Annotated in this window: 46 protein-coding genes (2 of these 46 only partly in view); 26 read left to right on the forward strand and 20 right to left on the reverse strand. The window is 70.8% G+C overall.

All coding sequences use genetic code 11. From position 1 onward, the window contains the following. Both CLV67_RS23295 and CLV67_RS23300 read left to right on the forward strand, forming a co-directional pair. Nucleotides 1–1,064, forward strand: the 3' portion of a protein-coding gene (locus tag CLV67_RS23295; protein ID WP_106321782.1) for an MFS transporter. The gene continues 160 nt to the left of window position 1, outside the view; 1,064 of the gene's 1,224 nt are visible here — the last part of the coding sequence; the start codon falls outside the window, past its left edge; its stop codon occupies nt 1,062–1,064. Nucleotides 1,065–1,457: 393 nt separating this feature from the next. Next, nucleotides 1,458–2,078 carry a PepSY domain-containing protein gene (locus CLV67_RS23300; protein WP_106321784.1) on the forward strand — a complete coding sequence of 207 codons (621 nt, stop codon included), beginning with the start codon at nt 1,458–1,460 and terminating at the stop codon, nt 2,076–2,078. Between the two features lie 497 nt (nt 2,079–2,575). Here CLV67_RS23300 and CLV67_RS23305 read toward each other — a convergent pair whose 3' ends face one another. Both CLV67_RS23305 and CLV67_RS23310 read right to left on the reverse strand, forming a co-directional pair. Then, a complete protein-coding gene (locus tag CLV67_RS23305; protein ID WP_106321786.1) occupies nt 2,576–2,938 on the reverse strand; it encodes an immunity 53 family protein in 363 nt (120 codons plus the stop codon). A gap of 132 nt (nt 2,939–3,070) precedes the next feature. After that, entirely contained in the window at nt 3,071–3,748 is a 678-nt protein-coding gene (locus tag CLV67_RS23310) for a TetR family transcriptional regulator (protein WP_106321788.1), read from the reverse strand. 62 nt (nt 3,749–3,810) lie between these two features. On the opposite strand from CLV67_RS23310, the gene CLV67_RS23315 reads away from it, so the two are divergent. Further along, on the forward strand, nt 3,811–4,767 hold the full coding sequence (locus CLV67_RS23315) for a hypothetical protein (RefSeq protein ID WP_106321790.1): 957 nt from the start codon (nt 3,811–3,813) through the stop codon (nt 4,765–4,767). Between the two features lie 168 nt (nt 4,768–4,935). On the opposite strand, the gene CLV67_RS23320 is transcribed toward CLV67_RS23315, so the two are convergent. Together CLV67_RS23320 and CLV67_RS23325 are read right to left on the reverse strand one after the other, a co-directional pair. Then, nucleotides 4,936–6,330 carry a HAMP domain-containing sensor histidine kinase gene (locus CLV67_RS23320; RefSeq protein WP_106321792.1) on the reverse strand — a complete coding sequence of 465 codons (1,395 nt, stop codon included), beginning with the start codon at nt 6,328–6,330 and terminating at the stop codon, nt 4,936–4,938. Beyond that, nucleotides 6,327–7,013 (reverse strand): response regulator transcription factor, encoded by a 687-nt coding sequence (locus CLV67_RS23325; protein ID WP_106321794.1) that lies wholly within the window; start codon nt 7,011–7,013, stop codon nt 6,327–6,329. Before CLV67_RS23325 ends, CLV67_RS23320 begins: the two co-directional genes overlap by 4 nt. A gap of 101 nt (nt 7,014–7,114) precedes the next feature. On the opposite strand from CLV67_RS23325, the gene CLV67_RS23330 reads away from it, so the two are divergent. Next, nucleotides 7,115–7,567 carry a hypothetical protein gene (locus tag CLV67_RS23330; RefSeq protein WP_106321796.1) on the forward strand — a complete coding sequence of 151 codons (453 nt, stop codon included), beginning with the start codon at nt 7,115–7,117 and terminating at the stop codon, nt 7,565–7,567. Here the strand turns inward: CLV67_RS23330 and CLV67_RS23335 are convergent, their stop codons facing one another. Further along, a complete protein-coding gene (locus CLV67_RS23335) occupies nt 7,568–8,575 on the reverse strand; it encodes a hypothetical protein (RefSeq protein ID WP_106321798.1) in 1,008 nt (335 codons plus the stop codon). It abuts the gene before it with no gap. Continuing rightward, on the reverse strand, nt 8,572–9,141 hold the full coding sequence (locus CLV67_RS23340) for a SigE family RNA polymerase sigma factor (RefSeq protein WP_106321800.1): 570 nt from the start codon (nt 9,139–9,141) through the stop codon (nt 8,572–8,574). Before CLV67_RS23340 ends, CLV67_RS23335 begins: the two co-directional genes overlap by 4 nt. A gap of 49 nt (nt 9,142–9,190) precedes the next feature. Here CLV67_RS23340 and CLV67_RS23345 point away from each other — a divergent pair, with 49 nt between their 5' ends. The 6 genes from CLV67_RS23345 to CLV67_RS23370 all read left to right on the forward strand — a co-directional run bounded on the left by CLV67_RS23345 (nt 9,191) and on the right by CLV67_RS23370 (nt 15,733). Next, on the forward strand, nt 9,191–9,799 hold the full coding sequence (locus tag CLV67_RS23345; RefSeq protein ID WP_106321802.1) for an MBL fold metallo-hydrolase: 609 nt from the start codon (nt 9,191–9,193) through the stop codon (nt 9,797–9,799). Nucleotides 9,800–9,846: 47 nt separating this feature from the next. Continuing rightward, nucleotides 9,847–11,994 (forward strand): hypothetical protein, encoded by a 2,148-nt coding sequence (locus tag CLV67_RS23350; RefSeq protein WP_106321803.1) that lies wholly within the window; start codon nt 9,847–9,849, stop codon nt 11,992–11,994. Between the two features lie 157 nt (nt 11,995–12,151). Next, the gene (locus CLV67_RS23355) at nt 12,152–12,619 is read left to right on the forward strand and encodes a hypothetical protein (RefSeq protein ID WP_106321804.1); all 468 of its coding nucleotides are present in this window, start codon (nt 12,152–12,154) and stop codon (nt 12,617–12,619) included. A 13-nt stretch (nt 12,620–12,632) separates the two neighbouring features. After that, nucleotides 12,633–12,911 (forward strand): hypothetical protein, encoded by a 279-nt coding sequence (locus tag CLV67_RS23360; RefSeq protein WP_106321805.1) that lies wholly within the window; start codon nt 12,633–12,635, stop codon nt 12,909–12,911. A 69-nt stretch (nt 12,912–12,980) separates the two neighbouring features. Next, nucleotides 12,981–14,822 carry a S8 family serine peptidase gene (locus CLV67_RS23365; RefSeq protein WP_106321807.1) on the forward strand — a complete coding sequence of 614 codons (1,842 nt, stop codon included), beginning with the start codon at nt 12,981–12,983 and terminating at the stop codon, nt 14,820–14,822. 257 nt (nt 14,823–15,079) lie between these two features. After that, nucleotides 15,080–15,733 carry a DUF3159 domain-containing protein gene (locus CLV67_RS23370; RefSeq protein WP_106321809.1) on the forward strand — a complete coding sequence of 218 codons (654 nt, stop codon included), beginning with the start codon at nt 15,080–15,082 and terminating at the stop codon, nt 15,731–15,733. Here CLV67_RS23370 and CLV67_RS23375 read toward each other — a convergent pair. After that, nucleotides 15,715–16,311: a hypothetical protein gene (locus tag CLV67_RS23375; protein ID WP_106321811.1), complete on the reverse strand. Its 597-nt coding sequence runs from the start codon at nt 16,309–16,311 to the stop codon at nt 15,715–15,717. The genes CLV67_RS23370 and CLV67_RS23375 overlap by 19 nt on opposite strands. Beyond that, nucleotides 16,308–16,829 (reverse strand): RNA polymerase sigma factor, encoded by a 522-nt coding sequence (locus CLV67_RS23380; RefSeq protein ID WP_106322040.1) that lies wholly within the window; start codon nt 16,827–16,829, stop codon nt 16,308–16,310. The genes CLV67_RS23375 and CLV67_RS23380 overlap by 4 nt, the downstream gene beginning before the upstream one ends. A gap of 92 nt (nt 16,830–16,921) precedes the next feature. On the opposite strand from CLV67_RS23380, the gene CLV67_RS23385 reads away from it, so the two are divergent. Together CLV67_RS23385 and CLV67_RS23390 are read left to right on the forward strand one after the other, a co-directional pair. Next, nucleotides 16,922–19,174: a molybdopterin oxidoreductase family protein gene (locus tag CLV67_RS23385; RefSeq protein ID WP_106321813.1), complete on the forward strand. Its 2,253-nt coding sequence runs from the start codon at nt 16,922–16,924 to the stop codon at nt 19,172–19,174. A 701-nt stretch (nt 19,175–19,875) separates the two neighbouring features. Continuing rightward, on the forward strand, nt 19,876–20,529 hold the full coding sequence (locus tag CLV67_RS23390) for an HAD family hydrolase (protein WP_106321815.1): 654 nt from the start codon (nt 19,876–19,878) through the stop codon (nt 20,527–20,529). 414 nt (nt 20,530–20,943) lie between these two features. On the opposite strand, the gene CLV67_RS23395 is transcribed toward CLV67_RS23390, so the two are convergent. From CLV67_RS23395 to CLV67_RS23415, 5 genes are read right to left on the reverse strand one after another with little or no spacing between them, the layout of a single operon-like run. After that, nucleotides 20,944–21,537: a response regulator transcription factor gene (locus tag CLV67_RS23395; protein ID WP_106321817.1), complete on the reverse strand. Its 594-nt coding sequence runs from the start codon at nt 21,535–21,537 to the stop codon at nt 20,944–20,946. Then, nucleotides 21,534–22,775, reverse strand: a complete 1,242-nt coding sequence (locus CLV67_RS23400) for a sensor histidine kinase (RefSeq protein ID WP_106321819.1) — start codon at nt 22,773–22,775, stop codon at nt 21,534–21,536. The genes CLV67_RS23395 and CLV67_RS23400 overlap by 4 nt, the downstream gene beginning before the upstream one ends. 16 nt (nt 22,776–22,791) lie before the next feature. Then, complete coding sequence (locus tag CLV67_RS23405; RefSeq protein ID WP_170153965.1) at nt 22,792–23,532, reverse strand: ABC transporter permease; 741 nt, start codon at nt 23,530–23,532, stop codon at nt 22,792–22,794. Further along, entirely contained in the window at nt 23,529–24,461 is a 933-nt protein-coding gene (locus CLV67_RS23410; RefSeq protein ID WP_106321823.1) for an ABC transporter ATP-binding protein, read from the reverse strand. The genes CLV67_RS23405 and CLV67_RS23410 overlap by 4 nt, the downstream gene beginning before the upstream one ends. A 52-nt stretch (nt 24,462–24,513) precedes the next feature. Then, nucleotides 24,514–26,430, reverse strand: a complete 1,917-nt coding sequence (locus CLV67_RS23415) for a hybrid sensor histidine kinase/response regulator (protein ID WP_239166465.1) — start codon at nt 26,428–26,430, stop codon at nt 24,514–24,516. A gap of 102 nt (nt 26,431–26,532) precedes the next feature. On the opposite strand from CLV67_RS23415, the gene CLV67_RS23420 reads away from it, so the two are divergent. After that, complete coding sequence (locus CLV67_RS23420; protein WP_203737211.1) at nt 26,533–37,962, forward strand: non-ribosomal peptide synthetase/type I polyketide synthase; 11,430 nt, start codon at nt 26,533–26,535, stop codon at nt 37,960–37,962. Here CLV67_RS23420 and CLV67_RS23425 read toward each other — a convergent pair. After that, entirely contained in the window at nt 37,924–38,646 is a 723-nt protein-coding gene (locus CLV67_RS23425) for a GntR family transcriptional regulator (RefSeq protein ID WP_106322042.1), read from the reverse strand. The genes CLV67_RS23420 and CLV67_RS23425 overlap by 39 nt on opposite strands. A 68-nt stretch (nt 38,647–38,714) precedes the next feature. On the opposite strand from CLV67_RS23425, the gene deoC reads away from it, so the two are divergent. From deoC to CLV67_RS23440, 3 genes are all read left to right on the forward strand, one after another. After that, nucleotides 38,715–39,410: a deoxyribose-phosphate aldolase gene (deoC, locus tag CLV67_RS23430; RefSeq protein WP_106321829.1), complete on the forward strand. Its 696-nt coding sequence runs from the start codon at nt 38,715–38,717 to the stop codon at nt 39,408–39,410. 268 nt (nt 39,411–39,678) lie between these two features. Next, on the forward strand, nt 39,679–40,584 hold the full coding sequence (locus CLV67_RS23435; protein WP_106321831.1) for an aminotransferase class IV: 906 nt from the start codon (nt 39,679–39,681) through the stop codon (nt 40,582–40,584). Nucleotides 40,585–40,688: 104 nt separating this feature from the next. Continuing rightward, the gene (locus tag CLV67_RS23440; RefSeq protein ID WP_106321833.1) at nt 40,689–41,660 is read left to right on the forward strand and encodes a hypothetical protein; all 972 of its coding nucleotides are present in this window, start codon (nt 40,689–40,691) and stop codon (nt 41,658–41,660) included. A gap of 786 nt (nt 41,661–42,446) precedes the next feature. On the opposite strand, the gene CLV67_RS23445 is transcribed toward CLV67_RS23440, so the two are convergent. Then, the gene (locus CLV67_RS23445) at nt 42,447–43,151 is read right to left on the reverse strand and encodes a sulfotransferase-like domain-containing protein (protein ID WP_203737213.1); all 705 of its coding nucleotides are present in this window, start codon (nt 43,149–43,151) and stop codon (nt 42,447–42,449) included. Between the two features lie 28 nt (nt 43,152–43,179). Then, nucleotides 43,180–43,632 carry a cupin domain-containing protein gene (locus CLV67_RS23450; RefSeq protein WP_106321835.1) on the reverse strand — a complete coding sequence of 151 codons (453 nt, stop codon included), beginning with the start codon at nt 43,630–43,632 and terminating at the stop codon, nt 43,180–43,182. A gap of 200 nt (nt 43,633–43,832) precedes the next feature. Between CLV67_RS23450 and CLV67_RS23455 the strand changes: the two genes are divergently transcribed. Beyond that, a complete protein-coding gene (locus CLV67_RS23455) occupies nt 43,833–44,342 on the forward strand; it encodes a flavin reductase family protein (RefSeq protein ID WP_106321837.1) in 510 nt (169 codons plus the stop codon). On the opposite strand, the gene CLV67_RS23460 is transcribed toward CLV67_RS23455, so the two are convergent. Next, nucleotides 44,329–45,198, reverse strand: coding sequence for a LysR substrate-binding domain-containing protein (locus CLV67_RS23460; protein WP_106321839.1), 870 nt, complete (start codon nt 45,196–45,198; stop codon nt 44,329–44,331). The two genes, CLV67_RS23455 and CLV67_RS23460, sit on opposite strands and share 14 nt — an antisense overlap. A gap of 157 nt (nt 45,199–45,355) precedes the next feature. On the opposite strand from CLV67_RS23460, the gene CLV67_RS23465 reads away from it, so the two are divergent. The 9 genes from CLV67_RS23465 to CLV67_RS23505 are packed head-to-tail and all read left to right on the forward strand — an operon-like array spanning nt 45,356 to nt 54,757. Beyond that, nucleotides 45,356–46,687 (forward strand): LLM class flavin-dependent oxidoreductase, encoded by a 1,332-nt coding sequence (locus CLV67_RS23465; protein WP_106321841.1) that lies wholly within the window; start codon nt 45,356–45,358, stop codon nt 46,685–46,687. Continuing rightward, a complete protein-coding gene (locus tag CLV67_RS23470) occupies nt 46,687–48,183 on the forward strand; it encodes an ABC transporter substrate-binding protein (protein ID WP_106321843.1) in 1,497 nt (498 codons plus the stop codon). Before CLV67_RS23465 ends, CLV67_RS23470 begins: the two co-directional genes overlap by 1 nt. Then, nucleotides 48,180–49,139: an ABC transporter permease gene (locus CLV67_RS23475; RefSeq protein WP_106321845.1), complete on the forward strand. Its 960-nt coding sequence runs from the start codon at nt 48,180–48,182 to the stop codon at nt 49,137–49,139. The genes CLV67_RS23470 and CLV67_RS23475 overlap by 4 nt, the downstream gene beginning before the upstream one ends. 1 nt (nt 49,140) lies before the next feature. Further along, nucleotides 49,141–50,004: an ABC transporter permease gene (locus CLV67_RS23480; RefSeq protein ID WP_106321847.1), complete on the forward strand. Its 864-nt coding sequence runs from the start codon at nt 49,141–49,143 to the stop codon at nt 50,002–50,004. Next, complete coding sequence (locus CLV67_RS23485) at nt 49,982–50,770, forward strand: ABC transporter ATP-binding protein (RefSeq protein ID WP_106321849.1); 789 nt, start codon at nt 49,982–49,984, stop codon at nt 50,768–50,770. Before CLV67_RS23480 ends, CLV67_RS23485 begins: the two co-directional genes overlap by 23 nt. Next, complete coding sequence (locus tag CLV67_RS23490) at nt 50,757–51,551, forward strand: ABC transporter ATP-binding protein (RefSeq protein WP_106321851.1); 795 nt, start codon at nt 50,757–50,759, stop codon at nt 51,549–51,551. The genes CLV67_RS23485 and CLV67_RS23490 overlap by 14 nt, the downstream gene beginning before the upstream one ends. After that, nucleotides 51,548–52,870 (forward strand): NtaA/DmoA family FMN-dependent monooxygenase, encoded by a 1,323-nt coding sequence (locus CLV67_RS23495; protein WP_106321853.1) that lies wholly within the window; start codon nt 51,548–51,550, stop codon nt 52,868–52,870. Before CLV67_RS23490 ends, CLV67_RS23495 begins: the two co-directional genes overlap by 4 nt. Beyond that, the gene (locus tag CLV67_RS23500) at nt 52,867–53,988 is read left to right on the forward strand and encodes an LLM class flavin-dependent oxidoreductase (protein WP_203737214.1); all 1,122 of its coding nucleotides are present in this window, start codon (nt 52,867–52,869) and stop codon (nt 53,986–53,988) included. Before CLV67_RS23495 ends, CLV67_RS23500 begins: the two co-directional genes overlap by 4 nt. Nucleotide 53,989: 1 nt before the next feature. After that, nucleotides 53,990–54,757 carry an alpha/beta fold hydrolase gene (locus CLV67_RS23505; RefSeq protein ID WP_106321857.1) on the forward strand — a complete coding sequence of 256 codons (768 nt, stop codon included), beginning with the start codon at nt 53,990–53,992 and terminating at the stop codon, nt 54,755–54,757. Between the two features lie 86 nt (nt 54,758–54,843). Here the strand turns inward: CLV67_RS23505 and CLV67_RS23510 are convergent, their stop codons facing one another. The 3 genes in view from CLV67_RS23510 to CLV67_RS23520 are tightly spaced (at most 55 nt apart) and all read right to left on the reverse strand, a layout consistent with a single transcriptional unit that may run on beyond the window. Next, a complete protein-coding gene (locus CLV67_RS23510) occupies nt 54,844–55,602 on the reverse strand; it encodes a sulfite exporter TauE/SafE family protein (protein ID WP_106321859.1) in 759 nt (252 codons plus the stop codon). An 11-nt stretch (nt 55,603–55,613) separates the two neighbouring features. Beyond that, complete coding sequence (locus CLV67_RS23515; protein ID WP_106321861.1) at nt 55,614–57,119, reverse strand: aldehyde dehydrogenase (NADP(+)); 1,506 nt, start codon at nt 57,117–57,119, stop codon at nt 55,614–55,616. Between the two features lie 55 nt (nt 57,120–57,174). Further along, nucleotides 57,175–57,671, reverse strand: the end of a protein-coding gene (locus CLV67_RS23520; protein WP_106321863.1) for an L-talarate/galactarate dehydratase. It continues 631 nt past the right edge of the window; only the last 497 of its 1,128 coding nucleotides appear in the window; its start codon lies off the right edge, out of view; it ends in the stop codon at nt 57,175–57,177.

A 57,671-nucleotide genomic window follows, 5' to 3' on the forward strand; every position in this document is an offset into this window, starting at 1 on the left:
GTGAGGTGCCGACCGGGGTGCTGGCGGACGTGCGGTCGCGGACTTTGTCCGTACAGCTGGGGCTGATTTTGATCGGTCTTTCACTGCTGCTCCAGGGCTCGCTACCGGTGTTCGGCTGGATCCTCGCGGCGCAGGTCGTGTGGGGGATCGGGTACACGTTCACGTCCGGGGCGATCGAGGCGTGGATCGCCGACGAGGTCGGCGAGGAGAGGCTCACGCACGTGTTCCTGCGCGGGCAGCGGTTCGAGCTCGCCGCCATGATCCTCGGCTCGGTGGCGGCCGGCGCGGTCGGTGTGCTGGATCTGCGGCTGCCCATGCTGCTGGCCGGTACCGGGTACGTCGTGTTCGCATTGGTCCTGGTAGCGGTGATGCGGGAGCCCGGGTTCACGCCTGTGGCCGCCGGCGGGCGCCTCACCTTCGGCCAGATGCGCGACACTCTCGACGCCGGGCTGCGGCAGGCTCGGCGGCGGCCGCTGGTGCGTTCCTTTCTCTTGATCAGTCTGCTGGCCGGGTTGTCCGGGGAGGCCTTCGACCGGCTGTGGACCGCGCATGTGCTGGACAGTTTCACGCTGCCGTCACTGTTCGGGATCTCGTCGGTGGCGGCCTGGTTCGCGGCGTTCGCCATCGTGGGGCAGTTGATCGGGCTGGGTGCCAACTACGCCGTCGAGCGAGCTGGTCTGACCGTAAATGCATATCCGGCTGCGCTTCTTGGCGTGCTCACGCTGATCCAGGTGGCCGGGATGGCGGGACTCGCCCTGGCCGGGTCGTTGTGGCCGGCGATCGGTGCGCTCTGGGCCCGTGACGCTGCTCGGGCGCTCAGCGGGCCGCTCGAGTCGGCCTGGCTGAACCGGGGGATCGACTCGCCGTCCCGGGCGACCGTGCTGTCGGTGAACAGCCAGTTCGACGCTTTCGGGCAGGTGGCGGGTGGGCCGCCGCTGGGTGCGCTGGCCGGGCGTACGTCCATTCCGGTGGCGTTGCTGTGCTCGGCGGGGCTGCTTGTGCCGGTTGCGGTGATCTTCGCCCGGCCGGGCCGCCGGGCCGCCCCGCCTGGCGTCCTTGCGTGATGTGGCTGCTTTGCGGCTTCGCGTGACGGGCCGCCTTGACGATCTTGCGGGAGAGGGCTGCTTTGCGGATTCGCGTGACGTGGCCGTCATGCGTAGTCGCCTCACGTCCTCGCGTGACGTGGTAGTCAGCGCCCTTGTCTGGTGTGGCCGTCCGACCATCCTCGGAGGGTGCCCTCGTCGCTTGATTTGCCGCTTTTGCAGCTTTCGTGGGGTTGATCTTGTGAGTTTGCGCCCTCCTGGCAACCCGAAACTCACTACTTCGTGCTGCGGCGGAGGCGCTGAGCGTCGTTAGCGTGGCCTTAACGTTCACGCAGCGCGCCCATAGCGGTCCTCTCGCGAAAGTGATCTTCAGTCCGGTAGGCCGGATCGAAGATCGACCCGAGGGGGAGAACGATGAAGGTGAAGAAGAACGTCGCCGCGGTGATGCTCGCGACCGGTCTGCTTGCGGCGCTGGGGTTCGGGGGAGCGGCGCTCGCGGACGGTGGCTCTGACGACGGCCGGTCCCGGACGGTGGCCTCGGCCAGCCCTTCGCCGGAGGCGAGCCTCGACGACTCGCTGGGCTCCGACGATTCGGTGAACCCCGATGACTCGATGAGCCCGGACGACTCGCCCAGCCCTTCCGACTCGCCCAGCCCTTCCGCGTCGTCCAGCCTCTCCGACTCGCCCAGCCCCTCCGCGTCGTCGGGCGGGGCTTCGTCGAGCAGCGCTACGGCGGTCACCGCCGAGCAGGCGAAGGCGATCGCGCTGCGGGCGGCCGGCGGCGGCCGGGTCGAGTCGATCGAACGGGAGACCGAGCACGGCCGCCTGGTGTGGGACGTGGACGTCATCGTCAAGGGCGTCGAGCACGACATCGACGTCGACGCCGCAACCGGCAAGGTGACCCGCCACCGCGCGGACGGACGCGGCAAGGATGACCGTGGGCGTGGTGGCGACGACCGGGGCAGTGATGACCGCGGCAAGGACGACCGTGGGCGTGGCGGCGACGACCGTGGCCGTGGTGGCGACGACGACTGAGGTGACTGCCTGGTCCCGGCCCCGCACATGCGGAGCCGGGATATCGGCGTGTCCGGGAGTCAATACGAGGGCGGGTACGCCGGGTGGGAGGCTCAGACGCGGTTCCAGTGTGCTGGGAGGTTCGGGTCGGGCTCCGTACCGGTGGCAGTGCCCGGCCCCGGTGTGGGTGACGGAGCTGGGGCAGTGCTGATGCTGAGATGCGGCAGTATCCCGAGGTGAGTTGGATCCGGAACCAGGTAGCCGAGATCGATCAGAACTTCGGGCAGTCCTGCAGGAGACGTCGGTGCCTCGGCGGGCTGGCCGTCCATGGTTCGAGAGCCATCCGCCCCGGTACGCCGGACCGGACCTGGCGGCCGACTATCTCGAAACCTTCGGCATCCATGTCGCGGTGGTGAAGGATCGACCGGAGCCCCGGCAAGGCAACAAGCCAACAACGGCCGTCGTGACAGTCGATCACGCGCATCGCGGCTGACTAGTTGAGTACGGCTGCCGGCCGACTATTGAGCTCCGTCCGCCGCTCGCAGTTCACCTCGATTCGGCTCAGCGACCCAGAGCCGGAACTGGTGAATGGCTTCCCCGAGATTGAGGGGTCCGCAGGCCACCTCGAACCGATCGTCAACCAGGCCAGCGACGAACCAGTCGTGCTTGCCCCGGTGCACCTCACTCCTGGGGAAGGTCAGGCCACCCATCGCGGTTCCCCGCAGGTCGATCTTGAGGAACCAGCCGGGGTTGTCGAGTGTCTCGATCGACACGCCGTACTCGTGTTCCCAGTCCCCATCGCATTGTGTGGCGTACCAGCCTTGGAGCCAGGTCAACGCGTCAGGTTCGGAGTAGTGATAATCGGCTTCAGGCCCGGCCATCCGCTCATGATGTCTCGGAGAACGCTGATCGAGAAGTCACTCATCGAGCCGAGCGTGCACCGACGCCTGGGGCGAGGGTTCCGTCGAGGCCCAGGGTGCGCGTTCTCCGCGCCAGGTGAGGATGTCAGGAAGCTACCCGTCGGCTGTCTTCGGGTGTGGTTCCGGACCGCTTTCGCTGCCCGCAACAGCTTCGAAATACGTGTCTATTCCGCCGCGCACCGCCGCGAAAGCGCGTTCAGCGGCGCTGATGATCGCGGTGCGTACGGTATCGCGGTGTTCGCCGAGTGATATGCGGCGCCGGATCTCCGCATGCAGCGCCCGGTCCACCCCGGCGATGACCGCGGCAGTGGCATGCGGAACCAAGGGATCCGTGGTCGTCCCACTCATCTCAGCAAGCTTTTCCGCCAGTGCGGCCTCGGTCAGCTCGGCGAGAAGGCGTGCCCTTGCCTGGAGCGCCGGGCTTCCGTCGACAACCCGCCAGAAAGCGACTATGTCGCTGTCGATCCCCAAGGTGGGGTCATTCCGGCGCACCGCGTCCAGGAAGGCGCGATGTACCGCTTCCACAACCGATTCGCCGGGAGCGCGGCCGGCGGCTGCCCGTGCGAGTCGTTGCACCACGTCGGCCTGGCGGTCGAAGAAGAGGTCCTCCTTCGTGGGGAAGTAGTTGAAGACAGTGTTGACCGAGACCCGTGCGGCTCCCGCAACGTCGGACACCGTGACCCGATCGAAGCCGTTGCTGAGGAAAAGTGACAAGGCGGTGTCTGCGATCGCGGTTCGTGTCGCCTGCTTCTTCTCGTCTCGTAGCCCCACACCAAGATTCTAACGTCACCCCAAACTTGGTGTCACACCAAGTTTCACGTACGGTGTCGGTCATGGCGCTTCTCTTCGGCATCTACCCCGGCGGTCTCAGCGGTGCGGCAGACGGCTCAGTCACCGATGGCCCCGCCGAACATCCCCAGCGCATCAACGCCGCTCTCGACGCTCTGCATGGTGGGCATCCGTTTCTCGTCCGCGGCTACCTGCACTACAGCGATGCGGCGCCGGGCGTTGTGCAGGCCCCGCAGAACCCCGCCCAGTACGCAACCGGCAGTCGGCGCCTCGACCTGGTGCTGTGCTTCCGAGAACCCGGGCACGACCTCAGCGGTTGGTTGGAATTCATCCGCGCACAGGTGCGCCGACACGCGGCATGCCTCGCCACACTGCAGATCACCGAGGAAGCGAACCACTCCGGCCCCGGCGGGGACGGCGGCTTCCCGGCCGCGCGACAGGCGCTGGTCGAAGGCGTCATCACCGCGAAGCGCGAAGTGATCCGGCTCGGACTCGACGCTCGGATCGGCTGCAACTCCACGGCCGTCTTCGACCCGGCCCAAGAGTTCTGGACCGACCTCGGCCGTCGAGGCGGTGACGAATTCCGGTCCGCCCTCGACTACGCCGGCCTCGACTTCTTTCCCGATGTCTTCCAGCCGATCCCGGCCGAACGTCTTACCGAGATGGTCGAAGGGGTCATCGAACTCTTCCGCCACCAGAGCCTCGCCGCGGCGGGAATCGAAAGATCCGTACCGATCCACATCACCGAGCACGGCTGGGGAACCGGCGCCCAGCGGCCGTATTCCCGTCAGGCCGAAGTGCTCGAAACCGTCGTGCGCACCATTGCCGGACACAGCGAAGAGCTCAACATCACCACGTACGAACACTTCGCACTACGAGACGCGAACACCAGCCACGACAATGCCCTTTTCCAACTCGGCATCCTCGACTCCGACTACCAGCCGAAACCGGCAGCCAGCACCTACCGAGATCTCATCAGCGAACTGAGCGTCAGGATGTGAGAGACACTCAGCCCGGCAGACCCGGACGCCGCCCGGTCGATCATGACGGGCTGTAGTCGACCGTTGGTTATCCGGCTCGGCCGCGAGCCCGCGGCCGACGCAGGGTCTGCGGCCGCGAGCGCAGCCGTCGTGTCCGATCGCGGATGACCTACCAGCCATACCCCGGCATCAAGAACGCCCGTCCGAGCCGGGCACAGGCGGCAAGCGCGTGCCGGAATTGGGTGGCGAGCCCGTGCCGGGAGTCGGCGCGGCCGGGCCGGCGGAAGACGACAAAGCTGTGCCGGGCGAGGGCGACGAAGCCGTACCGGAAAGGGTTGGAAGCTCCAGGCGGACGACCGCACCGCCGGACCCCGGGGGGTCGATCTCGAAGGTGGTGGCCACCTGCCGGGCGATGTCCAGGCCCAAGCCGGTGGAGTCGCCGCCGGAGGTGCCCCGGTGGGCCGCCTCCGCCGGGAACCCGGGACCGTCGTCGGCGACCGTCAGCATCGCGCCGTCGCCCGGGCGCCCGGCCGTGGTCAGGGTGACGGAGAAGGCCGTGCCGTCGGGGGTGTGCGCGAAGACGTTGCCGAGCAGAGCGTCCAGCGCCGCCGCCAGATCGTCGGCGGCCACGGCGACCGGCGTCGGCCCGGAGGGCAGCTCCTGATGCAGGGGCCGGCCGGTGTCCTCGGCGAGCACCGCCCAGAACGCGACCCGCCCCGCGACCACCGCGGTGGCGTCGCAGCCCACCGAAGCGGCCGGGGTTTCGGCACGGCGGGCCTGCTGGATGACCGCGGTCACCGCCCTGGCCACCTGATCAGCCGCGGAGGCGACGCGGGCCGCCTCGTCGGGGTCCCGCAGCGATTCCGCTTCCAGCCGCAGTGCGGTGAGCGGGGTGCGCAGGCGGTGGGAGAGGTCGGCGATCCGTTCCCGTTCGGTGGCGAGCAGGTCCTGGATGCGGCCGGCCAGGTGGTTCAGCGCGCCGGCCACCTCGCGCAGCTCGGGTGGGCCGGACGGGTCGGCGCGGGCGGTCAGTTCGGCGCGGGCCAGGCGGTGTGAGACGGCGGAGAGTTCGGTGATCGGGCGGGTGATGGCACGGGCCAGGCGGTCGGCCACGAAGAGCCCGAGCAGCACCAGCGTGCCGCCGAGAGCGGCCAGGGTGGCCCAGGCGCGGGTCACGCCACGGGTCAGTTCGGCGTCGGTGACCAGTGTGCGGATGACGACGGTGGTGCCGTCGGAGCCGACGACCGGGACCACCAGTTCCCGGCCCTGGCCGGTGGTGACGGTCAGGGAGCCGTGCCGGGCGGCGGCCAGGCGGACCGCGGGAGTGGGGCCGGCCGGTGTGCCGAGGACCGTGCCGTCCGGGAGGAAGACGCTGACCGGCACGGTCTGAGCCTCGACGGTGAGCCGCAGCGCCGTGGTGTCGCCGGTCGCGGCCAGCGGCACGATCGACTGCACCACGTCGTCGGCCCGGCTCAGCGCCCGGTCCTGAGCGACCTGCCGGATCAGCGCGCCGAGCGGTACGAGGAACGCGAGCAGCATCAGCACGGTGGTCGCGGCGACCAGCAGGGTCAGCCGTGCCCTCATGCCGGCTCGCTCAGCTTCACGCCGACACCGCGGACCGTGTGCAGGTATCGCGGCTCCTGCGCGGTCTCGCCGAGTTTGCGGCGCAGCCAGGACAGGTGCACGTCGACGGTCTTGTCGGCGCCGCCGTACGGCACCTGCCACACCTCGCTGAGCAGTTCCCGTTTCGTGACGACCTGCCCGGCACGTAGCGCCAGATGGTGCAGCAGGTCGAATTCGCGCGGGGTCAGCTCGACGGTCGTGCCGTCCAGGGTCACGGTGCGGGCGGCCTGATCGATGCGCAGACCGCCCACCTCGATGGCCGGCGCCGTCTCCGAAAGACCGGTGCCGTCGCGCCGCAGCACTGCCCGGATCCGGGCGTCGAGCTGGGCGGCGGTGAACGGTTTGACGACGTAGTCGTCGGCGCCGGCGTCGAGCAGCCGGACCATCTCGGACTCCTCGTCGCGGGCGGTCGCCACGATCACCGGGATGCGGCTGACCGCCCGGAGCATGCGCAGCAGCTCGCGCCCGTCGAGGTCGGGCAGGCCCAGGTCGAGGACGATGAGGTCGGGCCGTTCGGCGAGGGCCGTCTGCAGCCCCTCCATGGCGGCCGCTGCCGCCGCCACCGCGTGCCCGCGTTCGCGCAGGGCACGCAGCAGGGTGGTCCGGATCGCCGGATCGTCCTCGATGAGCAGGAGTCTCGCCACGGCTGCACGGTAGCCCCCGGGACCGACGAAAATGCCGTTCTTTACCTTCCCTTAGCGGTGAGCGGTGCCCGGCTTAGCGTCCGGCGGCGGATAGTTGCCGGGTGCGCCTCATCGACCGGCTCGGCCGGCTACCCCTGGTCATCGCGATCGGATGGATCGTCGCCGCGTTCCTCGCGGTGACAGTCGGCGTGGTCGGGATCGGCCTGGTCGGGTCGGGGCTGCTGACGTCGCGGACCGGTGAGCCGGTCAGTGAGAACGAGGTGCGGCGGGCGCTGGAGGAGATCGGGGAGCCGTCCGGGTCGCCGTCCGCGGAGGTGACACCGAGCCCGGCGACGACCGCGGAGACGGCGAGGTCGGTTCCCACCGAGGGCGGGATCGTGGTCGCCGACTGCCGGCGCATCCTGTCCCTGTCCCCGGCGCAGGGTTTCGAGGTGCACGACCAGAAGGCCGACGAGGGCGAGTTCCGGGCGGTCGGCGGGCATCGCAAGGTGGAGGTCGAGCTGACCGGGTGTGACCGGGGAATGCCGCGGATCGCGGTGACCGTCGACGACTGATCACCGCGCGGGCAGCCAGGTGGTGTCGGGTTCCGGGCCGACGATGAGGTCCTCGGTGATCCGGATGAGGTCGGTGCGGCTCACCGCGTACCCCGCGCCGATCATGACCCGCAGCAGACGGCCGTCGCCGAGGTCGACCCGGGCGGACGCCGACGCCCCGCGGCACGCCGAGAGACGCGCGGGCAGGTCCGGGCAGCCGAGATGCGTGTCGCCCAGGTGGATCGCCCCGGGCCGGCCGCGCAACGTGACCGGCTCGCCCTTGGCCGTGGAGACCTCCCACACCAGCTCGGCCTCGATCGCCCGGTCTCGCCGGAGGACCTCGTGCCACCGGACGGCGGTGCCACTCAGCCCGGCGCTGACCGGTCCGGTGAACGTCTCCGGCAGCCAGCCGAAGGCCAGTGAGACCTCCGCGACGGCGCTCGGATCCGGCTCGATCGACGCGGCCACCTGCCGGGCCACCTGTCCGGTCCGGTCTGACCGGCCCACCGACACGCTCAGGAACGACCGGTCGTCGACTTCGACCCAGACCTTTCCCGGACCCGGGTACGCCCACGCGCGCCGCCCGCCGAGGGTGAGTGGGTCGAACCCGGACGGGTCGAACTGCGAGCGCGGGACCAGGAACAGGTGGACCATGTCGTCGCCGTCGGCTCCGCGTTGCCAGGTGCGCGTCTGCGACACCGGCCCGGTTCCGGGGACCGTTCCCATCCGCCCGACCTCGGTGAGCCCGGCCGGCAGCCATCCGGGGCGATACCCGACCGGGGCGCGGGTTGCGGTCGGCCGGGGGCTCACGGCCGGTTTCCTGTCGGGCAAGATCTTGGTGGGCGTACGAGGCCAGACCGCGACCGCCACTCCCGTCCCGGTGACCGCGGCCGCCGACGCCACCAGCAGTCCCCGCCGCTGCCGGTGTGCCCGGGCACGGGCCGCGATCCCGGCCGCGACCGGACCAGGGTCGTGCGCCCGGTCGGCGACCGTCGCCAGCGCGTCCCGCAGCATCTCGTCGTCGTTCATCGGACCTCTGCCTCCAAACGGAGCTTGGCCAGGGCCGTCGACGCCTGCGCGCGCACGGTCGACGCCCGGCTCCCCATCAGCTCGGCGATCTCGTCGTAGGTGTGGCCCTCGAAGTACCGCAGCACGATCACCGCCCGCTGCCGTGGCGGCAGAGCGGCCACCCGGCGGATCAGCTCGTCGCGTTCCTGCCGTGCGGCGAGCGGGTCGACGGCCTCGGCGCGGGTGTCCAGCTGCTCGTGCGACATCGGGACGACCCGTCCCCACCTGCGTCGCAGGGACAAGAACTCGTTCAGGACCATGCGTTTCACGTACGCCTCGGGTTGTTCCATCCCCGAGATCCGCCGCCACCGTCCGGAGACCCGGACCATCACCTCGCCGACGATGTCGTCGGCCTGGTGCGGATCGCAGGTGAGGACGGTCGCGTAGCGCAGCAGCGCCCCGAGCCGCGCCCCGGCGAACTCCTCGAACGAACTATTTTCAATGTGGCGAGGCCGGGCCTCCCGGCCGTCCGCCGACAACCTCGCGCCGCCGGGCTCGACGCCAGATTGAAAATGGTTCGCTGTCATGCCCCTCCAACGCTCCCGATCCGGCAAGTGCTTAGCGGACAATCCAGGAATGCTGCGTGTGGATCACGGTGTCGTCTCCGGCACCTTCAGCCTGGACGGTCAGACCTTCGACGTCGACAACAACATCTGGGTCGTCGGCGACGACGAGGAGTGTGTGGTGATCGACGCCCCGCACGACGTGGACGCGATCCTCAAGGTGGTGGGGGACCGGCGCCTGGTCGCGATCGTCTGCACTCACGCCCACGACGATCATGTGCGGATGGCGCCCGAGCTCCGCGAGCGGACCGGCGCGCCGATCCTGCTGCATCCGGCGGAGTGGCCGCTGTGGGAGCTGACCCACGGCTCGGACGTGTGGTGGAACATCGACCTGGCCGACGGCGCCCGCATCGAGGTGGCCGGCTCGGCACTGACGGTGCTGCACACGCCGGGTCACGCGCCGGGCGCGGTCTGCCTGCACGTCCCCGAACTGGACTGCGTGTTCACCGGCGACACCCTGTTCAACGGCGGGCCGGGCGCGACCGGCCGCTCCTATTCCGACGCGGATCTGATCGTCGAGTCGATCCGGGCGAAGCTGTTCGCCCTGCCGCCGTCGACCGTGGTGCACACCGGCCACGGCGACGACACGACGATCGGGGCGGAGGCCGACCGTCTGACATAGACGGTCACCCCTACGATCGGTGCCATCACCGGTAGTGAGGGGTATTGATGTCGGATCGCGGTCGCCTCCTACGTTCCCTGCTGACCGCCGACGTGCTCCTCCGCGTGGCCGCGGTCGTCCTGGCCGGACTGATCGTGGTCCGCTCGCTGTTGGCCGGCGCTGCCGGTGTCTGGTCGATGGTGCTGGTCCTGGCCTCGACGGCCGCCCTCTGGGCGGCCGTCCGGCTGGCCGCCCGCGTGCGTGTGGTGCTGACCGAGGCGACCGCCGACGCGCCGAGCCTGCCGTCGTTCATCGCCGACCGCCCGCGCTCCCGGCTCGCCGCGATCCTGGCGCTGCTGGTGCTGGTCGTGCACGCCGCGATCACCGGTTACGTCGGTGTCTGGACGATCATGATCGCCGTCCTGCTGGCCGCGATCGCGGCCCTGCTCAGCCCGAACCTGCGGCTCGTGCTGGTGCTCGGCACCACGGCCGTGGTGTTCGCCGCGGCGACCGTCTTCGTGGCCACGTTCTTCCAGGGCAGCACCGAGGCCCGCGCGCTGGTCGTCTCGCTGGCGGCGGTGGTCCTGCCGGTGCTCGTCTCGGACAAGCTGGTGGGCCTGTTCAAGCAGCCGGCGCTGACCACCACGCATCACGCGGTGCTGGCCGTGCTGACGCTGCTGCTCGGGTTCCTCGGGTGGACGCGCGCGGACTGGCTGCCCGGTGTCATGCACAACTGCTACACGCTGCCGACCTCGACCGGCATCACGATGCTGCGGGCCACCGCCGACGGCAGCCGCTGCTACGGCCTGCTCGACACGGCCGACGCCGGGGTCTTCGCGGCGGCCGCGTTCGGCCGCGATCCGGTGACGACCGCCCTGGAGCGCCGGATCCTGGCCGCCAACCGGCCCCTCGAGGAGGGTGACCTGACCGTGGTCTGGCTGGGTGCGCTCTCCTGCGATCCACTGCCGGGCGACGCGACCCGTTGCGCCGACGGCCGCGACTACCCGTCGGAACGCGACCAGCTGCGTGCCATGCTCTTCGCCCAGCGGCACATCGAGGAGACCACCGACCACCGGCTGCACGTCGTCATCGCCGACGCCACGCAGGACGTCCGGCACGCCGACGACATCGCCAAGATGATCATCGAGCGGCGTGCCGCCCTCGGCTCGCGGGTGGCGGTGATCGGTGGCGGCGACAGCCGGGACACCACGCAGAGCGCCATCAACCGGCTGCTCGACGCCGGTATCCCGTTCATCGCGCCGAACCTGCTGGCCGACCTGGGTGCGCCCGGCCGCCCGTTCGTCGATCGGCCCGGTTACCTCCAGCTGGCCCCGCCGAACCTGGCCTACGCCGAGCACACCGCCGGCCTGCTGTCCGCCGAGTTCCCGAAGGGCTTCCGGCTCGATATCTACCAGCACCCCAGCCCCACCGACCTCTACACGACGTCGCTGGTCAACGACCTGCTGGCCGCGGTACGCCCGATCGCGGGCGCCAGTGCGCGGCATGTCGCGGCCCTGGACCGGATCGACGAAACGATCTGCGCGGACGCCGAGGGCCCGCCCACCGTCACGTATTTCGCCGACCGGTGGACCCGGTTCGCCGAGTTCGTCCAGCGGCTCAAGGAGGTGTGCGGTCATTCCCGGCCGCGCCTGGTGATCGCCGACGGTTCGGTGAGCCGGTTCATGGCCAACTACCAGCTGCGGGCGGTCAGCACCGCGGACTGGCCGGTCGACTACTACGTCGGCGGCCCCGGCTGCTCGGCTCTGACCGATCCGTCCCTGGATGTACTGACCAAGCAGATCCAGCACTTCCACGGCCTGTTCGGCATGGCCGAGAACGCCACCTTCACCTGTGCCGACCGTGCCCCGGGAGCCAACGGCGAGCTCCGTGACGCCTGCACGCTCGACGCCGCCGCCAAGCGGGCCAGCCAGCCCTGCCAGCCCAACGATCTGGGCGGCTTCCTGCTGCCGGCCTGGGACGCGGTTCTGCTCGCCGACGCCGTGCTGCCGCCGGTCGACCCCGACGGGCAGCAGGCGCCCGCCGACTACCTGGCCGGGCTCAAGGTCACCGGACTGCAGCTGTCCACGCGTGAATCCGTCGCCTACGTGTACCGCGGGCGTCTGCAGGACCCCACGGTTCCCGTGCTGCTCTGGCACGTGGACCCGCTCAACGACCCCAGCCGTGTCTGGGAGCTGCCGAGCCCCGCACTTCGCTGACTTTCCGCTGGGCTCGGCCGGGGCCAGTCTCCTCCTCGTCGGGTGCGGGCGCTGGGTTTCGCGTACTCCCATGACGCTCCGAATTGTTTCGATTACGTTGCGTTATCGGCACGCGGGTCGGTCATCGGGGATCGCCCGCAAACCGAGGGGAGAAACCATGAGCACGGCTACGTACGCGCCGACCGGTCCGGCAACGACGTTCGGCTCGGCGTATGGCCCGCAGTTCGGGCTCGACTCGCAGCTCGCCCAGATGGGCCAGTTCGCGCAGCAGTCCCCGTTCCAGCAGCAGTTCCCGTTCCAGCAGCAGTCGCCGTTCCAGCAGTCGCCGTTCCAGCAGCAGTCGCCGTACCTGCAGCAGCAGCTCCCGTTCCAGCAGCAGCACCAGCTGCAGCACGCGATCGCACAGCACGTGCAGCAGTCGATCGCCAACCAGGTGCAGCAGGCCCAGATCCAGCAGGCCATCGCGCAGCAGGTACAGCAGGCCCAGATCCAGCAGGCGGTCGCCCAGCAGATGCAGCAGGCGCAGCTTCAGCAGGCCATCGCCCGGCACTGGCAGCAGGGCCACCCCGGCGCGCTGTACGGCGGCCTGCCGGGAAGCCCGTACGGCCAGACCATGTGGAACTGATCCGGAGCCGGCCGTGACCTATCTCAGCACGATGCCGTTCGGATCCTTCGTGGCGGAACCTCCCGTCGAGGCGATGCGGCAGCCGGCGGCCGCGAGCATCCAGCGCTGCTACCGCTGGCTGGAAGCGGCGTCACCGGTGCTGCCGCAGGTCGCGGCCCTGGCGCCGGGCCTGGTCACGGCCGTCCAGCAGTACGCGGCACAGCAGTACGCGGCCAGCCTGCACCAGTCGGGGGCGGTGCTGCAGACCGTGCAGCACCTGCGTGCGACCGTGCCCGGCCTGCCCGCGCTGTGAGCGACGATTTTGAGCGGCCGGGCCCCTGAGCGGGCCCGGCCGCACCTCGAACTGATCCGGAGACTGACGATGACCGACCCAAACTCCGCCGTACCGGTCGGCTCGCGGCGGGAGCGTTACCTGGTGGCGCCGCTAGGCGCCCCGCCCGAGGCCGACCGCCTGTTCGCCCGGCTGGCGGAGGACTCCGCCACCACCGTGCATCGAGTCGTCACCACCGCACCGGCCTTCGCGGTGGTGGAGATGGACGCCGACCGGGCCGCCATGCTGACCATGTCCGGAGCCGTGCATGTCGAGCCGGATCTGCCGCTGCGCTACGCGTCGCCGGTGCAGGACCCGGCGGTGATCCCGCCCGGCGAGGTCGCGAAGGTGCCTTTCCTGGTCACCGGCAGCGACGGCCGTCCCCTGGAGGGCGCCGAGGTCTACCTGATGCACGAGACGTTCCCGTTGCGCGGGGTGACCGGCGCCGACGGCCGTGTCGTGATCGACACCCCTGCCGGTGTGCTGCCGGCCGTCGACGGGGTGCACGTCAAACCCCGCTACGACTACTGGGCCGTGTGGCTGGGCCGTCCCGACCTGAGCACGGGCGCGCCGAACCTCGTGACGTGCCCGTCGTTCGCCGAGACGTTCCCCGGCTTCCCGCAGCGGCCGCTGGACGGCTGGGCGCGCCGGGCCATGCGGTTCGACGCGCTGCCGCCGACGTTCCGCGGTGACGGCGTACGGATCGCGATCGTCGACTCGGGCGCCTCGGTGGAACATCCCGACCTGCAGGGACGGGTCGTCGGCGACCGGGACCGCTGGTTCGACCCGGTCGGGCACGGAACCCACGTGGCCGGGATCATCGGCGGGGCCGACGACGGACACGGCGTCGTCGGGGTCGTGCCGGAGGCGGTGCTGCACTCCTGCCGGATCTTCCCGGACGGCCGGTTCAGCGACCTGATCGAGGCGATCGACCACTGCATCGCCGAGAAGATCGACGTGATCAATCTCAGCCTCGGCAACGCCCAGCCGTCGGCGCTGGTGGCCGCCCGCATCGAGCAGGCCCGCCAGGCCGGGATCGCCTGTGTGGCGGCGGCCGGTAGTTCCGGTGGCCCGGTCATGTTCCCGGCCTCGATGCCGACGGTGCTGGCGGTCGCGGCGATCGGCAAGCTCGGCGGCTATCCGCCGGAGAGCTTCCATGCCACCCGTGTGTACGGGGTACCGACCGTCGACGGATACTTCTCCGCCTCGTTCACCTGCCACGGGCCTGAGATCGACGTGTGTGCGCCGGGTGTGGCGATCGTGTCGTCGGTGCCGCCGTCGCACTACGCGGCGTGGGACGGCACCTCGTTCGCCGCGCCGTACGTGACCGGCCTCGCGGCCCTGCTGCTGGCCCATCACCCGGACTTCCGCAGCCGCTGGGCGAACCGGGACAGCGCCCGTGTGGACCGGCTGTTCGAGCTGATCAAGGGCAGTTGCCGGCCGCTGGCGCTGGGCGGGATGAGCCGTAGTGGCGCCGGGTTGCCGGACGCGGTCGCGGCGCTCGGACTGGTTCCGCCGGTGACGACGAGCCCGCCCGCGCATCCGATCCTGGCCGAACTGTGGACCATGATGGCCCAGTCCGGGCTGATCCCGGTGAGCGTGCCGACCGTGGGATCACCGGTGCATCTGCAGCCGGCCCACTTCGGGGCGCCCGCCTACTTCCCGGGTCACGGCTCTCCGGGCCAGGGCTCTCCGGGCCAGGGCTCTCCGGGCCAGGGCTCTCCGGGCCAGGGCTCTCCGGGGCACGGCTCTCCGGGCCACGGGGACGGCGCCGGGCAGCGCGACGGTCACGACCAGCCGAGCCGGATCACCCTGACCGCCCCGGCCGGCGAACCGCTGGACCCGCTGCGGGCCGCGATGCGCTCGGCCGGCCTGCTGCCCCAGAACAACTGAAGATCAAAACCCGGCTGTGTTGTACGGCTGTCTCAGCCTTGCTGAGACAGCGGTGCGGCACAGCCGGTTGACCACCGCATAAGCCCGGCGGTCGCGCTGTCGGCCGGGACCCCACGCCTGCGTCGCGGTGTAGGCCCGTTACTCCTCGTAGGCCGTACAAAAGAAAGCGAAGTAAGGGCGAGAGAAACGCCCACCTGGCGTCGACTGGGGTGAGACGGAGGGTTAGGCTGCCCTAACCTCACAAGGGGCGGGTGGAGATGGCGCAGCCGGAATCGCTGGCGGAGTTGCTGAACGGGCGGCGGGCCGCAGTCGACGCCTCACTGCCCGCGGTCGGGTTCGTGGCCGGCTGGCTGGCCTTCGGCGAGTCGATCTGGGCCGGCGCGATCGCCGCCGTGATCTGCGCGATCGGGCTGTCGGCGTGGCGGCTGCGCAAGGGCGACAAACCCCGCGCCGTACTGATCGGGCTGTTCGTGGTCTGCATCGCCGCCCTGATCGCGCTCTACACCGGCAAGGCGGAGAACTTCTTCCTGCTCCAGCTGCTCAGCAACGGCGCCAGCGTGCTCGCCTGGGTGATCAGCATCGTCATCCGCTGGCCGCTGCTCGGCATCGTGGTGGGCACCGTGCTCGGACAGAAGACCCGCTGGCGGCGTGACCCGGCACTGCTCAGGGCCTACTCGCGGGGCAGCTGGGTGTGGGTCGCCCAGTACGTGATCCGCGTCGCCGTGTTCCTCCCGCTCTACCAGGCCGGTTACATGGCCGCACTGGGCACCGCGCGGGTCCTGCTGTCCGGGCCGCTGGTCGCCGCGTGCCTGGCGGTGAGCTGGTGGGTGATCCGCCGCAGCCTTCCGGCGGACCACCCGGGCCTGCGTCATCCGGTCGTCGACGAGCCCGCTCAGAAGGCCGCTTCGTAGAGGTCGCGCAACCCGATCGAGTCAGCCTCACCGCTGTAGCCGCAGATCATCACGGTGTCGTCGGCAGCCGCCACCAGATAGTCCCGGCCCATCTCGAACTTTCCGCTGCCCAGCATCTGCTCGGAGCTCTCACCCTCCTGGGCCACCTCGACGGTGCCCACCGCCCCACCCCGGAACGTGCGGGAGACCGTGAGGGTGACCCGACCGTTTTCGATCTTCTGTACGGTGCCCTCGAAGGCGAAGTCGGCGGACTCCGCGAGCCGTTGCGGCTCCGGCTCGCGGCACTTGGCCTGTATGCCGGTGCTGAACAGGACGACGGTTCCCGACGCGGACGCGGACGCGGAGGCGGACGGGGTCGGCGCGGCCACCGGCTCGGGCGTTGCGGGCCTGGTCACGGCCCACGCGGTTCCGCCGGCGATCAGGATCAGCGCGGCGGCGACGGGCAGCGCCCACCGTCGGGTCGTACGGGACATGGCTTCCTCCACAAGGTGCGCGACCTGATCGGGGGAGGCCGGCTCCAGCGACGCCGCCGGGTCGGCGCGGCGCAGCCGGGCACGCAGATCGTCGTCGTCGGTCACGGCCGGCTCCCCTCTGTCGACTCCTCATGTCCGGAAGAGGTCAGGGTCTTTCGTAACTTCTCCTTGGCCCGGTGCAGCCGGATCGACGCGGCGTTCGCGCTGATGCCCAGCACCACGGCGATCCCGGCCGGGGCCAGGTCCTCCCACGCCCACAACCGCAGGATCTCGGCCTCCTTCGCGGTCAGCGACCGCAGCGCCCGCTCCAGATCGCCGTCCGGCGGGCCCGGCCCGTCCACGGTCGCCGGCGGCGGGTCGAGACGCGAGATCCGGGCCAGCAGCCGGACGTGGCGGCGCTGCCCGCGTTCGGCGTTGGCCAGGCAGTTGCGCGCGACCCCGTACGCCCAGGGAAGGTGTTCCTCAGGCATGTCATCGAGTCTCCGCCAGCAGATCAGCAGCGTCTCGGAGAGCACGTCGTCGGCGGTCGCCGGATCGGTGCGGCGGGCGAGATACCGCCGGACGGCGTCGATCACCGCCGGAGCCAGCCGCTCGAACCGCGCCCGGCGCGCGTCGGAGTTCACGAGGTCCACCCTGCTTCATGTCCGGCGGTAGGGGCGATCTTTCGGCTCGCGTGGCAGGATACCGACCAGTAACCCGACGTTGGGAGGCTGCCATGACGCGGACCGCGTACCGGACGTGCCCGTTCTGCGAAGCCGCCTGTGGCCTCGAGCTGACGGTCGACGGCGATCGGGTGACAGCCGCCCGCGGCGACCGCGAGCACGTCTTCAGCCACGGCTTCGTCTGCCCCAAGGGCGCGACGTTCGGGCAGCTCACCGACGATCCGGATCGGCTTCGGCAGCCACTGGTCAACGGCCGCGAGGCGTCCTGGGAAGAGGCCTTCGACGCGGTCCGGGCCGGCCTTCGCAAGATCATTGAGCGGTACGGTCCACACGCGCTCGCCGTCTACCTCGGCAATCCGAACGCCCACACGATGTCCGGCGGCCTGTACGTCACCCCGCTGATCCGGGCGCTCGCCAGTCGCAACGTGTACTCCGCGAGCACCGTCGACCAGATGCCGAAACACGTGTCGTGCGGCTACCTGTTCGGCAACCCGCTGACCATCCCGGTGCCGGACGTCGACCGTACCCATCTCATGCTGATCCTCGGCGCGAACCCGTGGGAGTCCAACGGCAGCCTCGCCACCGCTGCCGACTTCCCGGGCCGGCTCAAGGCGCTGCAGGCCCGCGGCGGCCGGTTCGTCGTCGTCGACCCGCGCCGCACCGTGACCGCCTCCCACGCCGACGAGCACCTGTTCATCCGGCCCGGCGCGGACGCGTTCCTGCTGTTCGGCATCGTGCACACACTGTTCGCCGAAGGCCTGACCGACCTCGGCGACCTCGCTCCTTCTGTGGAGGGGGTCGCCGAAGTGGAAGCCCTCGCCGCCGACTTCGCCCCGGAACGCGTCGCCGACGCCTGCGGCATCCCCGCCGAACGGATCCGCGGCCTGGCCCGCGAACTGGCCGCCGCCCCCTCCGCCGCCGTCTACGGCCGGATCGGCACCTGCACCGTCGAGTTCGGCACCCTCACCAGCTGGCTCGTCGACGTCGTCAACATCCTGACCGGCAACCTGGACCGGCCCGGCGGCGTCATGTTCCCGCTCGCACCGCACCTCAGCGACCAGCCCAAACGCGGAAAAGGGTTCCGTACCGGCCGCTGGCACAGCCGGGTCCGCGGACTACCCGAGGTCAAGGGTGAACTGCCGGTCGCGACCCTCGCCGACGAGATCGAGACACCCGGCGACGAGCAGGTCCGCGCGCTGATCACGATCGCCGGCAACCCGGTGCTGTCCACCCCGAACAGCGGGCGCCTCGACCGGGCGCTGGCCGGGCTCGACTTCATGGTCAGCGTCGACCCGTACCTGAACGAGACGACCCGCCACGCCGACGTCGTGCTCCCGCCGACCGACTCGGCGCGCAAGGGCCACTACGACTTCTCGTTCCTGGCGCTGTCGGTGCGCAACTTCGCGGCGTACTCCCCGCCGGTCCTGCCGCCCGAGGAGTCCGTGCCCGACGAGTGCGACATCCTGGCCCGCCTCACCCTGATCCTTTCCGGGCAGCCCGACAGTGATCCCGCGCTGCTGCACGACTTCCTGCTCCAGCAGGCCCTGCAGCGGGTGCCCGCCGAGCACCACGACGCGGTCACCGGCGACCATCCCGCCGAGCGGCTGCTCGACGTGGCGCTGCGCACCGGCGCCTACGGAGACGGGTTCGGCGCCCGGCCTGACGGCCTCAGCCTGCAGAAACTCATCGACAACCCGCACGGCGTCGACCTGGGTCCGCTGCGTCCCCGCCTCGCGTCGGCCCTGCGTACCCCATCCGGCAAGGTCGAACTCCTCGGTTCGTCGTCCGCCGCTTCGTCCGCCGCTTCGCCCGCCGCTTCGCCCGCCGCTTCGCCCGGCGTCTCGCCCGGCGTCTCGCCCGCCGCTGCGCTTGCAGGGGAGACGGCCCGCCTGCTCGCCGCCCTGGACCGGCGCCGCGATGAGATGGTCCTGGTCGGGCGGCGGCACCTGCGCTCCAACAACAGCTGGATGCACAACGTGCCCGCCCTCATCAAGGGCAGGGACCGCTGCACCCTGCAGATCAACCCGGCCGACGCCGAACGGCTGTCCCTCGCCGACGGCGACACCGCGCAGGTAACCTCCCGGGCCGGTGGCCTGACCGTCCGCGTAGAGGTCACCGACCGTGTCATGCCCGGCGTGGTCAGCCTCCCGCACGGCTGGGGCCACGACGTGCCCGGCACCCGCCTGTCAGTGGCCGCGACCAGCCCGGGCGTCAACTCGAACGTGCTGACCGACGAGCTGGTCATCGACCCGCTCTCCGGAAACAGCGTCCTCAACGGCATCCCGGTCGAGATCAAACCCACCTGATCGCGGTACGCCCAGCGCGTTCCGCCCCGCCACCGACCCTTCCGCCCGCTCAGCACCGAGCCGGCAGACGTCCACACCGCCCTCACTTCCGCCATGGTGATTCCCGATCATCCACTCCACACGGCAGGCCACCGCCCAAACCGTCCCCGACCAGCGTGGTGATCTGCGCCCACCCGCGGGCCGTGAGTCACCACGCAAGGCCGCCGCCTTCGTTGTGTGGTGATTTGTGCCCGCCCGCGAGCCGTAGGTCGTCACGCGTGGCCGTCGCCATTGTTGTGTGGTGATTTGCGCCCGCCCGGGAGCCGTGGGTCGCCACGCGTGGCTGCCCGCATTGTTGTGTGGTGATTTGCGCCCACCGGCGAGCCGTAGGTCGTCACGCGTGGCCGTCGCCATTGTTGTGTGGTGATTTGCGCCTGCCCGTGAGCCGTGGGTCGTCACGTTTGGCTGCCCGCCTTCGTTGTGTGGTGATTTGCGCCCACCGGCGAGCCGTAGGTCGCCACGTGTGGCCGTCGCCATTGTTGTGTGGTGATTTGCGCCTGCCCGGGAGCCGTGGGTCGCCACGTTTGGCTGCCCGCATTGTTGTGTGGTTATCTGCGCCCACCGGCGAGCCGTAGGTCACCACGTACGACTGGCGCGCCGCGGAGTTTGATCCGGAACCGTCGATGGCCCTTCGGAGGCGGTTCGGAACCTAAGCTGACGGGATGATCCGTGCGGTGGTCTTCGATGTCGGTGAGTGCCTTGTCGACGAGAGCCGGATCTTCGGGGAGTGGGCGGACTGGCTAGGCGTGCCGCGGCACACGTTCTCGGCCGTCTTCGGTGCGGTGATCGCGGCCGGGCAGGACCATCGGCGGGCGTTCGAGATCCTGCGTCCCGGGCTGGACCTGGCCGTTGAGCGGGAGAAACGGATCGCCGCTGAACAGCCGGAGGGTTTCGGCGAGGAAGACCTCTACCCCGACGTCCGACCAGCGCTGACCGCCCTGCGCTCTGCCGGACTGTGGGTCGGGATCGCCGGCAACCAGCCGACCCGGGCTGGTTTCGACCTGCGCGCACTGAATCTGCCGACCGACATGATCGGCACCTCCGAGGACTGGGGAGTGTCGAAACCGGACATCGCCTTCTTCCACGCGGTAGCCCGTGTCGTCCCCTGCGCACCGGACGAAACCCTCTACGTCGGTGACCGCCTGGAGAACGACGTACTGCCGGCCGGCGCGGCCGGTTTCCTCACCGCGCTCATCCGACGCGGACCGTGGGCTTTCATCCACCAGGGCGACCCAAGGGTCGACCTGGAAACGACCATGCGCGTCGACTCGCTGAGTGAACTACCGTCGCGGATAGCCACCTTCAACAACTCGTAGGCTCACGGCTCGCGGATCGGCATCTTGGCAACGTAGGTCCGCGGTTCGCAAATCGGCACCTTCCCAGCGCCGGTCGGCTCCCGCGTGCTGGTCCAATCCCGCGTCAGTCCGCGGGTTCGGTGTGGCAAACCGCAGCGCCTCAGTGCTGGATGATCATCTTGACCGGTTTCCGAAGGCGAGCTGTGCGGTATGGCTGCTTCCCGGTCCGGGAAAGGTCCGCGGCCCGCAGCTGGTCGGTCCATAGCAGCCATGGCCCGCAGCTGGTCGGTCCATAGCAGCCATGGCCCGCAGCTGGTCGATCGATGGCAGTCGCAGCCAGCAGGTAGATCGAGGGCGGTCGCGGCCGTCGGCCGGCTGATGGCAACTGTGGGTTCCAGCTGGTCGATCGATGGTGACTGCGGGGTGTGGTCGCGGTTAGATCCAGCCCATCCGCTGGGCGTGGTGGATGGCGGTCAGGCGGTTGGGGGCGCCCAGTTTGGTGATCGCGTTCGACAGGTAGTTGCGGACCGTGCCCTCGCTTAGGTGCAGCCGCGCGGCGATGTCGGCGACCGATGCGCCGGAGGCGGCGAGGGCGAGGGTGTCTCGTTCACGGTCGGTGAGTGGGCTCTCCCCGGCCATCATCGCCTCGGCCGCGAGTTCCGGGTCCAGGTAACGCCCGCCCGCGTGGATCTTGCGGATGGCGGCGGCGAGTTCCGCGCTGGAGGAGTCCTTCGGAATGAAGCCGCGCACCCCGGCGGCGATGGCCCGCCGCAGGTAGCCGGGACGGGTGAACGTGCTGAGGATCAGCATGGCGCGACCGGGCAGCCGTTCGGCGACGGTCAGGCCGTCGAGACCAGGCATCTCGATGTCGAGCACGATGACGTCCGGGTCGTGAGCGGTGACCGCGGCCAGCACCTCGTCGCCGCGGCCGCACTGGGCCACGACGGTCAGGTCCTCCTCGAACTCCAGCATCATGGCCAGCGCCTCCCGGATGAGGTGCTGGTCGTCGGCGAGCAGAACGCGGATCATGCGGCATTTCCAGGGGACGAGGCGGAGGCGGCGGAGGCTGGCGAGGCGAGGGAGGCCGGCAAGGTCGGAGAGACCGGGGAAGCGGGGGAGAACGACGGCGAGGAGGGGGCGACGGCACGGACCAGGAAGCGGCCGTCGCCGGTGGGCTGGGCGGTGAGTGAGCCGCCCACCGCGGTCAGGCGTTCGGCGAGTCCGGCCAGGCCGGTCCCGCCCGGTTCGGTGGCGGCGCCGACGCCGTCGTTGACGACTTCGAGGACGGCCGAGCCGTCGGCGGAGCGCAGCGTCACCGTGCACCAGGTGGCCGTACTGTGCCGCAGGATGTTGGTGGCGCTCTCCCGGACCACCCAGGCGAAGGGGCCGGCGGCCTCCGGAGCGACCGCATCGGGCGGCAGGTCGATCTTGCAGCGCACCCCGTCGGCCTCGAGGATCGACTGCACGCTGGCGATCTCGGAGGCCAGGTCCAGGATGCGGTACCCGCGGACGGCCTCGCGGATCTGTCGCAGACTGTCCTGGGCCAGGCCGCGGACCTCGGCCATCTGGGCGGCCGCCCGTTCCGTGTCGATGGCGGTCAGTTTGCCGGCGAGCTCGCTCTTCACGGCGATCACCGACAGGCTGTGCCCGACGAGGTCGTGCAGGTCCCGGGCGAACCGCAGGCGCTCCTCGGTGACGGCCAGCCGGGCCTCGGCGTCCTTGGTGGCGTGCGCCTGCTCGGTCAGGTCGAGGATCCAGATCCAGAGCTTGTTCGGGTACGCCAGCGCGAGGCACATGATGCTGTAGATGAGTATGTTCGCCGTGAACGGCAGCGGCTGCGGACCGGGGTTGATCTCGCTGACGGCCACGCAGACCGCGGCAGTGCCGAGTGCCAGCCCGAGCGTCTGCAGCTGACCGGCGCGGACCGTGACCAGGCAGACCCAGCCGACCGCGACCATGCCCCAGCCGGCCGGACCCGCGTCCTGCACCAGCATCACGACCACGGCCGCGACGCCGGTGACGATCATGTCGGTCCGTGTCCGGGCGGCGTGCCGCGGCCAGTCGGTGGCCACCGAGCGGGTCAGGCGAATCCCGTACCAGCTGAAGATCAGAATGGCGACCGCGGTGACCGCCAGACGAACCGGCTGGACCCGATCGTCCGCGATGGCCAGCCCGGTGCCGGCCGCCGCGCCGAACCACGCCAGGACCAGGCTGGAACTGAGGCTCCAGATGGTGATCATGCGAGCCCGTTTGATGCCCCCGCTCATGACGTCACCCTAGTGCTCAGCCGCGCCGCGGGTCCCAGCGGAAGAACCGCCGGGCCAGAACCGCCGCCACCACGATCCACGCCGCCAGGAGTCCGAGTGACGACCACTGGAAGGCGCTGCCGTACCCGGCCCGGACCAGGTCGACGATCGGCGTCATCGGCAGGAGATCGACGATCCGGTCCAGCCAGTCGGGGAACGCGCCGGCCGGCATGATCACCGGCGACAGCATGAGGCAGGCCAGCATCACCGGTACGGTCGCCAGCTGGGCGATCTCACCCGACGAGCTGAGCCCGGAGATGACCATCGACAGCAGCGTGAACACGGCCGCTCCGCCCAGCGCCGCGATCAGCACCAGCAGCGGGTTGCCGGGGACGCCCACGCCGAGGGCGACGAAGGCCGCCGAGACGCCCACCACCTGGACCAGGTAGATGAAGGTCGCGCCGGCCGCGCTGCCGCCGAGGATCGCGGTCGCCGAGGCCGGCCCGCCGAGCAGCCGTTTGAGGACCAGTTCCTCGCGGCGGGAGGTGTAGAAGCCGGCCAGGTTGACCAGCGGCGCGAACACCACGAGCATGGCGATCTGCCCGGTTGCGATGTAGGCGAGGTCGGCGGCGGTGCCCTGATCCCGGATCGAGAAGGTCACGAGCGTGGCGACCAGCAGGGGCACCAGGACGGCGTTGGTGAACGCGGACCGGTTCCGGAAGATCAGCGCCAGGTCGAGCCGGGCCAGGCGGTAGATGTGTGCGAGGTCGGTCTTCACTGGTTCTCCACGATGCTCAGGAACACGTCTTCGAGGGAGGCGGGCCGGACCGACAGGCGGTCCAGCGTGATCCGGCAATCGGAGGCCCAGGTCAGCAGTTGGGCGACGGCGAGGTGGGCGCGGCCGTCCGGCTCGCCGCCGGTCACCGTGTAGCGGGCGGTGGGCAGGCCGTCGGCGACGGCGATCTCTGGGGCCGTCCCGCCGATGCGGGGCAGCGTGTCGATCGGGGTGTTCGCCGGGACGCGGAAGGCGATCCGGTCGCCGTGACCGGCGACCACCTCCGGTACGGTCCCCGCGATCCGGATCTCGCCCCGGTGCATGATCGCGATCCGGTCGGCGAGACGTTCCGCCTCCTCCAGGTAGTGGGTGGTGAGCAGCACGGTCGTGCCGCCGGCCACCAGCTCCTGGATCAGCCGCCAGGTGGCGATGCGCGCCTCCGGGTCCATCCCGGTGGTGGGCTCGTCGAGGAACAGCACCTCGGGCCGGCCGACGACGGCGAGCGCCAGGTCGAGGCGGCGCTTCTGGCCGCCGGACAGCTGCCGTACCCGGGTGTCCGACTTGTCGGCGAGGTCGACCTTCTTGAGGGCCTCATCCTTCGCGATCGGGTTCTTGTGCAGGTCGCGCCACAGGTCGACGGTCTCGGCCACGGTCAGGTCACCGAGCAGGCCGCTCTCCTGGAGCATGATCCCGACGCGGGGCCGCAGCGCTTTCCGGTCCCGGTACGGGTCGGCGCCGAGCAGGCGGACCGTCCCCGACGCCGCCGGACGGAACCCCTCGAGGACCTCCATGGTCGTCGTCTTCCCGGCGCCGTTCGTGCCCAGCAGGGCGAACAGTCCACCGCGCGGGACGGTGAAGTCGATGCCGCGTACGGCCTCGAAGTCCCCGTACCGCTGGCGAAGCCCGCCGACCTCGATCGTCTCTGTGCTCATGCCTCAATGGTTCGCGAGATCGATCGGCGGGGGCAGTCGTCGCCGTCAGCGATCAGCCATGACAGATGTCATGCGGCATCGTCGCGAACACCTTGTGCAGCAGGTCGTCACCGGTGAACGGCTTCTCGATGAAGGCGATTCCGTCGTCGAGCACGTGTGTGGTGCCGAGCAGCCCGTTGCTGTAGCCGGACATGTACAGCACCGGCAGGTCGGGCCGTTCCCGCAGGATCAGCGCGGCCAGTTTCGGGCCGGTCATCTCCGGCATGATCACGTCGGTGAGCAGCAGGTCACAGCCGTACTCGTGGAACGTCCGCAGCGCCTCGGCGCCGTTGCCCGCGGTACGGACGTGATAGCCCCCGCCGGTCAGGATCCGGGTGATGATCCGGGCCAGTGCCACCTCGTCCTCGACCACCAGCACGGTCCGCCCGTCCCCGCGCGGCGGGCTGCCGGACCGGTGCACCACGGCGGTGCTCCGTGACGTGGCCGCGATCGGCAGGTAGATCCGGAACGTGGTGCCCACCCCCAGCTCGGAGTAGACGTTGATGCTGCCGTTCGACTCCGCGACGATGCCGTAGACGGTGGCCAGGCCCAGCCCGGTGCCGCTCCCGCGCGGTTTCGTGGTGAAGAACGGCTCGAAGATCCGTGCCGCGGTCTCCGCTGTCATGCCCTCGCCGGTGTCGCTGACCAGCAGGCGGGCGTACGTTCCGGCCGGCAGCGGTGGCTGCATGTTCAGCTCGTCGCCGTCGAGCGTGGCCACGTTGGCCTCCAGCACGATGGTGCCGCCGTCCGGCATCGCGTCCCGTGCGTTGATCGCCAGGTTCAGCAGGATCTGGTGGATCTGCCCGGGGTCGGCGTGCACGGTCAGCGGCGTCGGAGCCGGTACCGCGATCAGCGTGATGTGCTCACCGATCGTGCGTTCCAGCACCGCGTGCACCTCGGCGATCGCCGCGTTCAGGTCGACGTCGCGCAGCTGGATGGCGTCACCGCGGGTGAAGGTCAGCAGCTGGCGGGTCAGGCTGGTGGCCCGCTCCACCGCGGTCCGCACGTGCGCCAGGTCGGCCTGCACGTCCGGCCGGTCCCGCGTCTCGTCGATCACGAAGTCGGTGTAGTTCGCGATGATCGCCAGGATGTTGTTGAAGTCGTGCGCCACCCCACCGGCCAGGTTGCCCAGGCTCTCCATGCGTTTGGCCTGGTCGCTGCGCTCCTGCACGGCCCGCTGCCGCTCGGCCGCCTCCTTGGCCGCGGACACGTCCCGGCCGATCACCGACACCCCGATCACCGTGCCGCCCGCGTCGGTGACGGGCGTGACGGTGAACGCCACCTCGATCGGCCTGCCGTCCTTGCGGATCCGCCGGCCCTCGTACGAGAAGCTGCCCTCCCCGGCCCGCATCCGCGTCAGCATGTCCGCCTGCTGCCCGGCGCCGACCTCGTCGGCGAGCACCGTGGCCGGGCGGGCCAGCACCTCCGCGGCCGTGTAGCCGAAGATCCGCTCCGCGCCGCCGTTCCACGCGTTGATCGTCCCGTCCGGGGTGAGCCCGATGATCGCGTCGGCGCTGTCCTCGACGATCGTCGCGAGGGTCGCCTGATGCGCCTCGGCCAGGTCGCGGGCCGCCCGCTCACGGGCATCCGCCTGTTCCAGGCGCATCTGCCCCCACGGGTCGACGTAGATCGCACCCTTCTGCAGCAGCACCCCGTACCCGCGCCGGAGGCTCCAGTAGTAGACGCCCACCGCGGCGGTGCACGCGTCCCAGATCGCCGACCCCCACGACCAGCCCAGGCCGCCGGGATGCGGATGGTGACCGGGAAACGTCGCCAGCGTCCGGTACCCCATCACCGCGTGAAAGCCGTGCCCCACCGCGCAGCTGAAGAAGATCATCGCGGTCGCGGTGGCGAGCTTGTTGGACCACATCTGACCGGCCCGGTGGACGGGCACCACGATCGACACCATGATCGCCGTGTACGCAACCATGATGATGACGTTGGCCAGCAGAAACATCCAATCCGGCACATCACTCCGATCGGACGTCCGCGTGACGATCTGAGGCTTGCGGCCGTCGATAGGGTCATGATCATGACGCTGACCGATGTGCTGACCAGGGCCGCGACCATCGCACCGGGTCAGGGCGTGGTGCACGTCGGCGAGGCCGGCCGTTTCACCGGCCAAGCCTTCACCAGCCACGCCGAATTACTGGCCGACGCGCTGCGCATCGGCGGCGGCCTCCGCGAGGCGGGCCTGCGCCCCGGCGATCCGCTGCTCGTGGTCGCCGACGACAGCGCCGACTTCCTCGGCCTCTTCTGGGGCGCGATCATGGCCGGCGCCGTACCGGTGCCTCTGCCGCCCGAACCGCGCCGCCTCGCCGCCGTCCACCACCACCTGGGCGGACCGCCCTTCGCGGGCGACAGCGCGACGCCCGGCGGCACCCTGCTGTCCCCCCGCGACCTCCGGTCCGCGTTTCCCCTGCAAAACCCTCATCCGGTACGCCCAGACGACCTCGCATTCCTGCAGTTCTCCTCCGGCAGCACCGGGACGCCCAAGGGTGTGGAGCTGACCCACGCCAACGTCGTCGCCAACCTGGAGCAGGCCGCCCGCACCGGAGCCCTGACCCCCGCCGACGTGGTGGTCACCTGGATGCCGTACTTCCATGACATGGGCCTGATCGGCACCCACCTGGCGCCGCTGTACAGCCGGTGCCGCCAGGTCCGGATCAGCCCTCTGGCCTTCGCCAAACGGCCCGAGACGTGGCTGCGGACCGCCGCCCGCCACCGCGCCACCGTGCTGTCCGCCGCCAACTTCGCCCTGGCCCTGGTCAACCGCCGAGTCCCCGACGAGGTGCTCGACGAGCTGGACCTGAGCACGGTCCGCCTCCTGATGGTCGGCGCCGAACCCATCTCCCCGTCGGTCTGGCGCACCTTCGAGACCCGTCTGCGCCGGGCCGGCCTGGCACCCGGAGCGATGCAGCCGGTCTACGGTCTGGCCGAGGCCACCGTCGCGGTGTCCTGCCCCCCTCTCGGCGAGCCGGCCATCCCCCTGCGCCTGAGCCGCACAGCCCTCTCCCGAGGCGTGGCCCTCCCCGTACCCCCGGGCCCTGTTCCTGCCCCCGCTCCGGTCTCCACGCCCGCGTCTGTTCCCGGCACGGCTGCGGCTGAGCCGTCCGTGGTCCTGGTCATGGACGTCGGATATCCGGTGCCCGGCTGCGAGCTGCGCGTCGTCGACGAGTCCGGCGCGGTGCTGGAGGACGGCCTGGTCGGACACCTTCAGGTGCGCGGCCCCAATGTCACGCGCGGCTACCACCGTGACCCCGCCGCCACGGCCGCCGCCATGGACGGCGAGTGGCTGCGAACAGGGGACGTCGGTTTCCTCCGCTCCGGCCGTCTCTGCGTGACCGGCCGGCACAAGGACGTCCTGTTCGTCAACGGCCGCAACTTCCACGCCGCCGACCTGGAGGAGGTGGCCGCCGCCACCCCCGGCCTGGCCCCCGGCCCGATAGCCGTGGTCGGCGCCACCGACCCCACCGACGGCCGCGAACGCGTCGCCGTCTTCATCGCCGCCCCGGCAGTCCGTCCCGCCCCGGCGACCCTGCCCGAGCTGGTCCGCTCCCGGGTAGCCGAGGCCCTGGCCCACGACGACGTCCGTGTCGAGGTCGTCCCCACCGGCGCCTTCACCCGAACCACCAGTGGCAAACTGCGCCGCCAGCCCCTCCGCGACCGCCTGACAGAGCCCGATCCTTCCGGCTGTGCCGTACCGGTGTCTCAGCCCGCCGGAGACAGCGGTGAGGCCCAGCCGGATCTTCCCGGCTGTGTCGTACCGCTGTCTCCGGGCGCGGGAAACAGCGGTGGGGCCCAGCTGGGGGGTGGTGGGCCGCTCGGGCGGGACGAGGCGGAACGGGTTGTGCGCGAAGTTTGGGCTCGAGTTCTGGGTGTGGAGGCGGCGGGGATCGGGCCGGAGGATCGGTTCCTGGCGATCGGGGGATCGTCGCTGAAGGCGATGGAGGTGCTGGCGGGGCTGGAGGACGCGTTCGGCCGTACGCTCGATCCGGTTCTGTTGCGGGATTGCGCGACCGTTCCCGCTCTCGCCGACCGGCTGCTGGCCGCCGGGAACGGCACCGATGTGCGGACGCCGGCAATGGCGCCCGCGGTCGAGCCCGGCACCGCCGGCCGAGACGTGCCGGCTGCGGACAACGACGCGGCGGTGCCGGCGGTCAGCCCGGTGGCCGAGCCCGACGATGTCCGAGGTCGCGGGGGACTCGCCGTGATCGGGATGGCCTGCCGGTTTCCGGAGGCGGACAGCCCGGAGGAGTTCTGGGACAACCTGCTGGCCGGACGGGACAGCGTCACGCCGGTCACCCGATGGCCCGGTGGCGGGCACGGGGCCTTCCTCGCGGACCCGGCTGCTTTCGATGCCGGATGTTTCGGAATCGGGGAGGAGGAGGCCCGGCTCCTCGATCCGCACGCCCGGATCTTCCTGGAACTCGCCCACGAGGCCCTCGAGCGGGCGGGATTCGCCGGTCCGCGCCGTAGGGGCCGCCGTATCGGCGTGTTCGCGGCGGTGGGTGAGAGCGCCTACCGCGAGCTGACCGACGGGGCCGGAGGTGGGACTCACGCTCTCACCGGCGGGCTCCGGAATCTGATCGCCGCACGGGTGGCCCACGTGCTGGACCTGCGCGGCCCGGCGATCGCCGTCGACACCGCGTGCTCGTCCGCGCTGGTGGCCCTGCATCTGGCACGCGTGAGCCTGGAAGCCGGGGACTGCGACATCGCCGTCGTGGGCGGGGTCAGCCTCAACCTGACGGCGACGGGTGAGTCGCTTCTCGGTGCCGCGCAGGCGCTGTCGCCGACCGGCCGGTCCCGGGCGTTCTCGGCGGACGCGGACGGATTCGTGCCGGGGGAGGGCGGCGCCGCTCTCGTGCTGATGCGGCTCGCCGACGCCGGTGACGAGCCGGTGCTGGCTGTGGTCCGGGGTACGGCGGTCAACAACGACGGCCGGTCGCTCAGCCTGATGGCCCCGAATCCGCTGCTTCAGCGCGAGGTGATCGCCGACGCGTACCGCAGCAGCGGTGTCGACCCGGCGGACGTCACCTATGTGGAGGCCCACGGTACCGGCACCGCGGTCGGCGATCCGATCGAGGCGCGGTCGCTGGCCTACGCGTTCCCGCCGCGGCCGGACGGTCGTTCGCGTCTGCTCGGTTCGGTGAAGACGAACATCGGCCATCTGCTGAACGTGGCCGGCCTTCCCGCGCTGGTGAAGGTCGTGCTGGCGTTGCAGCATCGGGAACTGCCGCCGTCGCTGCACTACGGGCGTCCGTCAGCGCGGTTCGACCTGACGGGCGCCGGGTTCGAGGTGGTGACCGAGCGGCGGCCGTGGAGCGGGCCGCTGGTCGCCGGGGTCAACGGGTTCGGCTTCGGCGGCACCAACGCCCACGTCATCCTGGCCGCCGCGCCGGCTGTTCCCGGTGCCCCAGCCGTTCCCGCCGCGAGCACCGGGCACGATGATCGGGCGCACCTGCTGACACTCTCGGCCCGGTCGGCGGAAGGGCTCGTGGCGGCGGCCCGCGACCTGGCTGCCCACCTGCGGGCGCATCCCGGGCTCCGGATGGCGGACGTGTGTGCCACCGCGGCGGCGGCGCGCGACGATGGCCCGTACCGCATCGCGCTCTTGACCGGTTCTGATCTTTTGCTGCGGCTGGATGCGGCCGAGGCCGGTTTGCCGCTCGGCCGGCCCGCGCGGGTGGCGTTCCTGTTCGGCGGGCAGGGCACGCAGCGGCCCGGGCAAGGGGCGCAGCTCTACGCCACGGCTCCGGTCTTCCGCGCCGTGCTGGACGAGGTCTCGGCGGCGGCCGGGCCGGTCGGCGGCCGCACGCTGGTCGGATGGTGCACCGACCCTGACGTCCCAGTGTCCGATCTTGCCCGCACCGAGGTGACGCAGCCGCTGGTGGTCGCGTTCGCCGTGGCACAGGCCGCACAGCTGGCCGCCTACGGTGTCCGGCCGGAGGCGGTCGCCGGCCACAGCGTCGGTGAGTTCGCCGCCGCCGTCACCGCGGGCCGCCTGACCGCGGTGGAGGCCGTGCTGCTGGCCGTCGAACGTGGCCGCCTCACCGCGGCGCTCGCCGCCCCCGGTGCCATGCTCGCCGTCGCGGCGTCCGCGGCCGACGTGACCTCGATCCTCTCGGCACGCGGTGCCGGCCGGCTCACCGCGGACGGCGTGGTCATCGCGGCCGAGAACGCCGCCGGCCGCGTGGTGCTGGCCGGCCCGCATGCGGCGATCGACGAGGCGGTGGCGTTGCTGGCCGGGCGCGGGGTGGTCACTCGCCGGCTCGCGGTCTCGCACGGGTTCCACTCGCAGTCGATGGCGCCGGTCGCCGAGGCTCTCGCCCGCCTGGCGCCGCCCGCGCGTACGGGGACGATTCCGCAGATCAGCACGGTCACGGGGGAGTGGGATCCGTCCTTCGACGGCGACTATCTGGCGGCGCACGCGACGCGTCCGGTCCGGTTCGCGGCGGCCACCGACCGGCTGCGCGCGGCCGGTTTCGACACGATGGTCGAGGTGGGCGGCGCGGTCACCCTTTCTTCTCTGGTACGGGGAACGCCGGTCCTGTACGCCGGCCGTGACGCCGCGGCCCTGCTGTCGACGGCCGGAGAGCTGTGGGTCCGCGGGATGCCGCTCGACCGCACCGCTCTCGACGCCGGGACCCGCCGGGTCGCACTCCCCACCTACCCGTTCCAGCGCCGCCGTTACTGGATCACCGACCCGGCTGCGCCTTCCGCCGCCGAGTCGTCCGCGCCGGCTTCCGTCGACCGGCCCGGTCCGAGCTTCTCCCAGCCGGTGTGGACCGAGTCACCGGTGGCCGCTTTCGACGGGGCGGCGGCGGGGGTGACGGTGCTGGTCGCCGGATCGGCGGACGCCGCCGAGGCGCTCACGGCGATCAGATCGGCGCCGGTGGACGGGCATCTGCTGGTGATCACGCGGGATCTGTATGCGACCGGTCGGGAGCGGCCCGACGCCGGACATGCCGTCTGGGCGGGGCTGGCGATGGCTTTCGCCGATGAGAACCCCCGGGCGGGCGTACGTATCGTCGACCTCTGTTCCGCCGACCCGGAAGATGCTCGCCGCGCCGCCGTCGAGCGGGAGTCCACCTCACCGCCGCCGGCCGGGCCCGCCCAGATCGTCGCCTGGCGTGACGGGCGGCGGCTGACCCGTTCGTTCGCGCCGATAGATGCCGCGGGCGGCCCGCCGACCGGGAGTCCGCCGCCGGACGGTGACTATCTGATCGTCGGCGGTGCCGGGGCGGTCGGTGCCGCGGTCGCACGCCATCTGGCCCGTCGCGGCCGGCCGCGTCTGCTGCTGGCCGGGCGCTCCGCCGAACCCGCCGCGCTCCTCGACGAGCTGCGTCGGCTCGGTGCCATCGCCGAGTACCGGGCGGCGGACATCACCGTTCCCGAGGAGGTCGCCGCACTCGTGGCCGGCCGTGACTTCGACGTGGTGATCCAGGCCGCCGGAACGGTGAGCCCGGGCAGTCTGCGTGCCCGTACCGTCCCGGAGATGTCCGCCGGGCTGGCCGCCAAGGTACGCGGGACGCTCCTGCTCACCCGTGCGCTCGGCGAACGGCGTCCGCTGGTCGTGGCGCTGTCGTCGGTCTCGTCGGTACTGCCCGGCCTGGCCGGTGCGGTCGGTGACTACGTGGCCGCCAACCTGTTCCTGGACTCGTTCGCCGCGGCGGAGCGGGCAGCCGGCCGCCCGTTCGTGGCGGTCAACCTGCCCGCACTCACCGGTGGCGGTCTCGCCGCTGCCCACGGCGTGGCCCGGCGGCCGGGGGGCTCGATGCCGATCGAGCGGGTTCCCGAGACGTTGTGGGCCGCCGCCGCCCTCGGCGTCGCCCAGGTCCTGGTCACACCACCGGCGTCGGGTACCGCCGGCCCGCCGGAGCCGATCTCCGCGCCGGTGGCCGCTGTCGCCGGCGCGAGGGAGGAGGTGGCGCCTGTTGCCGGCGCGCGGGAAGCGGTGACGTCCGGTGCGGCCCGCGATGCGCTCGTCGCCCTGGTCCGGGAGCTGCTCGCCGGTCCGCTGGAACGGGACGCGGACTCGATCGGGGTCGACGAGCCGTTCCTGACGCTGGGCCTGGACTCACTGACCGCTGTCGACCTGGTCAAGGAACTGGAACGACGGCTCGGCCGGACGCTGTCGACGACCCTGTTCTTCGAGCACCGGACGATCGGTGAGCTGGCCGGACATCTCGGGGGATCGGAGCGGACCGTGTTCCCGCTCAGTCCTGTCCAGCGGGCGTTCGTGACGACCGGGCGGCTCTATCCGGAGGTGCCCGCCTACGCCTACGTGCGGCAGACGCTGGCCGGTCCGGTCGACACCGGCCGGCTGGCCGCCGCGTTCGCCGAGCTGGAGCGCCGCCATCCGATGCTGCGCCTGCGTATCGGTTCCGAGGGTCAGTACTTCGTCCCGCCCGCGACCGGCCAGCCCGACTGGTTCACCGTCGTCGAACACCCCACGCCGGCCGGATCCGAGGCGGGTTCCGGGGTGCCGATCGAAGGGCTGGATCGGGAACTGCGGAATCGGGTTTTCGATCTGGAGCGGGAAGGGCCTGTGCGGGCGGTTCTCGTCGTGGTGGGCGCGGAGCTCGCGCATCTGATCGTGGTGGCGCACCATGCGGCCGCCGACGGGTACAGCCTGGCGATCCTCGGGGACGAGCTGTGGGCGATCTACGACGGTGCCGAGCCGGCCGCGGCTCCGGAACGGACGTTCGTGGAGCATGAGGCCATCCGGCCTGGGGCGGCGGTGGCCGATGTCGATCACTGGCGGACGACCCTCGCCGGGTATCCGCGGCTGCGTCTGCCGTACGACGGGGATGCCGATGACGAGCCGAAGGCGCCGTACGCCGTACATCAGAGGGTTTTGGAGAAGGGGATCAGCGAGAGGCTGACGGCGACCGCGAGGGCCGCCGGGGTTTCGGTCTTTCATTTACTTCTGGCCGGATATGTACGGTGTCTCGCACGCTGGACCGGGCAGGACGCGGTCCCGGTCTCGGTGGCCAGGGCCGGTCGCACCGCGCGGCTGCCGGGGGTGGACCGGATCGTCGGCCCGTTCGCGGACACGCTTCCGGTGCTGGTCGAGACGCGTGCCGGTGAGCCGGCGGCGGCGCTGGCCGAGCGGCTGCGGGAACGGTGGCTGACGGCCGAGCGGCACGGTTCGGTCTCCACCGTGGATCTCGCGCGGATGCTGGCGGCCGACGGGACGGGCCCGCGGACGGCCAGTCCGGCGAGTTTCAGCTTCGCGCGGTTCCCTGGCGCGGGGCGGAGCGGGGCGAACGTGCTGGCCACGACGGCGGGTACGGCGACCGCGGCGACCCGGCTGGGCCTGGTCTGCTTCGAGGCGCACGGCACGCTGCACTTCTCCTGGAACTATCCGGAGGCGCTGTTCCGGCCGGAGACCGTCGAGCGTCTGGCCGCCGAGCACCTGGCGGAGATCACCGCTCTGGCCGTGAGTTCTCCCGAGCCGGGGAGCGTCGTCGAGCGGATTCGGGAGCAGTGCCGGCGTACGCCCGACGGGATCGCGGTCCTGACCGACGGCGCACCGCTCAGCTACCGGGAACTGGATCTCGCGTCCGATCGGCTCGCGGGGCGGCTCGCGGGGCGGCTCGCGGCCGGTACGGCACGGATCGGGCTGCTGACCAGCCCCGGAGCCGACTCGGTGATCGGCGTGCTCGGCATTCTGAAGGCGGGGGCGGCCTGGGTGCCGATGGACGCGGCGCATCCGCCGGCGCGGCTGGCCGGGCTGCTCACCCGTGCCGGGGCGTCGGTCGTCGTCTGCGACGAGGGGACGCGGGGAGTGGCGGAGGGCCTGGCCCGGCGTGGGTTCGGCATCGTGCAGAGGTCCGCGGACGGTCCCGATCCGGGGCCGATCACGGCGGTGACGAGCGACGACACGGCGTACGTCATCTTCACCTCGGGTTCGACCGGGCGGCCCAAGGGCGTGCCGGTCAGCCATCGGGCGATGTCCGGCTACCTGGACTGGGCGATCTCGGCGTTCGCCTACCGGGCCGGCGATCGGCTCGCGCAGACCGCCTCCATCTGCTTCGATGCTTCGGTACGGCAGCTGCTGGCGCCGTTGCTCGTCGGTGCGACGGTGGTCGCCTGGGACCGGGACACGGTTCGCGATCCGGAACTGCTGCTCGAACGGCTGGCCCGTGACCGGGTGACGGTGTGGAGCTCGGTGCCGACGCTGTGGGAGCGGCTGCTGACCGCCGCGGAGAAGACCCGGCCCGCACTGTCGCTGCGCTGGGTGCATGTCGGCGGTGAGGAACTGTCCCCGGCACACGTGCGGCGCTGGTTCGATCTGTTCGGGCCGGATCAGAGGATCACCAATCTGTACGGGCCGACCGAGACGACGATCAACGCGACGTGGCATGCGATCACCGAGCGGCCGGCCGACGGCGTGACCCGTCTGCCGATCGGCCGGCCGGTGGGCGGGGCGGTCGTCGAGGTCGTCGATGCTGACGGGCGCCGGTGTGCCGACGGTGACGTCGGCGAGATCTGGATCGGTGGCCGCGGGCTGGCCGACGATTACCTCGACGACCCGGCGCAAACCGCGGTGGCGTTCGTGGAACGCGACGGGCGGCGCTGGTATCGCAGCGGCGACCTGGGCGTGCGGGATGCCGACGGGCTGCTGTGGTTCCGCGGGCGCGCCGACGACCAGGTGAAACTGTACGGGTACCGGATCGAGCCGGGCGAGATCGAGGCGGTGCTGCGGCAGCATCCGGGCGTCGAGCGGGCCGTCGTGGCGGTCGAGGACGGGCGGCTCGTGGCCCGGGTGCAGTCGTCCTCGGCAGACGCCGCCACGCTGCGGGCCCACCTGTCGGCGCTGCTTCCGGACTATCTGGTGCCGGGGCGCATCGTGCTGGCGGGGGAGCTGCCGCTGACCGCCACGGGGAAGATCGACCGGGCCTCGCTGCGGGGTGAGGGCTCGCTCTCGGGTGGCGGATCGCCGCCGGGTGGCGGCTCGCTGCGGGGCGGTGGTCAGCCTGTCACGCCGACCGAGCGGCTGCTGGCGGAACTCTGGGCGCGGCAGCTGCGGCTGCCGGCGGTCCGGCGCGACGACGACTTCTTCGCGCTGGGCGGCGACTCGATCGGGGTGCTGGAGCTGTTCGCGAGTCTCGGTGAGCATCGGCCGGTGCTGCCGCGGCCGACGGTCGCCTACCGGCACCGTACGCTCGCCGCACTCGCCGAGGTCATCGACGCGACTGTGGCGGAGGCGCCGGGTGCGCGTACCGCCGGCGGGGATTTTCCGGTGACCCCGACCCAGCGTGGGTTCCTGCTGGCCGACGCGGTCGGAACCGCCTCGACCTGGCTGGCGGCGCCGCGCCTGCACGGGCCGCTCGACCGTCAGCGGTTCCAGCGGGCGGTGGATGTGCTGGTCGCACGGCATCCGATGCTGCGGACCGTCTTCCCGGCCGGCGCGCGTCCGCCGGTGCAACGGGAGCTGTCACCGGTGACGTTGGCCGTCGGGTACTCGGCGACTCCGGAGGCGCTGGATGCGGAGCTGGCGTCCGAGCGGGAGCACCGGTTCGATCCGGCGGCGTGGCCGCTCGTGCGGTTGCGGCTGCTCAGGTACGGGGCCGACGAGCACGCCCTGCTCGTTCACGCGCACCATCTCGTCGGGGACGGGTACAGCGTGGCGCTTCTCATGCGGGAGCTGCTGGCCGTCTATGACGGGGCCGAGCCGGAGCCTCTGCGGTCTACGTTCCGTGACTACGTGGCGGTGCTCGACGATGTCACGCCGGAGGTGGCCCCGCACGACGGCGGGCCGTTGACCGCCGGCGGGGAGATCGTGACGGCCGGGTTCACGGTCGGCGCGGAAACCTTGGTGGGGCTGCGGGAACAAGCCCTGGCTGCGGGAGTGACGCCGTTCGTGCCGGTGCTGACGGCGTATCACCGGGCGCTCGCTGCGGTGTCCGGGCGGCCCGACCCGGTGATCGGTGTCGCGGTGACCGGTCGTGATCACTCGCTTCCGGACCTCGGGCGGATCTTCGGGCCCTGCGCGACGGCTGTCGCGGTCCGGCCGGGGGCCGGCGCCGGGATCGCCGAGGTGGCAGCAGCGGTCGCGGAGGCTCGGACCCGGACGTTCACGGCGCCGCAGGGGTGGCAGCACTTCTTCACCTATCTGGACTTCGGCGCGCTCGGGCCGGCGCAGGGGGAGACACTCAAGCTGACCTGGGACGACGCCGCCGCCGAGCTGGCCGTTCCGCCGGGCACCGAGGTGTTGCTGGCGGCCCGCCCGGTGGGCGATGGGCTGCGGTTGACTTTGCGTTCCCGCCACTCGCAGTCCTTTCTGACGCGGTTGGTGGCGGCGCTCGCCAGCGATCTCGAGCAATTGAGTACGCCATCACGCGAAGAGTCGTCCCAGATCGCGGCGGGTGTGGGGGCGGCGGGAACTCTGCTGGACGCGGGGCTGGTCGGGTATCTACCGGCGCCCGAGCAGTGGACGGGACTGCCCGCTGACATCCGGCGGATGCTGCCGCGGCTGGACCGGGAGACGGTTCGGGGGCTGGTCTTCCCCGACGGCCGCCCGCGTCTGCTGGAGATCACCGAGACCCGGCTGGGCCGGTCCGGGTTCGTGGCGCTGCCCCGGTTCGCCGATGAGCTGGGAGCCCCGGGCCTGGCCGAACACACTGCGGCGGCCGTCGATCTGGCGGCGGAACACGGGGCCCGGACCGTCTCACTGGCCGGCATGATCCCGGCCGGCACCGGCTACGGAACGGCCGTTCTCCCGTACATCGGCATCGGGACGAACCTGACCACCGGCCATGCGGTGACCGCAGCCGCCGTGGTCCGCACCGTTCTCGCGGCCCTGGCCGCCCGGGACCGCAAGCTGGGCGATTGCGTCGTGGCGGTGCTCGGGATGGGGTCGATCGGCACGTCGTCGCTGAGCCTGCTGCTGGCCCGCGGCGAGCCCCCGGCCGGGCTGATCCTGTGCGACCTGCCGGCTGCCGCGGCTCGGCTCACCGCCCTCGCCGGACCGTTGGGCGCCGAGGTGGCGACGAGCCCGGACGCCGTCTACCGGGCGGACGTGATCGTGGCCGCGACCAGCAGCGGACCGGGAACCCTGGACGTGGACCGGCTGAAGCCGGGGACGATCCTGGTCGACGACTCGTTCCCGCACTGTTTCGACACCGGCCGCGCCCTGGCCCGGATGCGTGACCGGGGTGATGTGCTGATCGTCGGCGGTGGCCTGCTGGCGTGCGGCGAGACCCGGCACGAGGTGGCCGAGGGCCTTCCGGATGTACGCCATCAGCTGCCCGGATCGATGGCGTCGTGCCGGCTGGAGTCACTGCTGCACGCGTCGGTGCCGGGCTTGCCGCTGGTGCACGGCCCGGTGACGCCGGAGCATGCGGCCGCGTACTGGGACGCGCTGGACGCGGCCGGGGTGGGGGCGGCCCCGCTGCACCTGCTCAACGAAACCCTACTGAACGAGCGGCTCGACTCCGAACGCGACGTCTAGCCGGTAGCGGTCGCCGGCGTAGCGGGACTCGCTGAGTTCGAGTGGCCGTTCGTGCTGGTCGAGGATGAGCCGTTCCTCGATCAGCAGTGCGGAACCGACGGGGACGCCCAGCTCGCGGGCGTCCTCCTCGCCGGCCGGCTCGGCGCGGATGGTGGACGTGCCGTGGACGGGGGTGTGGCCGAGCGCGACCAGCGCCTCGTGCACCGATCGGGACAGGTCGGCGGCGAGCAGGTCACCGACGGTCGCGGGATACATGGCGCGCTCGAAGGCGATCGGCTCGTCGTCGGCGAACCGGACCCGGTGGATGGCGAAGACATCGCCCTTGCGCAGCCGCAGCCGGGTGGCCTCGAGCGTGGTGGGTGGTCGCAGCTCGGCGACGACGACCTTGGCCCATGGTCGCTTGCCCTGCTTGCGGATCTCCTCGCTGAGCCGGATCAGGTGGTCGGCGCGGCGCGGGCCGCTGGGGACCGCGACGAACGTGCCGCGGCCCGGTGCGCGGTAGACGAGACCGTCGTTGACCAGCTGCGTCACGGCTGCGCGGGCGGTCATCCGGCTGACGCCGTGCTCGCGGGCGAGCTCGGGCTCGGACGGCAGCGGGTCGTGCGGCCGGGACTTCGCGATCTGTGCGCGCAGCGCCTGCTCGATGCGAAAGTAGCGCGGCGAGAAATCGGGATCCCCGGACATGAGGCACACCCTACCGACAGGTTCAGACTGTCTAGACAACCACCTGTATAGACAGCTACCGTCCAGTCATGAACTTCACCGTGCCGCAGATCGCGAAGATGATCGACCACTCCATCCTCCGGCCCGAGTTCACCCTGGAAGACCTGCGCGAAGGCTGCGCGATCGCCAGGAAGTACGACGTGGCCTCGGTCTGCGTCCGGCCCTGCGACGTCACCGTCGCCGTCGACCTGCTGCGCGGCACCAACGTCATGGTCGGCACGGTCGTGGGCTTCCCGCACGGTGACACCCCCACCTCGGTCAAGATCTCCGAGACCGAGCTGGCCGTGCACCAGGGCGCCAAGGAGATCGACATGGTGCTCAACATCGGCTGGCTGCGCTCCGGCGACATCGCCGCCGTCGAGCACGAGATCGGCCTCATCGTGAAGGCCGCCGGTCCCGCCCACGTCAAGGTCATCCTCGAGACGGCGTACCTCACCGACGAGCAGAAACTCGCCGCCTGCTGGGCCGCCGAGCGCGCCGGCGCGGCTTTCGTGAAGACCTCCACCGGCTTCGCCCCCAAGGGCGCCACCATCGACGATCTCGCTCTGATGCGCTCGGCCGTCTCCCCGAAGGTGCAGGTCAAGGCCTCCGGCGGAGTCCGGACCCTGGACGCGATGATCGCGATGGCCGGCGTCGGCGTGACGCGTTTCGGCACGTCGGCCACGACCGAGATCCTGCAGGACCTGGCCCGCCGTCAGGTCTCGGTCCCCGGCGGTCGCGCTTAACCCTCACCTCGCGTGGTGACGTGCGGTCCGCCGGTGGGCGTAAGTCGCCACGCGTTCGCGTGCTGGCAGTCGTGTGGTGACGTGCGGTTCGCCGGCGGGCGTAAATTGCCACGCGTTCGCGTGCTGGCAGTCGTGTGGTGACGTGCGGTCCGCCGGTGGGCGTAAGTCGCCACGCGTTCGCGTGCTGGCAGTCGCGTGGTGATCTGTGGTCGGCTGGTGGGTGCAAGTCACCACGCGGGTTCGTTCGGGGGCGGCCTATGCTGGGCCGATGCTGCAGCAGTATGACGCCCGGAACGCCGACATCGTCTACTGGGTCAATGGGAATCTGGTACACCGTGACCAGCCCGGACTCTCCCCGTTCGACTCGGTGGTCCAGGGCGGCGACGCCGTGTGGGAGGGGTTGCGCCTGTACCGGGGCGCGATCTTCGGTCTCCTTCCGCACCTGGCACGGCTGCGGCGGTCGGCGCTCGCGCTCGGGTTCACCGACATCCCCGCCGACGACACGATCATCGACGCGATCACGGCGACGCTGCGGGCCAACGAGATGACCGACGGCGTGCACATCCGGCTCACGCTCACCCGTGGCGTCAAGGTGACCAGCGGCATGGACCCGCGGCTCAACCGGGCCGGGCCGACCCTGATCGTGCTGGCCGAGCACAAGCCGCCGGTCTACGACACCGGTGGGCTCACCCTGGCGACGTCGAGCATCCGCCGGCCGTCGCCGGACGTGCTCGACCCGAAGATCCACCACAACAACCTGATCAACTCGATCCTCGCCAAGATCGAGGCGAACGCGGCCGGCGCCGACGACGCGCTCATGCTCGACCAGCGTGGCTTCGTCGCCGAGACCAACGCCACCCACCTGTTCGCGGTGGTCGGCGGCGGCCTGGTCACCCCGACGACGGCGGCCTGTCCCGAGGGCATCACCCGGCAGACGGTCCTCGACCTGTCGGCCCAGCACGGCATCCCGGCGGTCGTCCGGGACGTGTCGCTGACCGAGATGTACACCGCCGACGAGGTCTTCTGCACCGGCACCATGGGCGAGATCGCCGCCGTCACCGTCATCGACGGCCGCACTATCGGCGCTGGCTCAGTCGGCCCGCTGACCAGCCGGATCGCCAAGATCTACCAGGAGCACGCCGCCGCGAACGGCACCCGCCTCCTCGACGTCTGACCCCCGCCGCGGCACGGAGACCGCTCAGATCGCGGGCGCGGCGACCGACATTGAGGCCGGCAGGAACCGGCCCCGCCGTGGGCCCGATCTGACGGGGAGTCGACGTGACGATGCCTTTCGAGCAGTACGGCTCGGCTGATCCCTCCGGTGGCGGGCCCCTCGGACAGGCGTCCCCGCCCCAGGGCGGTTTCGTGCAGCCGAGCCCGCCGGCTCACGGCGGTTTCGTACAGCCGAGCCCGCCGGCTCACGGCGGTTTCGTACAGCCGGTCCCGCTGGCTTACGGAGACGTGGTCCATCCGCAGAGCGGCTCCTACGGGCCTCCCGCCGTGCTGACCTCCCCGGCGGGATACTCTGCGCCGCAGAACGGCGCGGTGGATGTCGTGTCGGCGGATCATCCCGCTCCGCAGTACAGCGTCGCTCCCGCGACGGATCCGAGGCAGGCGTACGCGCAGCCGCCGGTACCCGCTCAGGGGATGCCGAACGGGCATGCCGGGCAGCCCGTCTATGACATCCACGCGGCCCAGCAGGCGCAGTATGCGCAGTATCTTCAGGCCGCCTCGCAAGCCTTGCCGCAGTCCTTCCCCGCCGGGCCGGAGGCGGTGCCGAGCCCTTACGCCGCGGCTGCGCAGTCTCCCTACGCGACGATTCCCTCCGTGGCGCCGCCTGCCACACCGTCCCGGATCCGGAAGGTCGTGCCGTGGGTCGCGGGTGGCGTCCTGGTGCTCGGCGCAGCCGTGACAGCCGGGATCGTCGCGCTCGTCGCTGGGTCCGGCCCCACTGCCGCCGAGGCCAAGACCGCGTGCGAGACGGCGTTCCTCGACGAGATGAACGCGCGCGACGCGATGGCGGACAGCTCCGGCAGCGGCCTGGTGGCGACCATCCTCAATGGTGTCGAGGTCGCGGAACCCGTCGCCGTCGAGGGTGGCTTCGAGGTCAACGGCTCCGGCAAGTACACCATGACCAGCATGGGCACGTCCGTCCCCGGCAGCGTCGCACTGACCTGCACCGCAAAGCACGACGACGACGGCAACCTCGTCACCACTGTCACCAACAGGAGCGGCGGTAAGCCCAGCTAGAGAACTTTCGCAGTCGGGGTTGCCGGCCCGTCAGCCGCATCCGTCTGAGCCGTGGTGGCGTTCGGTCGGCTGATGGTTTGGCGTTGCCGTCGTGGGCTCCGGGCTCGCGGGGTCGGTTACCGCCGCGACCCGGTGCTGGACGATCAACTAGGGCCGTTTTCGGAGCCGGGCTCCGGGATATCGCTGCCTCCGGACCGGGGAAGGGTTCGCTGGGCATGGCTGGGCGATCAAGCGGCCTGGGGAAGGGTTCGCCGGCCACGGCTGGGCGATCAACAGCCCGGGGAAGGGTTTGCCTGCCACGGCTGGGTGATCAGGCGGTGTGGGGAAGGGTTCGCCGGGCACGGCTGGGCGATCAAGCGGCCCGGGACAGGACTGTCCCCACCAGCCCCAACCAGGCCCTGACCGTAAAAGGTGTCTAGAGAACAGCTGGTCACCTTCCGCAGTGAAGATCGCCCGCCGCCCGCCGCCCGCCGCCCGCCGCCCGCCGCCCGCCCGCCCGCCGCCCGCGAGCCGCGGGGACACCCGCCCGGGCTTCGCGTGTGCTCCCGATGTCGTCGGCTACAACGGTGGGGTCGCACACTGCGGATCCGTGGACGCCTGCCGTCGCCTCCGCGACGACAGGGTCGCGCGTAACCGCTGGGTGTGACCCCACCGCCGCAGCAACGGCACCGCTCGTCCGGGTGCCGGATCCTGCCGCGCTTGCAGCCCGGCCGGAGACTCCGGCTGCCGTCAGGTGGCTCGGCCACTGCTCGCGACCCCGCCCCCGACCCTCACTCCGGAGTCCCTTCAGAGGCGGTGGGCAGCCAGTTCCTCGTAGTAGGGGCGGGCGGCCTCGACCAGCGGGAGCAGCCGGTCCGGGACCGAGGCGGGCGACGGGTCGTAGGGCGCGAAACCGGTCGAGGCGTGCACCGACGCGTACCAATGAGGCGCCCACACGCCGTCCTCCGGTCGCGGGCCGGTAGCCCAGGAGAGCATCGCCGGGTCGAAGGCGAAGCCGAGGCTCTCGCAGAGAAGTCGCAGGGTACGGCCGGGGTCGCGCAGCACGTCGGCCGAGTCGACGACCGGTCCGCCGAACGTGCGGAAGATCTCGGCCTGCTGCGGATAGCCGAGGTCGGAGAGGGTGGGCTCGCCGCGGACCTTCGAGTACGACGCCACCACGTGCGCGGGGTCGCGGATCAGGAAGGCGTGGGTGAGCTTGCCCAGCCAGTCCCGGCCGATCCCGGGGAGCAGGTGGTGGGTCATGTGCTTCTGGTAGTAGACGGCCGGGTCGCCGGGGATCGGACCGGTCAGCGCGTCGGCGACGTCCTCCCAGCGTTGCGGCTGGGAGGCCAGGATCTCGTCGCGGCCGGGGTGGTCGAGACCGGTGGCGGCCAGGTAATGGGCGTACAGCGGCTCGTCGGAGACGACGGTGTCGGCGCGTGAGCCGAAGCTGCGCATCATCGCCGTGGAGATGTTGCGGGGACCTGACCACATCGCGACCCGGATCGTCATGACCCCATGGTCACACTTGTGACAGGTGTTACGCCTCCGCCGTTCCGACCGCCACCGGGCCGATCCACTTCAGGTCCGGGACGTTGACGACGATCGCCTCCTGCGTGGTACGGGAGATCACCACGACGGCCTCGTTCTCCGGATCCGGGTTCTCCTCGCGATGCGGGACCCATGGCGGTACGTAGATGTAGTCCCCGGGTTTGGTGTCGACCCGGATCTCACCCTTCTCCTCGTCCAGGAAGACGAACGACGGGTTGCCGCTGACCACGTAGATCGCGGTCTCGGACTCGCCGTGGTGGTGATTGCCGGAGTTGGTGCTCGCGGCCACGTGGGTCTGCCCCATCCAGAGGTTCCGGCTGCCCACGGTGGCGCCGCTGATCGCCTCGACCCGGCGCATCCCGCTGGTCTGGGCGGTGTCGGAGCTCAGCGAGTGGGACGCGATGTGGTGCAGTCTCTGATGGAACGGATCCTCGACGCTCATGCCCGCATCCTGGCTGGTCAACCCCGCCAATGTCAATGAGATCCTATCGGTTTACTAGGATATGGGAAGCGGGTTGACGGGCCGGGTGACCGCAGAGCACCGTCAGTGGTGCGAGCCTGGCGGCGGGTGACCTCGGGCATCACACGCCGCCTTCGCGACGAGCAAGAGCTGTACCGACCGCAATGCGATGGAGGCCCGTCATGACCCTGCAAGCCGTCCCCACCGATACCGTGGACGCCGATCTGTTCCGCCAGCTGCTGCGTCGCCACGCCGCGGCCGTGGTGGTGGTCACCGCGCCCGGTGAACCGGCCACCGGCTTCACCGCGACCTCCTTCACCTCGGTCTCCCTCGACCCGCCACTGGTCTCGTTCTGCCTGGCCCAGAGCGCCTCGGCGTGGCCCGCGGTGCAGGCCGCCGACACGGTCGCGGTGCACGTGCTCGGTCAGGAGCAGGAGCACGTGGCCAGGACGTTCTCGACCCGCGGCATCGACCGGCTGGCCGAGCACGGCGCCTGGCGGGAGGGGCCCGGCGGGGTTCCCCTGCTCGACGGGGTGCTGGCTCGCCTGGTCTGCCGGGTCGTCGACCGGGTGCAGGCCGGCGACCACACGATCGTGCTGGCCACCCCGCTCACCGGTGAGCACGGGCTGGGGTCGACGACGACCCCGCTGGTCTACCACTCGGGACGTTACGTGGCCCTCAATGGCGAATAGCGCCGGTCAGGATTTTCGTGAGCGCTGTGGCGGCCCCGTCCAACAGTTCGGGCGGCAGGCCGCGGCGGGGCCAGACCGACAGCTCGAGAGGGCGCGGCGGCGGCAGGTCGTCGCGGGCGGCCAGCCCGTCCGGCCGCTGGCCGAGTGTGGCCATCAGGCCCACGCCGAGCCCCGCCCGGACGGCGGCCTGAACTCCGGCCAGATGGGCGGCCTCGGCGCCCACCTCGGTCGGCACGTCGCCCTCGGCCAGCGTCTCCAGGGCCAGGCTGCGGATCGCGCACGGGGCGTCGAAGCAGACCAGCGGCACCGGCTCGCCGGGCGCCGGCGATGTCCAATGGGGAGCTGAATACCAGGTCAGGTGTAGCTCGCCGACGGTCCGGGCGTCGCTCTCCTGGGCCGGGCCGAGCAGCAGCGCCAGATCGATCTTGCCCTCCTGCAGTGCGGTCCGCAGCTGGGCGCCGCGATCGATCCGGAACCGGATGCGCCGGTCCGGGAAGGTGGCGGCCAGAGCGGCCGTGAGCTCGGGCAGCAGCTGGGCCGCGGCGTGCTCGGTCGACCCGATCACCAGGGCCGGCTCGTCGTCGGCGCTGAGGGCGCCGAAGGCGTGCAATGCCTCGTCGTGCACGGCCAGGATCCGCCGGGCGTGGCCGAGCAGGGCCTCGCCGTCGGCGGTGAACCGTGAGCCGCGCCCGTCGCGCTCGACGAGGGTGCGGCCGAGGGCGGTCTCCAGCCGGCGCACGTGCTGACTGACCGCACCCTGGCTCAGGTGCAGGGACGTGGCGGCCCGCTGGAAGCCGCCACAATCCGCGACGGCGACGAGGCTGCGCAGCGGAGCGATGTCGAGATACCGACTCATACCTATCAGTCTACTAGGAATTGATCAGCGGTTGTGATGGCTTGTCATCACGATCTCTCCTTGGACGCCGGAACACGGGCCTGCTGATACTGAAGCCGGTGCCGCCGCCCGAGGCGCCAACCCCCTAAAAGCTATCGATAAATGAAAAGGTCCATAAATGTCGAAAAAGACGCTTAAATTAGGTGCCGTATTGCTCGGTGTGGGCGGACCCGGTCAGCACCACACCTGGCTCAATCCCGAGATACCGGGCGACGCCAGCGTCGACATCCGGTGGTACATCGCCCGGGCGCAGCAGGCCGAGGCCGCGAAGTTCGACCTCGTGTTCATCGTGGACAGCCAGTTCATCACCCCGGACTCGCCCAACCACTACCTGAACCGGCTCGAGCCGCTGACCCTGCTCTCCGCCGTGGCCGTTCACACCACCAGCATCGGCCTGGTCGGCACGCTGACCACCTCGTACAACGACCCGTTCAACATCGCCCGGCGGCTCGCCTCGCTCGACGTGATCAGCGGCGGGCGGGCCGGGTGGAACGTGGTCGCGACCGGGGACGGCGGCACCGCCGGCAACTACGGCCGCAAGGAGCACTACGACTATGCCACCCGGTACGGCCGCGCGCTGGAACACGTCCGCGTGGTCCAGGGACTGTGGGACTCGTACGAGGACGACGCCTTCCCCCGCGACAAGGAGCGCGGCGTCTTCTTCGACAAGAGCAGGCAGCACGCCCTGAACCACATCGGCGAGCACTTCCAGGTGGTCGGTCCGCTCAACCTGCAGCGCTCGCCGCAGGGCCAGCCGGTCATCTTCCAGGCCGGCGACTCCGACGAGGGCCGTGACCTGGGTGCGAGCGTCGCCGAGGCGATCTTCACGCACGCCCAGACGGTCGAGGAAGGCGTGGCGTTCGCCGAGGACATCAGGAGCCGGGCCAAGGCCAAGGGCCGTGATCCCGAGCACGTCCTGATCTTCCCGGGCATCGGCCTGACCCTCGCGGACACCGATGAGGAGGCCCGCGCGAAGGAGGCCGCGATCATCGGCGGCAAGGACTTCGACCGGGCGCTCAAGGAGCTAGGCCGCCCGTTCGGCTGGCACGACTTCACGCAGTACGACCTGGACGCGCCCTTCCCGGAGCTCGGCGACCTGGGCGACCGCAGCTTCCGCACCCACGCCGAGAAGATCAAGAAGCTGGCGAAGGACAACGGTTTCACGCTGCGCCAGGTCGTGCAGCACGGCATCGAGTCCCGCCGCTCGCCGTTCACCGGCTCCCCGCTCACCGTGGCGAACGAGATCCAGAAGTGGTTCGAGGCCGGCGCGTTCGACGGCATCAACGTCACCGTCACCGTGCCCAGCGAGTTCGCCCGGTTCACCGACGAGGTGCTGCCGATCCTGCGCGAGCGCGGCATCGTCCGCTCCGAGTACGAGGCCACCACCCTGCGCGGCAACCTCGGCCTGCCCGTCCCCCAGAACATCCACACCACTGCGAAGGCATCCTGATGAGACGTACCAAACTGGCGGCCGCGGTAAGCGCACTGGCACTGGCCCTCACCGGTTGCGCCGGTGGTGCGGCCGGCGGCGGCAAAAGTGAGCCCACACTCCGCTGGGCCGTCACCCTGCCCGCCCACTGGGACCCGGTGGTGTCCGGCAGCGGCGCGCAGTTCCGGATCCTGTCGCTGGCATACGCCTCGCTCACCGAGATCAACGAGAAGGGTGAGGCCGTCCCGAGCCTGGCCGAGAGCTGGGACTACAACGACAAGGGCGACCAGGTCACCTTCCACCTGCGCAAGGGCCTGAAGTTCAGCGACGGCGAGCCGGTGAACGCCGAGGCGATCAAGGCGTACCTGGAGCGGGCCAAGACGCAGAAGAACTCGGCGCTGTTCGGCGACCTCACCTCGATCAAGACGGTGACCGCGAAGGATCTCGATGTGGTCATCGACCTGACCCAGACCGACTTCCAGATCCCTCTGCTGCTCGGCGAGCGGGTCGCCCAGATCCCCAGCCCGAAGGCGGCGCAGGACCCGGCCGCGCTGGACAAGAGCCCGGTCGGCGCCGGCCCGTTCGTGGTCACCGAGAACGTGCCCGGCTCGCACGTCCACCTCAAGAAGAACCCGGACTACTGGGACGCCGCCAACATCAAGATCGAGAAGGTGGAGCTGCTCTCCGCCCCCGACACGGCGACCATCGTCTCGGGCGTGCAGACCGGTGTCTACGACCTGGCCGGCCTCGCCCCGAACCAGGTCAAGGCGGCCGAGGCGGCCAAGCTCGACGTGGTTCTCCAGCCGGGCTACAACGCCTCGAACATCAGCATCAACATCAACAAGAAGCCGTTCGACAACCCCAAGGTCGTCGACGCGGTGCGGCACGCGATCAACCGGCAGGAGTTCGTCGACAAGGTCACCTTCGGGCAGGGCACACCCACCGACCAGCCGTTCCCGACGACCTATCTGGCGTACGACCAGCAGTCGGCTAACCGCTGGCCGTACGACGTGGAGAAGGCCAAGGCGCTGCTCGCCGAGGCCGGCCACAAGCCCGGCGACATCAAGCTCGATCTGGTCATCCCCAACCAGCAGACCGCCGCCGAGATCGTCCAGTCGCAGCTCGCCGCGATCGGCATCACGGTCGGCATCAAGGTCGACCCGAACTGGGCCACCCCGTTCTTCGCCAAGGACCTGACCCTGTCGCTGTACGGCACCACCGGACGTGAGTCGCCCGTGCAGACGCTGACCGCCCACTTCGGCCCCAACGGACCGCTGAACCTCAGCACCCCGTACCAGCCGGAAGGTTTTGAAGTGGCCGTGAAGAAGGCCCGTGAGACGCCGCTCGGCTCGCCCGACTATCAGGCGAACCTGCAGGCCGCGACCCGTGCCGGACTGGAGAGCAAGGCTCTGGTCTTCACCCACTCGCTGCCGAACCTGTTCGTGAAGAGCTCCAAGGTGTCGGACTTCGCGCCGATCCCCGGGCAGCTGCACTGGACCGGGCTGACCGTCTCATGATCAAGGGCCTGCTCAGCGGTCTCGTCCGTACGATCGCCATCTTCGTACCGGTCTTCGGAGTCGCCACGTTCGTGACGTTCGCGCTGCGGGCGCTGAGCGGGCTCTCGCCGGCTCACCTGCAACTGGGTGAGTCGGCCACCCCGGAGACGATCGCCCAGATCGAGCACGAGTGGGGACTGGACCGGCCGTTTCTCACCCAGTACTTCGACTGGTTCGGCGACCTCCTCGACGGCGACCTCGGCGTCAGCTGGTTCAACGGCGCCGACATCTCCCGGCTGCTGCTGGAGGGCGCCGTCATCAGCCTCTCGGTGGCCGGGCTCGCGCTGGTCATCGGCGTGGTCTTCGGATTCGGGTTCGGCGTGCTGGCCGCGGTGCGCCGGACCACCTGGGTGGACCGGGCGATCACCGGGTTCATGACGTTCATCTCGGTGATGCCCTCGTTCGTGGTCGGCATCGCGCTGGTCGTGGTGTTCGCCGTGGCGCTCGGCTGGTTCCCCTCGGCCGGTTACGTGCCGGCCGAGCGGGGCTGGGCGGTGTGGCTGGCCCACATCACCCTGCCGGCCATCGCGCTCAGCTTCGACACCGTCTCCGACGTGGCACGTCAGCTGCGGGCGGGACTCGTGGCCGCGTACCGCGAAAACTATGTGACCGGCGCCGTGGTCCGCGGCCTCAGCCCTCGCCGGATCTTCTTCCGGCACGTGCTGCGCAACGGCATGGGCCCGGCGCTGACCGTGCTCGGCATGAAGTTCCCTAACCTGCTCGGCGGCGCCGTCGTCACCGAGTCGATCTTCGGAATGCCCGGGTTCGGGCAGTTCGCCGCCGACTCGGCCCAGCGTGGCGACGTCCCGGCCGTGCAGGGCGTGCTGGTCGTCTCGGTGGTCCTCGTCGTGGTCTTCAACCTGCTGGTCAATGTCATCCTGGTCCGGGTCACCCCGGCCTCGGCACGGGGGGTCTGACATGTTCCGCCGGATCCTCACACTGCCGACGGGCCGCATCGCGGTCGGCATAATCGCCTTCATCGCGCTGCTGGCGGTGGCCGGGCCGTTCCTCGCCCCGTACGACCCGCTCGAAGGCGGCGCCGAGATCCTCGCCGGACCGTCCGGCGCGCACTGGCTCGGCACCGACTACCTGGGCCGCGACGTGCTCAGCCGGCTGCTCGACGGCTCCCGGGTCAGCGTCCTCGGCTCGATCCAGGTGTCGCTGGTCGCCCTGGTCGCCGGGGTGATCCCGGGCATCCTGTCGGTCTACCTCGGCTCGGTCTTCGAATGGGTCACGCTGCGGCTGGCCGACACCCTGATCGCGTTGCCGTTCCTGGTCTTCGCGGTCGCCGTGACCGCCCTGCTCGGCAACGGCATCCCGCAGGCCATGTTCACCGTCGGCATCATGATCTCGCCGCTGTTCTTCCGGGTGTCGCGGGCCGCGACGCTGTCGGTGGCCCGCTCGCAGTACGTCGAGGCGGCGCTGATCTCCGGCGCCTCGGTCGGCTGGGTGGTCCGCAAGCACGTGTGGGTCAAGGTGCTGCCGCCGATCGCGGTGGCCCTGGCCAACACGGCCGGCATCGGCTTCGTCGTGGTATCGAGCCTGACCTTCCTCGGCATCGGCGTGCAGCCGCCCGCGCCGACCTGGGGCGGTGTGCTCGCCGCCGACCTCGGCTACCTCAGCTTCCGGCCGTGGGCGCCACTCGTACCCACCTTCTTGATCATGGCCACCGTCTGGGCCTGCAACCTGCTCGCCGACGCCATCCGGGACGTGTCAGGCGAAGCCGGGCGGGCGCTCCTGCTGAATCGGGGGAGGGGACATGTCCCTGCTCGCACTGCGTGACGTCAAGATCGCCTACGACCGCGAGATCGTCCATGGGGTCTCCTTCACCCTCGAGCCCGGAGCGGTCGTCGGCATCGTCGGCGAGTCCGGCAGCGGCAAGACCCTGACCTGTCGCGCCGCCCTCGGCATCCTGCCCGAGCACTTCCGGATCTCCGGCGGCAGTATCGAGCTGGACGGCCACGACGTGGCGTCGCTGACGCCGAAGCAGTGGACCGCGCTGCGTGGCTCCACGATCAGCGCGGTCTTCCAGGACCCGGCCTCCTACCTCAACCCTTCGCTCACCATCGGATCCCAGGTCGCCGAGGTCGTCCGGGTCAAGCTGGGCCTCGGCCGCCGCGCTGCTCGCTTGCGTGCAGTCGAGCTGCTGGCGTCAGTGCGTCTGCCGGCAGCCGTCTACAAGCAGTACCCGCACGAACTCTCCGGCGGCATGCTGCAGCGCTCGCTGATCGCCGCCGCCATCGCCGCGCAGCCGAAGGTGCTGATCGCCGACGAGGCGACCACCGCACTCGACGTCACCGTGCAGGCCGAGATCCTCGACCTGCTCGCCGAACTGCGCGAATCCACCGGCCTCGCCCTCGTGGTGGTGTCGCACGACCTCGCCGTGGTCGCCCAGTTCTGCGACGAGGTGCTGGTCATGCGTGACGGCACGGTGGTCGAGCAGGGACCGGTCGAGAAGATTCTCTACCAGCCGGAACACGAGTACACGCGCCTGCTCATCGAGGAGCACGAGTCCTACGGGTTGGAGCGCTACCTTGTCACTTCTTGAGATCACCGACCTCGACGTGCACTACCGCCGCCGCACCGGCCGCCTGCACGTCCTGCGATCCGTCTCGCTGTCGCTCTCACCGGGTGAGACGGTCGGCGTCATCGGCGAGACCGGCTCCGGCAAGTCCACGCTGGCCCGCACGATCCTCGGCCTGGTCAAGGCCTCCGCCGGCCGGATCGCGATCGACGGGACCGACGTGGCCTCGCTCAAGCCCCGCCAGTGGCGCGAACTGCGCCGCCGCGGCGTCGTCCAGTACGTCTTCCAGGACCCGCTGCGCAGCCTCGACCCCGACCTGACGGTCCTCGACTCCCTGGCCGAGCCGCTGCGCATCCAGGGCGCCGCCGGCATCAGGGACAAGATCCTCAAGATCCTTGCGCGGGTACGGCTGGACGAGGCCCTTCTCGACCGGCTCCCCGGCGAGCTCTCCGGTGGTCAGCGGCAGCGCGTGGCGGTGGCCCGTGCGCTGATCACCGAACCCAGGCTCGTCCTGCTCGACGAACCGGTCAGCGCCCTCGACTCGGCGAACCGGGTGCAGGTCCTGGAACTGCTCAAGGAACTCCGGGACGCCGGCACCGCGCTGCTGTTCATCTCGCACGACCTCGGCTCGGTCGCCGGGATCGCCGACCGGATCGCGGTCCTGTACGAGGGCGAGATCGTCGAGGACCGGCCGTCCGCCGACGTCATCAACGCGCCCGTTCACCCGTACACCCGCAAGCTCATCCGCTCCGTGCCGACCCTGCGTCGCGCCGATCGCCGCACACCCGAAGGGATTCCCGCATGACCCGGCAGATCCGGCTGGCCCTCCGCGCCTACGGCGTCGGCGGGCCCGGGCAGCACAGCCTTTGGAAGGACCCGCGGGTCCCGAAGAACGCCAGCATCGACATCGACTGGTACATCGCCCAGGCGCAGGCGGCCGAACACGCGAAGTTCGACGCCCTGTTCATCGTCGACAGCCAGTTCATCGACGCTACCTACCCGCCGCACTACCTCAACCGGCTCGAACCGCTGACCCTGCTGTCCGCGGTCGCCACCCACACCCGGCACATCGGTCTCGTCGGCACGCTGAGTTCCACCTACAACTCGCCGTTCAACGTGGCCCGCCGGTTCGCGTCACTCGACCACATCAGCCACGGCCGGGCCGGCTGGAACGTCGTGACCAGCCTCGACTCCGGAACCTCCCGCAACTACGGACTCGACGAGCACCTCGACTACACCACCCGGTACGGCCGGGCGCTCGAACACGTGCAGGTCGTCCGGGGGCTGTGGGACTCGTACGAGGACGACGCGTTCCCCGCCGACGTCGACCGCGACGTGTTCGTCGAACCGTCGAAACTGCACGCCCTCAACCACGAGGGCTCATATTTCAAGGTCGCCGGCCCGCTGAACCTGTCCCGGTCGCCGCAGGGCCAGCCGGTGATCTTCCAGGCCGGCGTCTCCGAGGAGGGCCGCAACCTGGCCGCGCACGTCGCCGAGGGCATCTACGCGCCCGGCGGGACGCTCGAGTCGGTCCGCGCCTACTACGCCGACATCAAGCGGCGGGCTCTTTCACTCGGGCGCGACCCGAACCACGTGGTGATCTTCCTGGGCGCGCAGCCGGTCGTCGCCGCGACCGACGAGGAGGCGCACCGGTTGTCCCGGGACATCTACGAGGCCGACAACGACTTCACCCGCAAGCTCGCCCAGTTCGGCCGCTCGTTCGGTGCGCACGACTTCTCGCGGTACGACCTGGACGCGCCCTTCCCGGACGTGGCCCACCTCGCCGAGAAGAGCGGGCGCACCCGGGGCACCGCCATCATCGAGCGGGCGAAGTCCGAGAACCTGTCCCTGCGCGAGACCGTGCTGGCGTTCAGCCAGTACCAGCCGTCCCCGTTCACCGGCGCGCCCGAGACCGTCGCGCAGGCCATCGCCGACTGGTTCGAGGCAGAGGCGTTCGACGGGCTCAACGTCGGATTCCGCACCAACGAGGACCTGTCCCGCTTCGTCGCCGACGTGGTGCCGTTGCTGCAGAAACAGGGCCTGTTCCGCACCGAGTACGAGCACGACACCCTGCGCGGCCACCTCGGCCTGCCGATCCCCGCCAACCGATGGGCCGCCTCATGACATTCCGCCTCGGGTTCCTCACCCACGTCCAGGGCAACGGGCCGCTGGCCGAGACCTACCGCCGGGCACAGGAGCTGTTCGTGGTCGCCGACGAACTCGGCTTCGACGTCGGCTGGGTGGCCCAGCACCACATCCCGCTGCACGGCGGCGGCCTGTCGTCGCCGTGGCCGTTCCTGGCGCACGCGGCTGCGCGTACCAAGAGAATCCGCCTCTCCACCGCCATCACCATCCTGCCGCTGGAGAACCCGGTCCGTGTCGCCGAGGACGTCGCCGTCGTGAACACGCTCAGTGGCGGCCGCGTGGAGATCGGCATCGGCAGCGGCTCCGGCCCCGTCGAATACGCCGCCCTCGGCGCCGACTTCGCCCTGCGCCGGGAAACCACCACCTCGAAGTTCGACGTGCTCCGCCGCGCCCTGCAGAACGAGGAGGTCGGCACGCCCGGCTTCACCGTCCAGCCGCCGCTCACCGACGACTTCACCGACCGTGTCTGGCAGGCCGTGTTCAGCGGCACCGGTGCCCGTTACGCCGCCGAGGCCGGAGCGAACCTGCTGCTCAACCGGGCAACCTACGGCTACACCGAGAACACCGACGTGATCCAGCGGGCGTGGGCCGACGAGTTCCTGGCGGCGTGGAACCAGCCCCGCACGCCCCGCATCGGCCTCTCGCGGTTCGTGTTCCCGGCCGCCGACCGCAGGACCGCCCTGGCCCAGATCGAGGACGGCGTACAGCGGGCAGCCCGTAACTTCGTCGACCGGGGCACGTTCCCGGCGGGCCAGAGCCTCGACGAGTACCTGCGCCGGTTCCATGCCTTCTACGGCCACCCCGACGAGATCGTCGCTGCCTTCCAGCAGGAGAAGGTCCTGCCGGTGGCCACCGACCTGATCACCCAGTTCAACCCTGGTGTCCCTGACTTCGACGCGGCTGTCCGGGCCCTCGAACTGATCGCCACCGAGGTGGCGCCGGCCCTCGGCTGGAAGCCGGCCTCCAGCCTGGCCACCGCCTCCGCCTCGGCCACGGCTCCCGCCTCGGCCACGGCTCCCGCCTCGGCCACGGCTCCCGCCTCGGCCACGGTTTCTGCCTCGACCACGGCTTCCCCCTCGACCTTCACGGCGGCATGACATGACCGAACACCTTCCCCCGGCCGGCCTCAACATCCGGGGCACCGTCGTGGTCGTTCCCGGCCGCGGTGAGAGCCCGCTCAGCTACGCCCGGCTGGGCCGCCGGTTGGCCGCAGACGCCTACCACGTGCGCGTCCTGCCGCCGCCCGTGATCATCGCCGGCGATCTGGAGGGAACCTTGGCCGGATTCGAGGCTTCCCTCACGGCCGCGGTCCACGACCCTTCCACTGCCGTGGTAGGCCCACTCGTGCTCACCGGCAGCGATACCGGAGCCGCGCTGCTCGCCGCCCTTCTCTCCAGCACCTTCGAAGGGCGTGACGATCGGACGTGGCTGCCCGACGCGGTGGTGCTGGCCGGGCTGCCCGGACACGACCGGCGTCACGAGGGTGAGTGGGAGGACGAACTGAACGTCCGCTCGCACTGCCCCGTACATCGGGGTGTCCTCAGCGACGACGCCGCCGTCATACCCGGCACCCTCGCCGACGCGGCACCGTCCGACTTGCTGGACGCCGCCTACGCGAGCGCGTCGCTCATACCCCACCTCCTCCTGATAGGCGATGCCGATCCGATCGCCGACCGAGACGCCTTGGCCGGCCTCACGAAGTCCCTGACCACGGCCCGTCTGGCCACCGTCCGCGGCGCCCACCACGACGTACTCAACGACGTCTCACACCGCTCCGTAGCCGCCGAAATCGTCTCCTTCCTGGAGGCCGTCCGGGACGGAGTCCCGCCGCGCCCCTTCGTAAGCGCCGAATCCAGCGCCTGGTAACCCGCCCCGCCACGGAGACCGGCCCGCCGGGGCCGGTCTCCATCCCCTCCCGCCGTGCGTGTCCCACCGCCGTTCCGGCTGGGCGGTCAGGTGGTGACGGCGTCGTGCCAGAGGTAGCCGGCCAGGCCCAGGGCGGCGATGGCGATGACGAAGCGCAGTGGTCGTTCCGGGGTACGGCGAACCAGAGCCGGACCGATCCAGCTGCCGATCAGGCAACCGACGCCCAGTATTGCCGCGGCGGTCCAGTGAACCGGCGCGATCACGGCGTATAGAACCGCGGCTGCGGCGTTCGACGCGCCCAGGACGACGCTTTTCACGGCGTTGGTCACGGCGAGCGGCTCCACCACCGACATCGACATCACCGCGAGCATGAGGACACCCGCCGCCGCGCCGAAGTAGCCGCCGTAGATGCCGATCAGGAAGATCGCCAGACCCAGAGGCGGCTGCGCGAACCGGGCTTTCGGCTTCGTGTACCAGCCACGAAGCTGATCACGGAAGAGCAGCACGGCCGCGGCCAGCGCGATCAGCGCCGGCACGATCAGCTCGAACACCGCCGACGTTGTGTTCAGCAGCAGAACCGCACCGGTGGTCCCACCGAGCAGCGCGAACAGACTCTGCCGCAGGATCCGGCGCCCCTGCCCTCGCAGCTCGAGCCGCGACCCGGCGGCCGACCCGGCCCCGCTGGCCAGCAACCCCACCGAGTTCGTCACGTTGGCGGCGATCGGCGGAAGCCCCACGGCCAGCAGAGTCGGATAGCTGATGAGCGACGCAAGGCCGGCCATCGACCCGGTCAGGCCGGATCCCACACCCCCGGCGACGAGCAGAGCCGCTTGATCCAGTTGCACCCCTAGATTTTCTAGTGCAACACCCCGTCGACCCGGCGTGGGACCCTGTCGAATTCGTCACGCAGTTCCGCCGGGAGCAGCTCAGCCGGTGCGTTCTGCCAGGTCACCGGTCGCAGGAACCGGCGGATGGCGGTGGTGCCCACCGAGGTGTGCTGGGTGTTGGTCGCCGGCCATGGCCCGCCGTGGTGCTGGGCCCAGGCGACGGCGACGCCGGTGGGGTAGCCGTCGTAGACCAGCCGCCCGGTGTGTGGCCGGAAACGACGGGTCAGCTCGGCGGGCAGCACCGTCTCACCCGGTCCACGATGCACGGTGGCGGTCAGCGAAGGCGGCAGCCGGTCGACGGCGGCGAACAGTTCCGCCTCATCCGACCAGCGCGCCACGACGGTGACGGGGCCGAAGCACTCCTCGGTCGCCTCCGGTGGCAGCTCACCCGCGGTCGCGAGGAACACCTGAGGTGTGGCGCGGCCCGGCTGTGCCACCGTCCCGGTTGTCTGTGGGCCTGTTTCGGCCGCTGTCGCGGCGCGTAGTGCGGTGGTGCCCTGTTCGTAGGCGGCGGCGATGCCGGCGTTGAGCATCGTCATCGGCTCCAGACCGGCGATCGCGTCCTGGATGGCGGTGACCACGCGGTCGCCGTCCGGTCCGGTGGGCACGAACAGCAGGCCGGGCTTCGTGCAGAACTGGCCGGCGCCGAGCGTGAACGATGCCGCGAAGTCGGCACCGATGCTCTCGGCGCGGTCGGCTGCGGCCCCGGGCGTCACGACGACCGGGTTGAGGCTGCTCAGCTCGCCATAGAAGGGGATCGGCTCGGGGCGCTTCTCGATGATCGCCAGCAGGGCGCGGGCACCGTTGACGGAACCGGTGAAACCGACCGCGCGGATCGCCGGATGGGCGACCAGGTCGGCGCCGGCCTGGAGACCATGCACGATGCCGAAGGTGCCGGCGGGTGCACCGGACTTCTGTGCGGCCTCGGCCAGAATCTCGTAGCAGAGCTGCGACGTCGCCGGATGTGAATGGTGGGCCTTCAGGACGACGGGGCTGCCGGCGGCGATGGCGGAGGCGGTGTCGCCGCCGGGTACCGAGAAGGCGAGCGGGAAGTTGCTGGCGCCGAAGACGGCTACCGGGCCGATCGGCACGAGCATCCGGCGCAGATCGGGACGCGGACCCATCGGGGTGTCCCCGGCGTGGTCGATCGTCGCTTCCAGATAGCCGCCGTCGCGCAGTACCTCGCCGAAGAGCCGCAGCTGGTAGCAGGTGCGCGTCAGCTCGCCGTTGAGCCGGGCGGTGCCGAGCGCGGTCTCCCGGTCGGCGACCTCGACGATCCGTTCCCGGTCGGCCTCCAGCGCCGCGGCCAGGTCGTCGAGCAGCGCCGCGCGCCCGGCCCTGCCGAGGTCCTCGAGCGGACCGGCGGCCGCCAGGGCGGTCGAGCAGATCTCGTCCACCCGTTCGGGCGTGGTCTCGTCGGCGACGATCCCGGTCGTCTCACCGGTGCGCGGGTCGATGCTGGGGACGCTCGTCATGCGGTGACCTCCAGGGGGTCGGAGCTGAAGCAGGGTGTGCCCGAGAACGGCCGGTTCATTCCGGGCTTCCGATGTCGGCCCGGTCGACGGTCCACTTGCGGGCCTGGTCGCTGATGGTGACGCCGAGGCCGGGGCGGTCGGAGAGGTGGATGCGGCCGTCGCGGATCTCGAGGCGCTCGTCGAACAGCGGGTGCAGCCAGTCGAAGTGCTCGATCCACGGCTCGTGCGGGTAGGCGGCCGCCAGATGCGCGTGGATCTCCATGGCGAAGTGCGGTGCCATGGTCAGGTTGGCGTGTTCGGCGAGCCCTGCCAGCCGCAGGAACTGGGTGATGCCACCGATCCGGGGCGCGTCCGGCTGGATGATGTCGACGGCGCCGTGCCGGATCAGCTCACGGTGTTCGGCCACGCTCGTCAGCATCTCACCAGAGGCGATGGCCGTGTCGAGACTGCGGGCCAGAGCGGCGTGGCCCTCGGCGTCGTACGCGTCGAGCGGCTCCTCGATCCATACCAGCCCGAACTCCTCCAGCGCACGGCCGACGCGCTGAGCCGTCG

Source organism: Actinoplanes italicus (genome assembly GCF_003001815.1).
Taxonomy (GTDB): Bacteria; Actinomycetota; Actinomycetes; order Mycobacteriales; family Micromonosporaceae; genus Actinoplanes; species Actinoplanes italicus.

Excerpts from the sequence above, each read along its gene's own strand:
- CLV67_RS23475 (WP_106321845.1), top strand. The coding sequence starts at position 48,180 with ATGATCAAGGGCCTGCTCAGCGGTCTCGTCCGTACGATCGCCATCTTC.
- CLV67_RS23400 (WP_106321819.1), bottom strand. The coding sequence starts at position 22,775 with ATGAGCGGGGGCATCAAACGGGCTCGCATGATCACCATCTGGAGCCTC.
- CLV67_RS23370 (WP_106321809.1), top strand. The coding sequence starts at position 15,080 with ATGGCGCAGCCGGAATCGCTGGCGGAGTTGCTGAACGGGCGGCGGGCC.
- CLV67_RS23455 (WP_106321837.1), top strand. The coding sequence starts at position 43,833 with ATGACCCTGCAAGCCGTCCCCACCGATACCGTGGACGCCGATCTGTTC.
- CLV67_RS23300 (WP_106321784.1), top strand. The coding sequence starts at position 1,458 with ATGAAGGTGAAGAAGAACGTCGCCGCGGTGATGCTCGCGACCGGTCTG.
- CLV67_RS23320 (WP_106321792.1), bottom strand. The coding sequence starts at position 6,330 with ATGAGGGCACGGCTGACCCTGCTGGTCGCCGCGACCACCGTGCTGATG.
- CLV67_RS23315 (WP_106321790.1), top strand. The coding sequence starts at position 3,811 with ATGGCGCTTCTCTTCGGCATCTACCCCGGCGGTCTCAGCGGTGCGGCA.
- CLV67_RS23470 (WP_106321843.1), top strand. The coding sequence starts at position 46,687 with ATGAGACGTACCAAACTGGCGGCCGCGGTAAGCGCACTGGCACTGGCC.
- CLV67_RS23495 (WP_106321853.1), top strand. The coding sequence starts at position 51,548 with ATGACCCGGCAGATCCGGCTGGCCCTCCGCGCCTACGGCGTCGGCGGG.
- CLV67_RS23355 (WP_106321804.1), top strand. The coding sequence starts at position 12,152 with ATGAGCACGGCTACGTACGCGCCGACCGGTCCGGCAACGACGTTCGGC.
- CLV67_RS23465 (WP_106321841.1), top strand. The coding sequence starts at position 45,356 with ATGTCGAAAAAGACGCTTAAATTAGGTGCCGTATTGCTCGGTGTGGGC.
- CLV67_RS23350 (WP_106321803.1), top strand. The coding sequence starts at position 9,847 with ATGTCGGATCGCGGTCGCCTCCTACGTTCCCTGCTGACCGCCGACGTG.
- CLV67_RS23480 (WP_106321847.1), top strand. The coding sequence starts at position 49,141 with ATGTTCCGCCGGATCCTCACACTGCCGACGGGCCGCATCGCGGTCGGC.
- CLV67_RS23335 (WP_106321798.1), bottom strand. The coding sequence starts at position 8,575 with ATGAACGACGACGAGATGCTGCGGGACGCGCTGGCGACGGTCGCCGAC.
- CLV67_RS23365 (WP_106321807.1), top strand. The coding sequence starts at position 12,981 with ATGACCGACCCAAACTCCGCCGTACCGGTCGGCTCGCGGCGGGAGCGT.
- CLV67_RS23305 (WP_106321786.1), bottom strand. The coding sequence starts at position 2,938 with ATGGCCGGGCCTGAAGCCGATTATCACTACTCCGAACCTGACGCGTTG.
- CLV67_RS23420 (WP_203737211.1), top strand. The coding sequence starts at position 26,533 with ATGACGCTGACCGATGTGCTGACCAGGGCCGCGACCATCGCACCGGGT.
- CLV67_RS23345 (WP_106321802.1), top strand. The coding sequence starts at position 9,191 with ATGCTGCGTGTGGATCACGGTGTCGTCTCCGGCACCTTCAGCCTGGAC.
- CLV67_RS23390 (WP_106321815.1), top strand. The coding sequence starts at position 19,876 with ATGATCCGTGCGGTGGTCTTCGATGTCGGTGAGTGCCTTGTCGACGAG.
- CLV67_RS23515 (WP_106321861.1), bottom strand. The coding sequence starts at position 57,119 with ATGACGAGCGTCCCCAGCATCGACCCGCGCACCGGTGAGACGACCGGG.
- CLV67_RS23340 (WP_106321800.1), bottom strand. The coding sequence starts at position 9,141 with ATGACAGCGAACCATTTTCAATCTGGCGTCGAGCCCGGCGGCGCGAGG.
- CLV67_RS23450 (WP_106321835.1), bottom strand. The coding sequence starts at position 43,632 with ATGAGCGTCGAGGATCCGTTCCATCAGAGACTGCACCACATCGCGTCC.
- CLV67_RS23385 (WP_106321813.1), top strand. The coding sequence starts at position 16,922 with ATGACGCGGACCGCGTACCGGACGTGCCCGTTCTGCGAAGCCGCCTGT.
- CLV67_RS23415 (WP_239166465.1), bottom strand. The coding sequence starts at position 26,430 with ATGGTTGCGTACACGGCGATCATGGTGTCGATCGTGGTGCCCGTCCAC.
- CLV67_RS23410 (WP_106321823.1), bottom strand. The coding sequence starts at position 24,461 with ATGAGCACAGAGACGATCGAGGTCGGCGGGCTTCGCCAGCGGTACGGG.
- CLV67_RS23505 (WP_106321857.1), top strand. The coding sequence starts at position 53,990 with ATGACCGAACACCTTCCCCCGGCCGGCCTCAACATCCGGGGCACCGTC.
- CLV67_RS23500 (WP_203737214.1), top strand. The coding sequence starts at position 52,867 with ATGACATTCCGCCTCGGGTTCCTCACCCACGTCCAGGGCAACGGGCCG.
- CLV67_RS23445 (WP_203737213.1), bottom strand. The coding sequence starts at position 43,151 with ATGACGATCCGGGTCGCGATGTGGTCAGGTCCCCGCAACATCTCCACG.
- CLV67_RS23435 (WP_106321831.1), top strand. The coding sequence starts at position 39,679 with ATGCTGCAGCAGTATGACGCCCGGAACGCCGACATCGTCTACTGGGTC.
- CLV67_RS23425 (WP_106322042.1), bottom strand. The coding sequence starts at position 38,646 with ATGTCCGGGGATCCCGATTTCTCGCCGCGCTACTTTCGCATCGAGCAG.
- CLV67_RS23485 (WP_106321849.1), top strand. The coding sequence starts at position 49,982 with ATGTCCCTGCTCGCACTGCGTGACGTCAAGATCGCCTACGACCGCGAG.
- CLV67_RS23460 (WP_106321839.1), bottom strand. The coding sequence starts at position 45,198 with ATGAGTCGGTATCTCGACATCGCTCCGCTGCGCAGCCTCGTCGCCGTC.
- deoC (WP_106321829.1), top strand. The coding sequence starts at position 38,715 with ATGAACTTCACCGTGCCGCAGATCGCGAAGATGATCGACCACTCCATC.
- CLV67_RS23395 (WP_106321817.1), bottom strand. The coding sequence starts at position 21,537 with ATGATCCGCGTTCTGCTCGCCGACGACCAGCACCTCATCCGGGAGGCG.